Origin of the sequence: Bacillus sp. 03113 (genome assembly GCF_006546985.1) — a bacterium.
Classification (GTDB): domain Bacteria; phylum Bacillota; class Bacilli; order Bacillales; family Cytobacillaceae; genus VATK01.
The window spans coordinates 171,308-221,856 of the sequence record NZ_VATK01000007.1 but is presented as its reverse complement, the minus strand read 5'-3'; the positions used below and the strand labels follow the sequence as shown (position 1 = coordinate 221,856).

Genomic DNA, 50,549 nt, shown 5'->3' with positions numbered 1-50,549 from the left:
GTGGCAATTTTTTTGCTTATAAAGCTCTCTATTAAAGGATTTAATAACCTATTTCTATATAAAGTTTTGACAATACGTGTTATGTACTGGGGGACGGAAAATGAAAACTCTTTGTGTTTTTGCTGGATCTAGCGCAGGAAATCATCAGGATTACCAAATAAAAACGAAAGAGCTTGGAAAATTCATTGCTTCTAATGGTTATCAGCTCGTTTACGGCGGATCAAAAGTCGGGTTAATGGGCGAAGTAGCAAATGAAGTTTTGTTGAATGGAGGAAAAGTTATCGGCGTTATGCCAAATGGGCTTTTCAAAGGTGAAACCGCACATAATAGTTTGACTCAATTCATTAAAGTAAATTCGATGCATGAAAGAAAAGCGAAAATGAATGAGCTTGCAGATGGCTTTATTGCATTACCTGGAGGAATAGGTACATTTGAAGAGCTATTTGAAGTATTGTGCTGGTCACAAATCGGCATTCATAAAAAGCCAATCGGATTATTTAATATAAATCATTACTACGACCCTCTAGTTAATTTGATAACAAACAGTATTCAAGCTGGGTTTGCAAAAGAATCAACCTTAAAGCTTTTGAGTGTTTCAGATGACCCTGAAGAATTGCTCTCTTTTATGACAAGCTATACTCCCCCGACCATGGAACAAAAATGGAAAAAAATTAATTTTTAAAATAAACATCAAATTAAATTGTTAATATAACAAAAAAGGAGAGAATCATTTTAGTTTGGTTCTCTCCTCCTTTTTATATATTAAGGTTTGTAATAATTTAACTATTTTATTCATTTCATCCACCTTTAACCAATCGTTAACACCTTTTAAGCCAAATATAGTAAAATAGGCCATGTTAAGTTAAAACTTTTTAAAATTAGTAATTTTACTAGCAAAAGGAGAAACAGAAATGTTTAAAATGAACTGGATGAAAACCATTGCAATTGGTACAATACTTGCACTTTTCTTAACAACAAGCAGCAGTGTTTTCGCATCCAATGGCAATAATGACGACAGCATAAATGAAAAATTCGGGCTTCCAATTGTTGTTTACGGTGAAGCTTTATCGGCACAACAGAAAGAGGAAGTCAGAAGTTTATTAGAAGTCAAAGACACGAACAAAGTGACAGAAATAACGGTTACAGGAAAGGATCTTGTTACCTATATTAAGGATGATGCACGCTCTAATATGTATTCTTCTGCCAAAATCACAAGAAAAGAAAATGGCGAAGGACTTGTCATTCATTTAGCAACGCCTGAAAATATTACAGAAGTAACAAAAGAAATGTATGCAAATGCCTTGCTGACAGCAGGAATTCAAGATGCAGCGGTCGATGTCGCTTCACCAATTAAAGTTAGCGGCCACTCTGCACTTGTAGGAATTTATAAAGCATATGACGAGAATCAAACTGTAGAATTGAATAAAGATCGAACTGAGGTCGCAAATGAAGAGTTAAGCCTCGCTACAAATCTAGCAAAGAAAGATGGCTTGGATCAAGATAAAGTGAGCGAGCTTTTGACAGAAATAAAAAAAGAGATTGCTGATCAAAAACCCGCTACAAAAGAAGAGATCGAAAACATAGTTGACAATAAATTGAGGAGCCTTGAGCTTCAATTAAATTCACAAGACCGGCAGCTGCTCATTGATCTATTTGAAAAAATGCGGAATCTTAATATTACATTCGACAATGTACAATCACAGCTTGATGACCTTTCAAAAACAATCGAAAAACGAATCAATGAAACAGTAGGGGATAGCGGCTTTATTCAAAAGGTTTCAGACTTCTTTAAAAACTTGATCGATGGGATAAAAAATATATTCTCATAGCCGTTATTCTGCTTATTTTTTACAAACATAAAGAAAGTGAACCCTAAAAGAAATGGAGGGTTCACTTTTCTATATAAATAGAAATATTTGCTTTTGCAATGATATCACCGTTAACAGATGCTTGACCTTTTCCAAAAATGAAGCCTTTTCGGTTTCGAATAACCTCATAATACAGATCAACTCTATCCCCGGGGCGGGCATATTTGAAAAATTCCACCTCTTTTAATGAAGAAAGAAAACCCAATCCTCTTTCCTTATTCGTTGATGTAAAGGCACTCAATTGAGCAAGGGCTTCGATCACAAGCATTTGCGGCATATAGTTTTGATTGTCTGTGATAAACCATTCATTCTCTGTTATATTTTTATATCCCTTTGCCCATTTTCCGGGCTCCAATTCAACGACTCCATCAATCATAAGGAAGGGCTGTCTATGAGGCAGCACACTCAAAATATCTTGCATATAACATTCCCCCTATTTGAATATTACAAATCCCATTGTATGATCAGCCCTAAATGTGTCAGACCTCCACCAAACCCATATAGTAAGAGTGTATCCCCAGCTTGTACTTTTTCCTCTTTTATCCCTAAATGCAGTGCTAACGGAATGGATACAGAAGATGTATTGCCCATGTATTCAACACTTGTTAATGTTTTTTCTAACGGTAAATTGGCTTTTTCGCATATAGATTCAATCATTCTAAGATTTGCACTGTGCGGAACAAACCAATCAATATCTTCCTTCTCAAGATTTGCTTTTACTAGTAATTCGTCAATTCCGTCTGGCACTGTACGTGTTGCCCACTTATACACTTCTCTGCCATTTTGAACAATTTTACCATTTGTATGAATAGGAGTGCCATTTATTGAAGGAGCAAAGTTGCTTCGGTAAACATGAATTCCTCCTTCTCCTTTTGATCCCATATGAACAGCTTTAAAGCTAGGATTTTCTTCATCATACTCTACTAATACAGCCCCAGCTCCATCTCCAAATAAAATACACGTTGTTCGGTCATGATAGTCGGTTACTTTTGACATCGTTTCCGCTGCAACAACTAAGATCTTTTTGTGCAAGCTAGACGTGATTAAGCTATTGGCCATATGGAGGCCATATGTAAAGCCAGCACATGTTGCGTTTAAGTCAAACGCACCTGTTTGTTCGATATGAAAGTGCCTTTGAATTTCACAAGCTACACTCGGAAAAATATGATCAGGCGTTGTCGTTGCAACAATAATACAATCCACGTCATGCATATCCTTTTGATAGGTTTCAAGCATATTTTCAATCGCTCTAATCGCTAAAGTAGAAGAAAATTCTTCCTCATTGGCTATTCTTCTTTCCTTCATTCCCGTTCTTTGAACAATCCACTCGTCACTTGTATCTACCAGCTTTTCCAAATCATTGTTCGTTAGCTTTTTTTCAGGGATATACGTACCAATTGCAGTAATACGTGCTTTTGATTTCATAAAAAACCACCCTTTATTTTATACTTACTATTATAACTAAATATTAGTACCAGGTGATAATTTTGTCAAATTTATGCATTATCACATATTTGAATAGATCCTATCAATACTTTTGATTTCCATGAAGGCTCTAAAAGGATTACAATAAATAATGCTCCATTCTGTGAAAAATTGGGGATTATTTTTTTAAAGAAAGGAATGTTTGCGATGCTTGTCATAGATGGCGGAACTCGGATAAATGGCAATACAGAAGTTCTTACAAATATCCTATTAGAAGGAATTCCTTTTGAACGAATTTATTTGAAAGATTATGATATACTTCCCATTGTGGATCAAAGGCATGATCCTAATGGGTTTCAACCAATCAAAGATGATTTTCATCAAATTATTACGAAGGCATTAGATTTAGATGTTGTTATATTCGCAACTCCTATCTACTGGTACGGAATGAGCGGACTGATGAAAAACTTTATCGATCGCTGGTCTCAAGGGATGCGTGATGTTCGTTTAGATTTTAAAAAGAAAATGAAAAGTAAAAAAATGTTTGTCGTAGCTGTTGGGGGGGACAACCCGAGACAAAAAGGGCTTCCACTTATGATGCAATTTCAATATATATTTGATTTTGTCGGAGCTCATTTTGTCGGGTATCTTATCGGAGAGGGCAATGCTCCGAGTGAAATATTAAATGACAAGGAAGCTATTCATCAAGCCCAATTCTATCATCAAAAGCTTCAAAATGAGAAAATTCATGAATAGAAAATGAGGATAATAATGAAAAATGAAAACAACCAAACAACTGGAATGTTGTATGCCATATTCGCTTATTTTATGTGGGGTATATTCCCACTCTACTGGAAGCTGATTCATTCAGTTTCTTCCTTTGAAATTTTAGCTCATCGAATATTTTGGTCATTTATTTTTATGATTTTTCTGCTTGTTTTTTCAAAGAAATTGAAACTCTTTTTTACAAGCTTAAAAAAATTAATTCAAAGTCCTAGGAATTTACTTTTTCTTTTGATAGCATCGATCCTTGTAAGTATGAACTGGGTTCTTTATATTTGGTCTGTTAACCATGGACATATTATTGAAACGAGTCTTGGTTACTATATCAATCCATTGATTACAATTTTACTAGGAATCGTCTTTTTAAAAGAGAAGCTTAATCCTTGGCAAGTTGTTGCAATTGTACTCGCCTTCTCAGGTGTAGTCTTATTGACATTTGAGTTTGGGCAAATCCCATGGATCGCACTAACATTAGCTTTTACCTTTGCCTTTTATGGACTCATCAAAAAGTATATTAAATTAGATGCTATGGTCGGATTAACGATCGAAACCATGTTTGTTGCACCTATTGCATTAATATATTTAATTACACTGAAAGTGAATGATTCCATTTCCTTTGGAACAGGCTCTTTGATGACAACCTTATTATTACTTGGTACAGGTATTGCCACTGCGTTACCTTTACTCTGTTTTGCTGAAGCAGGAAAAAGAATCTCACTCACTATGATTGGGTTCTTTCAATACATTTCACCGACGATTACACTTGTAATAGGCATTTTTGTTTTTAAAGAAAATTTTTCTCAAGCTCAACTCACTTCTTTCTTATTCATTTGGGCGGCACTAATTATTTTTTCACTAGCTGAAACCAAGTTTATGACTAAATTCCTTCATAAAGGAAAACCTATTCATGTAGGAAAATAATAAAAATGAAAGGCATCTTCTGACTTATCTAGTAGAAGATGCTTTTCATTTTTATAAATGATATCTTTAATCTTCAATAAGGCTGATTTCAATCCTTTCTTTTCAGCCACAAAATGCAGCTTCATAATTTTATATCTTTTTTCCCAATCAATCTCTAAATGGCGAGGTCCCCCACATTTATGAATGATCAGAAGGAAGTAAGGGTATAAAGGATTCTAACTTAACGAAGCTACCTTCTTTGTAAAATATTCAATAATCTCTCTTCTCCTTATGATCCCAATGAAAATATTTTTGTCGTCTACTACTGGCACAAAATTTTGTTCCATAGCCTTTGCTAATATGTCTTCCATCTCAGCATTGATTGAAATAGCTTCAATTTTGCGATGAAGAGGAACTTCTCTAAGCCATATTTTACTCGTGTTTTCAAAGCTTAGAGTAGGAGTATTTTTTATTTTCCAAAGTAAATCACCTTCCGTCAGTGTTCCAATATATTTTCCTTCATGATCTATTATTGGGACAGCTGAATATTTGTGATACTCCATTTTTTCTAACGCTTGCCTCATGGTAGATTCATATTTAATGTAGGCTACTTCATTTTTGGGAATTAAGAAAAATGCTACATTCATATAAATATAACCTCCTTACCTTCCGTCTGAAACAATATGAATATCAATATTTGATGTTTTTCTCATGATTGTATTGACGATTGAGCCTTTACGAATTTCTTCCCATCTTGTTCTTGCTGACTGTCCTAATAATATTTGTGTAATATGATATTTTTTCGCGATTTCTATTATCACTTCTGCAGGCTTTCGCTTGCCCTGCTCCTCCAGCAAAAACTCAGCATTAAATTGATCAGCCAATATCTTCCATTGTTGTATTTTTTGCCTCTTTTCTTGATTAAAAGAATCCATGTCTTCAGAGGCAATATTTAAAATAAAGAGATCTGCTTTTAATCGATTAGCCATTCTCCACCCTCTTCGAATTAGCTTTTCTGCTGTTGGCCCAAAATGGACACAAACTAATATTTTTTCGTATACGCCAATAGGGCCGTCTTGTAGATCTCCACTTATTTGTTCTATTTTCTCATCAACATCGTTCGCAATCTCTCGAAGTGCCAGCTCCCTTAATGCAGACAAATTAGTCGTCGTAAAAAAATGGCTAAGACTCTGTTCTATTTTTTCAGGATGATAGATTTTCCCCTCCGTTAATCTTTTTCTTAACGCTTCAGGTGTAATATCGATTAGCTGTGTTTCATTTGCCTTTTTCATAAACGTATCTGGTATTCTCTCTCGTACAGTAACACCTGTAATTTGTTGAATAATATCATTTACACTTTCAAGATGTTGAATATTTACTGCTGACATGACATCTATTCCTGCTTCCAAAATGTCTTCAACATCCATATATCTTTTCAAATGAATCGATCCGGGAATGTTTGTGTGGGCTAACTCATCAACAATGACTATATCCGGTTTTCTAGCGATGATTGCTTGCACATTTAGTTCATAAAATGTTTTCCCTTTATAGTCTATAGACATAAGCGGGACAAATTCTAAATTCTTAATTTGTTCTTCCGTTTCTTTTCTGCCATGTGTTTCAATCAAACCAATGACAACATCTTTGCCTTCTTTTCGTAAATCTCTCGCATCCTGAAGCATTTTGTATGACTTTCCAACACCAGGTGATGCACCTATATATAGCTTTAGCTTCCCTCTATTTGATTGAACAATCTCATCTAGAAGCTCTTCAGGTGTTTTTTTTCTAAAGTATGGATGTTCTTGTTTCACTGATTTCACCCCAAATCATAACCGTCTATCGTTTTGTAAAAATGAATATCCCCGGCCGGATTAGCCAGGGCTTCTGCATCTATTTCATTATCTTCATCAAATCAAGATTTAATTTTAGGACGTTCACACGTTCCTCTCCGAATAAACCAAGCTCTTTCCCTTCTGTATGTTCTTTAATTAATTCTTCTAGCCTTTTTTGTTCGATCCCTGTTATATTCGAAATTCTACTCACTTGAGCGGATGCAGATTCTGGACTAATGTGCGGATCTAATCCAGAGCCTGAATTCGTTACAAGATCGATTGGCACTTCACTGATTGGCGTATCAGGATTCGCTGTTTTCCAAGCTTCGATTGAGTCCTTTGTACGATTGATCATGTCCTGGTTCGAAGGAGCATAGTTATTAGATCCAGAGCCAGCCCCATTATTTTCTATACTAGAAACTCTTCCTTGAAAAAATTTCTGATCAGTGAAATTTTGTCCAATTAATTCAGAGCCAATTGCTTCATGCTTATCATTGTAGATCAAGCTTCCATCCGCTTTTTCAGGCATGATGACTTGAGCAATACCCGTTGCCGCAAGCGGGTATGCTAAGCCGCATAAAACCATGATAAGAAAACTGGTTCGAATAATAGGTGCGAACAAACTTTGTTCTTCTTTCATTTGAAAACTACCTACTTTCTTCTATATATAATGGGTTTTTCCTTAAACAAACAAAGCGATTATTAAATCTAATAATTTAATCCCAATAAAAGGTACAAGCACGCCTCCTAAACCATAAATTGTTAAGTTCCGGCGGAGCAATGAATTGGAACTCATTGGTTTATAAGAAACACCTTTCATCGCCAACGGTATCAATAATGGGATAATGATCGCATTAAAGATTAAAGCAGATAGGATAGCTGACTTTGGTGAATCAAGTCCCATAATGTTTAGTACATGCATTTCCGGAATGGCAAGCATAAACATAGCCGGGATGATCGCAAAGTATTTGGCAATATCATTTGCAATACTAAATGTTGTTAATGCCCCCCTTGTCATCAGGAGCTGTTTTCCTATGGAAACTACTTCAATGATTTTTGTCGGATCAGAATCTAAGTCAACCATATTCGCAGCTTCTTTTGCAGCAGTTGTCCCGCTATTCATGGCCAAACCAACATCTGCCTGTGCTAGAGCAGGAGCATCATTTGTTCCGTCTCCGGTCATCGCGACCAGTTTACCTTGATTCTGTTCATATTTAATGACTTCAATTTTATCCTCCGGCTTACATTCTGCAATAAATTCGTCTACGCCTGCTTCCTTCGCAATCGTTGCAGCCGTTAAAGGATTATCCCCTGTACACATAACCGTTTTAATCCCCATTTTTCGAAGCTGATCAAATCGTTCTCTCATTCCTGGTTTGACCGTATCCTTCAAATATATCAAACCAAATATTTGATTATCTAAAGCGACTGCAAGCGGTGTGCCGCCTTCTTTTGATATTTGGTTTGTTTTTTCATCTAAATCATTGGGAATGCTGCCTCCTTGCACTTTTACCCAATTTTTAACAGCTTCTACTGCACCTTTTCTTATATGACGACCGTCTGATAGATCAATTCCACTCATTTTCGTCTCAGCTTTAAACTCAATAACAGCACCGCCTTCAGCTAGCTGCTCATCAGCTTGCTGACCTTTTTGCTTAATTAAGGCAATTGTCGAACGTCCTTCTGGTGTTTCATCCTTTAATGAACTTAGTGCAGTCCAATACAATAATTCATCTTGAGACACAGAACCTACTGGTATAAAATCACTTGCCATACGATTACCAAAAGTAATGGTACCTGTTTTATCTAATATAATCGTGTTAATATCACCAGCAGCTTCTACAGCTTTTCCTGACATTGCCAGCACATTAAATTGTGTGACACGGTCCATGCCTGCAATTCCAATAGAGGATAATAAACCGCCAATCGTTGTTGGAATTAAACATACCAGCAAGGCAATTAAAACCGGTATTTCTATTTGAAAGCCTAAATAATTTGTAAAGAAAGGCAATGTCACGACGACAATCATAAAAATTAACGTTAAACTTGTTAACACGGTGTTTAATGCGATTTCATTAGGTGTTTTTTGACGTTCTGCCCCTTCTACAAGAGAGATCATTCGATCTAGAAATGATTCTCCTGGATTACTTGTCATTCTGACCTTAATTTTGTCACTAACCACTCTTGTTCCTCCAGTGACAGAATTAAAATCGCCGCCAGCCTCTTTGATAACGGGTGCTGATTCACCCGTAATAGCAGATTCATCCACTGAAGCTAACCCTTCAATCACTTCGCCGTCACCAGGAATCATCTCACCTTGAGAAACTGTCACAATATCTCCTTTTCGAAGATCAGCAGATGGCACCTGCTCGATTTTCCCATTTGGTTTCACAAGGTTTGCGATCATTTCTTGTTTTGATTTCTTTAATGTATTTGCCTGAGCTTTCCCTCTTCCTTCCGCCAATGCTTCTGCAAAGTTCGCAAATAGCACAGTCAACAGCAATATGAGCGTGACTGTTATATTAAACCATGGTTCCACTTCACTTTTTCCGAATACATTTGGAAAAAAAGACAGAATCAATGTGATTAAAAATCCTATTTCAACCACAAACATAATTGGATTCTTTGCCATTTTTCTTGGATCTAACTTTAGAAAGGATTCCTTCAGCGCTTGTGCAACCATCGCTTTATTTATCATTTTTCTATTTCCGTCCTTTTTATTGTCATAAGATTGATCATCAATAGAATCATTGTCTGTATTTGTTCTATTTTTAACATGAAGATTTTCAGGTCTCTTTTTTAATGCTTGATTGCCCACTTCTATCACCTCAGGTCTATAATGTTAAATATTCAGCAATCGGTCCTAACACTAATGTAGGAAAGAACGTAAGAGCACCTACGATAAAAATCGTTCCGAGTAAGATGGTTCCGAATAAGGATGTATCTGTTCGGAATGTACCGTTTGTTTCCGGAATTAACTTCTTTGAAGCCAGCGATCCTGCTACTGCTAACATCGTAACTAACCCGAAATATCGTCCAAGGTACATAACAATACCGGTGGAAATATTCCAGAATGGAGTGGCGTCCCCTAATCCTTCGAATCCTGAGCCATTATTTGCAGCTGAAGATGTATACTCATAAACAACTTGGCTAATGCCATGGAAGCCAGGGTTTGAAATCCCTTCAAATCCAAGTGGTGTAAATAACGCAATGGCAGAAGCACCTAAGATCAGAAATGGATGCATTAACATTGTAACGGCTATTAATTTCATCTCTTTTCCTTCAATCTTTTTGCCTAAAAATTCTGGCGTACGGCCAACCATTAAACCCGATAAGAAAACGGCAATCATGGCATACATAATGACATTCATAAAGCCAGATCCTACTCCTCCAAATACGGTATTTAATAACATGTTTGATAGCGTAAGCATACCGCTCATTGGAGTTAACGTATCGTGCATGGTGTTAACAGCACCTGTTTCTGTTGCTGTTGTAGTAATGGCATATAGGATCGATTGACCTGTACCGAATCGAACTTCCTTCCCTTCCATGCTTCCTTGGTCATGTTGAATACCTAATTGATTTAATGCTGGATTTCCTTGAAATTCATATAAAAGAGCTGACCCAAGAAAAACAATAAAAATCATCGCCATTGATACAAACAAGATCTTTCCTTGTTTTGCATTTCCAACCATTCGACCGTACGTAAACGGAAGGGCGGTTGGCAAAAGAAGCATTAACCAGATTTGCAGCAGATTACTAATGGCATTTGGGTTCTCAAATGGATGAGCAGAGTTTACTCCAAAAAATCCTCCACCGTTATTTCCTAATTCCTTGATTGATAAAAATGCACCAATCGGCCCGCGGGCGATTTCTTGTTTTGCCCCTTCTATTGTTTGGACCGTTGCTGTAGGTTCTAGAGTTTGTGGTACACCTAGAGCCACAAAAACAAATCCCATGATAAAAGCCAATGGCAGTAAGATACGCGTAATGGCACGAATGAAATCAACAAAAAAGTTACCTATTTTGTTTCCAGAAAGACCTCTTACAAAAGCAATGACTACCGCTAAGGCTGTAGCTGGAGTTGCAAACATCATAAACAAGATGGCGATCATTTGTGATAAATAGGATAATCCACTTTCACCGCTATAGTGCTGCAAGTTTGTACCTGTCATAAAACTGATTGCCGTATTAAATGCCAGTGCTGGATCCATACCTTTAATTCCACTTGGATTTAACGGCAGGATTCCTTGTAATCTAAAAACGAAGTAAACGAGGACAATCATAAATGCATTGGTTAATACAAGAGATATCGCATATTGTTTCCACGTTTGATTTACTTGCTTAATTCCGCCAATTTTAAAAAGGACTTTCTCAAAAGGACCAAATATTTTATTTAATTTCGTTGAATTGTAATTAAAAGCATTCGCTAAATATATGCCTGTTGGTTTGGCCAATAAAACTGCAACCAAAAGTGTAAGAATTATGGAAAGGATCATCATAAACACTGAGCTTACCTCCAAATTAAAATTTCTCTGGATTAATTAAAACGTATAATAAATAAACCGAAACGATTACAGCCAATCCAAACAAAACGACCATCACTATTCTTCCCTTCCTTGATCAACTAATTTCGAGGACCACTTCGTAAGGCCCAGCATCAGAGTTGGTAAAATAATAAGCAGCACCACCATGATTACATCTAACATGTGACCGACCTCCTAAATTTGAATGAAGTACCAATACAAAGTTTGATAAACTAAAACATTGAAGTTCTAATAGCACCTCCATATATCTCAGACCTATCAGGGGTATTACGCCTAAATTACCTATATTGGTCTTGAAGAACAAAAAAGACCAATGCTGCTGTTTCTCCAGGTTGAATACAAAGTACATGACTGACTGATCTATAAAAATATAGACTGTCCATTTACATGTCTTTTTTCAATTCAACTTTATTGGAGAAAAAGCTGCATTGGTCTACATAACACCCAGCAAGCTCATAGCCGTCTTTGTGCTCTGTCCCCTAGTAACTTTTTCATAATAGGCATAATAAAAAAGACCTACTTAAATCAGTCAGTCTGCTTTTTCGCTGCATTTTTTGCAACAAAAAAAGCCCCCTGAAAAAGGTGGTCTTTTAGACCTCCTTCGCTTTAGCCGACGAAGTTAGCTGACGGGTAGGATGGCGAAAGAGAAATCTCATCCCTTCTACATATGGTAGAATTAACCCCAAAATAATGGGTCCTCCGTTCTCATATCGAGATTAGGCCGAAATATTTGATTTGTTGTTTACGAGGACTATTCTACTTCCAACCTTTGCATTTGTAAAATCTCAAATTAGCGTATTTATTGCGAAAAACATCTAAATTTTTAATAGAAATGGATGTTTTTATTTAATTGCTAACTCTAGCTTATTATTTCGACGTTTTTAAAAAAACAATTGACTTTATTGATTATGCAACTGTAACATAACACCGTAATATATAGGGCTTGGGGGAAGAAAAATGGTATCCGCAAAGAAAAAGTTAGAAGCTGAAATAAGTGAAGCATTTATTAAACTTCAAAGAGACCTTGTTGGCAGAGGTCCACAAGAAACAAAAACTTACATTTTACAAGATATGGTTATTGTTCGTTTTAAAGGAGTACTAACAGTGGAGGAAAAACATTTAGTAAACCAGGACCATGGAAGAAAACTAGTGAAACAGATGAGACAAGTGCTCCGAGAAATGTACAGTAAAAATTTTGAAGAGATTGTTGAAAAATATACCCAATGCAAGGTTCTTTCCAGCCATAGTGATATCAGCACAAAAACAGGGGAAAGAATAGAAGTGTTTATAGTAGATAAGGAATTAGAAAAGCTCCTTGAACAAACATAATAAATTTATCTCAGTACCTTATTTTTATACTAAGCAGCCGTCACAGAACAAGCTCCAATCACAACTCCTAAAACCCAAAAATTCCCACTTCGCCAAGTAAGTTCAAGCTTAAATTCATCATTGCTCACAATTAGGACATTGGAATAAAAAGGATGTTCTAATAGCTTATTTTATTTTATTAAAATAGTTTTCGATATCTATTCTTACTAATTTAAGAATAGATGTTTTTGGACTAGGTAGAATAAAAGTTGTCTATGTTTTTTCCTTTTTGCCTTAAGCAAGAATAGCATAATCAAGCTTTTATTTATGGAGGATGATGAAATGAACAATTGGAAAAGGCTGCTAGTTGGAACTCCCATTCATACGAAACAACTATCAGAAGAGAAACTAACAAAAAAGAAAGCTTTAGCTGTATTTTCATCTGATGCCCTCTCTTCTGTCGCATACGCAACAGAAGAAATTTTGCTTGTTTTAGCCTTAATTGGCACACAAGCATTTATGTATTCTATTCCTATTGCGCTTTTCATCATATTGTTATTATTGATTGTCACACTTTCGTATCGTCAGATTATTCACAGCTTTCCATCTGGCGGGGGAGCCTATATCGTTGCTCGTGAGCATATAGGAAGAAATACTAGTCTGACAGCTGGTGCTGCTTTAATGATTGATTATATATTAACTGTTGCAGTAAGCATTAGTTCTGGAGTAGCTGCTTTGCTGTCTGCATTCCCTGCTTTACTCCCTTATCGTGTTTTGATTGCCGTATTACTTGTTATTGTATTGATGGTAACTAATCTGAGAGGGATCCGAGAATCTGCAAGTATTTTTGCATTCCCTACATATATTTTTGTTGCTTCGATTATCATTATGATTGGAGTTGGAATTTGGAAGCTGATCGGGGAAGGTTGGCAGCATTTTTCCATCCCACACCATACAGAACACTTTTCTTTACTTTCTTCATTAGGAACCACTTTTTTGCTATTACGAGCTTTTGCTTCCGGTTGTTCTGCATTAACAGGTGTAGAGGCTATTAGTAACGGAGTACCTTCTTTCCGGGAACCTAGTTCTAAAAATGCAGTAATCACCATGTTTTGGATGTCATTTCTGCTAGGGATTATGTTCTTTGGGATTACCATTTTGGCCAATGGATTTGGCGTCGTACCTAAAGAAAATGTAACCGTTGTCTCCCAACTCGCAAACCATGTATTTGGAAGCGGATTCTTTTACTATTTCATTCAAATCTTTACCATGCTCATTTTATTTTTAGCTGCTAATACCGCATTTGCTGGCTTTCCACAACTTGTTTCCATTATTGCACAAGATGGTTACCTCCCAAGAAATCTAACAAAACGAGGAGATCGATTAGTTTTCTCTAACGGTATTATCTATCTGAGTGTATTAGCTATCCTTTTAATCATCATTTTCCAAGGAGATACACACGCATTGGTCCCACTTTATGCAGTAGGTGTATTCTTATCTTTTACCATTGGACAATATGGATTAATCAAGTTTTTTTTAGAACGAAAGTCTCAACAAAAAATTTGGTCTAAAATCTTGATTGTAGGGATTGGGATGATCATAACTGGAATAGTTACCATCATAACTGGTGTAGCAAAATTTCAAAGTGGGGCTTGGATGGTAGTGGTCGCGATTCCATGTATCGTGTTTTTATTTCATAAAATTCACCGTCATTATTCTGATTTAGCAAATCAACTGAGCCTTCAAGGACAAGATCCTAAACAATTGATAAAGGTTTCGCCTTCAAAAGTGATTATTCCTATCTCGAGTGTAAGTCGAGTAGCTATTAACTCGATTGGCTATGCAAAAAGTATATCTAATGATGTAGTGGCATTTACTGTTTATTTTGATGAAAAACAAAAAGAACGGGCAGTGGAAAAGTGGAAGGCGAATGGGCTTGATATTCCCCTTGTCACAATTCATTCTCCTTACAGAAGCCTATTAGCACCGTTGCTAGACTATATTGATACATTAGAAGACAACGAAAGGGGAAAGTATATCACTGTTTTGATCCCACAATTTTTCGTAAAAAAGTGGTGGCATATATTTCTTCATAATCAAACAGCACTTTTCTTACGTGCGATGCTCTTATGGAGAAAGGATATTGTTATTGCTACGATTCCTTATCATCTTAAAAAATAGCGAATCAAAATAGGGAGAGGGTAACCTTTCCCTTTTTAATCCTAAGATTTAGTAACCCAAAAAAGTACCTTTCTCCTTATACCGCTTGTCTTGGAAACGTTATTTCAAACCGTGTTCCCTTATTTACTTCACTTTCAACCTTAATCGCTCCTGGATGCTGATTAACGATCCGCTTTGCAATAGATAACTCAAACCAAAATTGTTTGTTTGATATAATTTTTATAAAAATTTAACAGCTCAATTTTATCCTCAACTTCTAATAGTTTAAAGCGACTTTTCACCTCATACAAGAATTTCTGCATTCTTTAATATCGACCGCTTTTCATTTCTATTATCTATAAAAAATCCCTGGTTGTAACGCTGGGACCTTAATATGTCCTTAAATTTTTTTAGAGAGTATTGTCATTGGAGGCGATGAAAAGGCATAATGGAGAATATCGTTAATTTTATAAAAAGGAAGATTATGATTGAAAAAACAAGGGATTCTCTCATTCGGTGATGCGTTTGTAGACTACATAGCCACCGATTTATCTAATAAAAGCTTTGAAACCTATTTAGGAGGAACGACTATTAATGTTGCAACTGGTGTAGCTAGATTAGGTATACCAACTTCTTATATTTGTAAATTAGGAATGGATAAAGTAAGTCATTTTGTAGAAGAAGAGCTAACAAAGGAAAAGGTCGATATTCATTACAGTGTTAAAACCCCTACTAAGAAGATTTGTGGTGTATACGTTCATTTAAATGAAGAAGGTGACCGTTATTTTCATTCCTATATGAATGAAACACCAGATGAAGTACTGAAGGTCGAAGATTTAAATCCTGCTCCCTTTGAGCAAGCAAAAATCTTTTATTTTGGTTCAGGCACTCTTTTTCATGAACAAGCGAGAAAAGCGACTGAAAAAGCACTTGAGTTAGCGAAAAAATATCAAACATTGATTTCCTTTGACTCAAATATTCGGATGAAGCGTTGGAAAAGCGAAGAAGAATGTAGACAAACGATCCTTCCTTTTCTTGATAAAATCGACATCTTAAAAATCTCAGAGGACGAGCTATTCTTTTTAACAGAAACAAAATCGCTTGTTGCTGCATTTAAAGAGCTTGAGATCTATCAAATTCCATATGTGTTTATCACATTAGGAGAAAAAGGAACTTACACAGTTAGTTCGAATGGGAAAGCAATAGAACCTGCTCAAAAAATCGAAGCTCTCGATACAACAGGTGCTGGGGATGCCTTTATGTCAGGGATTTTAGCTTGCTTCCATGAAAAAGGAGCACCAACATCATTAGCAGATCTTAAAAAATACGCTAAAATTGGCAACGCCATGGGTACTTGGGTATCTACTCAAATGGGGGCATTGCCTCCGCTACCCTCCAACAAGGACTTTTACGAGAAAATAGTAAAGAACTATTTTTCTTAAGCTCTTTTTATCGAATTTCACAGATTTATTATCGATTTTTTAAATATTTTATCGATTTCCAAGATTTTTTATCGAATATAACTTATTTATTTTTTATTCTTCTCATTAGGTGGGTGTGCAATGGAATTTCGAAATTTTACTTTCAAAGATTATGAGGCAGTGATTGAATTATGGACATGTGCAGGCATTCAAATATGCCGTTCTGATTCGATTGAAGGGCTGAAAAAAATAGTAGAAAGAGAACCAGATTTATTTTTTGTTGCAGAGGAAAATCATAAAATCATTGGCGCTGTCATGGGCACCTACGATGGTCGACGAGGATGGGTCAATCATTTAGCCGTTCATCCTGAATATCAAGGCAAACAATTAGGGACACAAATAATGAAAGAGCTCGAAAAACGATTTAAACAAATTGGCTGTGAGAAAATCAATTTATTAATCGAAATGGATAATACAAAAGTACAAAAATTTTATGAGCAGCTAGGCTTTAATCAAGATGAATTAGTGTTTATGGAAAAATGGATTGATAAAAAATAATCTTTTGCGTGAAAAGGCGATCAAAACATGTTTTGATCGCCCTTATTTTTTAAGCACTAATGGATTCATTTTTCAATTTTGGCTTTTTCGTTGATACATAGCTATGTAATACCATACCTATAATAACAAGCAGCATTCCAACTAATGAGATATATGATGGAATTAAACTAGATAATAGAATGATCTCACCTAATGTCGCAAATACAACCTCTAATGATTGAGTCGCCTCTACCGCCCCTAATTTTTGCATATTCCCTTTGACCATATCTGTTGCTGAAAAAAATAGTACTGTTGCAATCACACCGGGAATAAGGGCTACTAAACCTGATTGTATGATCTGTCCCTCCCCAGGAGCTCCGACTGTCAAGGCTCCAATAATAGAAAGAATAACCCAAAAAGGCAAGCTTGCAATCGTCATTCCTAATACTCGTTGATAAACATCAAGTCGATCGGAGCATACGATCATCATTTTCCGGTTTCCGAGCGGATAGGCAACCGATGCCACTATGATAGGAACAACACATAATATGGCACTTTTAACTGAGAGCTCTGTCGCATGCTCAAACTGCATAAGAGCTACACCCAATAAAATTATCAAAGACATCAAAAGACCTTGAAAAGGAATTTTTCCTTTTATTTGAACAGTTCCCATTGCTGTTTGTACCGTTTCATAAAAAAACGGAACCAGCAAAGAACCAGATATAATCGTTATTTGCCATGTTCCAGCAATAAGCCAGCCCGGACCATACGCCGCCGCAAAGCATAAAGGAGCGTAAAATAAGCCAAATCCGACAAAGCTCCATATTAACCATTGAAGCGGTTGTTTTTTCATTTCATGAAAAAGTTGCCGTACATTTTTTCTAATGGCTACAATACAAAATAGCATCGGTATCATAAAAAAATACCTTAATGAAGCACTCCATATCCAACTCCCGCCAGATAATTCCATTGACCGATTTAAAATGAAAGCAAACGCAAAAAAGAAAGCCGAACAAACCCCTAATATAATCGGACGCAACCCATTCACCTCACTTTTACTGTCGAGTTAAAATTTCTCCAAGACTTAACCAATTTTCTTCCACTAGCTTGCCAATTAAATCCTTTTCTCCTTTCCGGCAGGCTTCGATAATTCCATTGTGTTGTTCAACTGATTTAAAACCTTGAGTTGAACCAAATTGGTAAATTTCCAGGCGATAAATTTTTGGCAAAATGCGATCTAAAGCAGAAACTATTTCAGGGTTCCCTGCAGTCTGTAAAAAAACATTATGGAAACCTGCATCCGCTTCAATTGCATCTGAAATTTTTAGATTCGTCATTGAATTTTTTAACTGTGCATTAAAGAATTCCAATTTTTCAAAATCTGATTCAATTAATCGTGGAATAGCGAGTCGTGCTGCTAAAGATTGTAAGGCTGCTACAACGGTAAATGCATGCCTTGCCTCCTCTAAATTAATCTCTGTTACACGCGTCACTGAACCAGGAACAGATTCTACAAGCCCCTCATCCTCAAGGCGCTTGATCGCTTCTCTTACAGGCGTACGGCTAATTTGAAATTTCTCCGCCAATTCCTTGTCATTCAAACGCTGTCCAGGCTTCATTTCTAGCATAATAATCGCTTTTTTTAGCGACACATACACTTCATCCCTAAAGGAAGATCGTTTAATGGGTTTAATATTCATATTTTCCATAAAACCAATATATCGCATATTAGTTATTGTATCAATGCTCCTCCTCTAAATTTTGCATTCCCTCAACAAAATTTTATTATACAAAGATCATTTATGTAAGCTATATCCTTTTGTTAACTAAAAAACTGTTTCTATAGACCCACTCATATATGGAATGTTATGATCATTTCTGTTAAATAATAAATCGCAGGAAGCACATATATTTTGCAGTGAAACGTGTAGATTCATTAATAAATTCTGATTTTAAAAAGTTGGTGGTACTTATGGAAAGTTATAATGATATTAAACAAGGAGAAAAAGGCGCCTGGATTAGCATTTTTACATATATCTTACTGTCTTTGCTAAAAATTATTGTAGGAAGGTATACAAACTCTGAAGCTCTTTTCTCTGATGGACTAAACAATACGTCAGATATAGTCGCTTCCCTCGCCGTTCTCATCGGGCTAAAGATTTCTCGTAGACCTCCGGATAAAAATCATCCTTATGGTCATTTCCGAGCTGAAACCATTTCTGCTCTTATTGCTTCTTTTATTATGGCTTTTATCGGGGTTGAAGTCATTCGCAATGCAATTGTTTCATTTGTTAAAGGCAGCAATGGAACTCCTGATATTACAGCGGCATGGGTAGCCTTAATTTCTGCTTGTGTCATGTTTGTTGTTTTTTTCTACAACTCAAGATTAGCCAAAAGGATTAATAATCAAGCATTAATGGCCGCTGCAAAAGATAATTTATCGGATGCTTATGTAAGTATCGGTGCCTTTATTGGAATTATCGGATCTCAATTTGGCTATCCATGGCTCGATGCCATTACAGCTATTATCGTTGGTTTAATTATTTGTAAAACAGCTCTGGAAATTTTTAGAGACACTGCTAATGTCTTAACGGATGGATTTAATGAGGAAGAGTACCTGTTGGAATACAAAGAAGCTATTATTAATACATCGGGTGTGAAGGAAGTAAAGGATATTAGAGCAAGAAGACATGGAAATCATGTTTTATTGGACGTAGTTATTGAAGTAAATCCTCAATTAAGCGTAAAAGAAAGCCATGATATTACAGAAAAAATCGAAATAAAAATGAAAAAGAAATTTAAGATTTATCATACATTGATTCATATTGAGCCAGTTAATCAAATAGTGAAATAAAAAGAAGACAGGTGCTCCCTGCCTTCTTTTTTATCTTATCAGAATTTATAAGTTCTAAAGTTAGACTGGTGTCTAGCTCCAGCGCCTATCGGCTATCAAACTTCAGGTCTTCTCCCTACGATAAGTCAACATCGATTCGCTGTCGCTCATCGTGTATCCTTTATCTCAGTCGAAGCCCCTCCAGTTTGTACGCCGATGATCAAGGCGCTTTCACTTTTCTTATATCAATGCCCAGCCATAACAGGTACTTCTGTTTTTTCCGCACCATCTTTTGCTTTCTTCGGTCTTTTAAGCAGAAGACTTAAGATCATCCCTATGATCGCGATCGACATTAATACAAAAAATGTGTCGCCAAAGGAAGTCGATAAAGCCTCAAGAGGCTGATGCCCCTCCTTCATATGTTCCTTTAATCTTTCCGATAAAATCGTCGACAATCCTGCGACTGCAAATGACATCATAACTTGCTGAGCAGCATTTGTAAGCGAGGTGACACGGCTAACAATATTTGCTGGAGCAGCTTGAATGATATGAGTATTTAATGGCATCATAGACAAGCCCATCCCAGCACCAAGAAGGGCTAAAGGAAGAATAAGCGCCCTTGCTCCGTCCTCTGCAGAAATACCCGATAATAAGAACGCCGCCGATGTAACAGATATTAGACCAGCAATAACAACCGGTCTTGCACCAAAACGATCAAATAAACGACCTCCGATAGGCATAAATACGGCTGCTGCAATCGCTTGAGGAAGGACAGCTAACCCTGAATCAAATGCACTAAAGCCTTTTCCTTGCTGAAGAAACAACGGAACAAGAAACATCGTGCCAAACAAGGCGATTTGTGTAATCCATTGAACGATAATCCCTCGAGTAAAATCAGCTGAACGAAAGACACGAAGTTCTAAAAGTGGCTGCTTACGTCGAAGCTCTACAATGACAAAAAGGATTAATGCTACTCCTCCAACAATTAAACCGGTAATCGTCTTCGTAGATGTCCAGCTTGTTCCACCTTCACTAACCCCATAGGCAATTGAAGCGAAAGCAATAGGTGCAAGAAGCATGCCTAGAAAATCAAGTGAAGGTACGGATTGACGTGCAAGGTTCGGCAATGTACGGATCCCTACCAAAACCGCGATGACACCAATTGGTAAATTAATAATAAAAATCCAATGCCAACTAGCATAATCGACAAACCAGCCAGCTAATAATGGGCCAAGTGCTGGTGCAAGGAGCATAGGAATCCCAATCATCCCCATCACTGCCCCTACTTTATCTGGGGGGCTAAGGCGATAAGTAAAAGCCATCGCAATAGGAGCTACCATTCCACCACCAAGTCCTTGAATAATCCTAAAAATGATAAGCTGCTCCACTCCTGAAGCGAACGCACATAAACCGGACCCAATCGTAAACATAATAACGGAAAAGAGAAAAACTCTTTTTGCCCCAAAACGATCCGAAAGCCAGCCTGCAAGCGGAATAACGGCCGCTTGCGCAAGCGCATATCCAGTAATTGTCCATTGAACAACAGAGAGTTTACTTTTAAAATCTGTGACCAAGCCTGGAAGTGCAACATTCATTGCCGTTCCATCTAAAATAACCATAAACATTCCAACAATTATAGCCAAAAGCGGTGCGATAATTTCTTTTACAGATGATACCTGATCCGTATGGACATCTGTCGTCGCTTCTGAAGACATTCGTAACCCTCCGTTTGTTATCAATTTCATACCAGTCCCTTACCATTGACCTAGTTTCGATCAATGCTTACAATAAGAAAGAGCATAGTATGATTAAACATTTTCCTGCGGACAATTGTCCGTTTACTTTGAAATAATAGCGGACAATTGTCCGTTTGTCAAATAAATAGAACGAATGATCGGAAAGGAGAATTTTTTTGTATGTCTAGTTCTACAAAACGGAGAGATGCAAAAGAAATTAGTGCAGCGATATTACAAACGACTGAGTTTTTATTTACTAAATATGGGGTTGAGAATGTCAGTATGCATCAAATTGCAAAAGCTGCAAAAGTAGGGCAAGGAACGATGTATCGACGCTATGCAAATAAGGGCGATCTTTGCATGGATTTAATGAAAGAACATTTCCAATCCTTACAAGAAGAAACAATTCAATATTTAAAGGATGCTAAAGCCATATCCGTAAAAGAAAGGATACAAGTTATTTTTAAACGGTTGCTATATTATGTAGAACAACATTCGCGCCTATTTGAAGCCATTCAATCCTATACAACCTGTGAAAAAACAAAAAAACCATTTTATGATGCTCCACCCTATGTTTTTATGCATAATACAATTCGTTTATTACTTGAGGAAGCAATCGAAACGAAAGTAGTTCGTCCAATAAATGCAGATTTTACGGCCCATACTCTTCTTTCTTCCATCAATCCAAAAATGTATATTTTCCTCCGTCAAAAAAATGGGTATACAGCAGAAGAAATCATAGAGAACTTTAACAAGTCTTTGCTGGAGCCTTTGTTTTATTAAATATTAAATGCCACAAATTCCGGTTTGTGGCATTTAATATTTTTTAAGAGGTAACTTTAAAACTGTCACTTAAGACGCGGGACAATTTGTTAGCATCAGGTATCAACAAATTTATCCCACTCAAAACGGAGAGGCTACAAAAAATTCCGATTACTTTCCTTCACCTCTAAAAGTCAATTCTTTATATTATTTACTATATCTCTTACAAGGGAAAGTCGATTATCAGGTACAGTTAATGGAATTACACATCCTGGCGCTAAGACAAACTTGTTGTCGTTTAATTGAGATACCGCTTCTTTCAAATGAATTTCCACACCATTATCAGATCCATTCTCTAACACTTCTTGTTGATCAATTCCTCCGACTAGTATTTTATCAGTAAGTTTTCTAGCATCTTTTAATGAAAGAGGTACCTTTCTATCATGCCAATTTATCGCCTCTACGGTATAATTCAGTAGCTCTTTAAACATTGGTTCACCTCCGTGAATGTGTAAAATATTAAACCATGTTCGATTTTGAACTGTATCTAAAACCTGAAGATCATAAAACCGGCCAAAAACGTTATAATCAATTACTGACAAGATGTTTGTGGTAGCCAGTTGAGTGGCAAAATATATCCCGTCAATACCCGATTCAACTAAAGCATTAACAAAGTCGCGAGTGGTTTCCGTAATTACCTCAAGTGCGTGATGAAGTGCTTCTGGGTATACTTGAATAAATTCAAACAAACGGTTTCCACTCATTTTGTATAGGGTAGTTAATGGACTAAAAACTGTGCCAATTACAGGAACTTCCCCATTAATCTTTCTCACTATCTCTTTCGTAACAGTTACTTCTCTAGCTAAGGCTCCTTCTAATACAGAAAGCTTTTTAATATTTTTCAAATCAGATTTTTTATTTATTGCATAATTAACAACTTTACCTACTTGAAAGTCATCGCTTGGCCATATAATTTGTGATCCCCAATCTTCAATTGAATACAGACCGTTGTAGCTTATTTTCACATAGTCAGATTTAAATTTTTTTTGGAAATTGAGTGTTGCATCTACAAATTTAGATGGATTTCTATCAACAAGCGGGAAGTGTTTATGTAAACTGATAGAAGGAAAATCTGTTTTTTCTCCTTCTAATATTTTTTCAATATTCCCCTTAGTTTGATTCCTTTTTGTAAAAGTATAAATCTTTTGAATCTTTTCCGAATGCATTTTAAATGAATCTGTCTGTATTGAAGGCGTTAATTGAACAATTCCACTTGTTTTACCATCCTTACTTTGTGATACATGAGTAGCAGCTTTGTTTATTTTCCAATTTGAATTCATATAAAATTCCCCCATTTAGAAAATAGATATATTACATAACCATTTTGCTATGATTTATATAATTGTTTATAGCTCATCAATGCTCAGAACTTCACAAAAAATTGTTACTGAAATTAAAGAGGATATTTTAGCACATAACCTATTTATCCTCCTTTTTATCTATAGGCTTTGTTAATAAATACTTTTGATAAAAGGGATTGTTAAATCATTAGTATGAAGCTTTGTTTTACATACCTTGAAGCTACGCTTCAAGGTAGCATCGTTTTTACTTTACGTTCCTATTCAGACACATCAATATCCATTTTCAATTCATGGCTCCTTAATTTATTCTCAAGAATTGCAAAAATTCTTTCAAACACAAAACAAAGTACCCAATATATTATCGATGCATCCAAATACATTTCCAAATAATTATAGCCATCATTTGCAATAATTTTTGCCATAGCCATAATTTCCACAACTTTGATTGCAAATGCTAATGAGGTTGCCTTTATAAGGCCAATAAATGTGTTGCCTAAATTGGGAAGTGCCACAACAAGCGCCTGTGGCAGAAGAATTCTCCATAGTCCCTGAACTGTTGTCATACCTACTGAGTATGCAGCCTCCATCTGTCCGGCATTTGTTGAATTTAATGCAGCACGAAAGATTTCCGATTGATAAGCAGCAGTATTTAGAGTGTAAGCTATCAGAGCATAGATCAAAGGAGAAATTTGATCTGCATCCAAGCTCCATCCGAGATACTTGTTCGTCCATTCCAATAAGATAGGAATACCATAGAAAAATACATATAGCTGGACAATTAATGGAGTTCCTCTGAAAAATGAAACGTACAGAACTGCCATCTTATTTAGTAACGGCACTTTAAATATTCTGCATAAAGAAATCAAAAGGCCGAAAACGAAGCCAAGAAGCATTGAAATAACAGCGATTGTTAGTGTCAAAGGAACACCTTTGAGCACTTCTGGTAATTGCTCCAGAGCAAAGTCTACGTTGATAATGGACACTTTCGATCACTACCTTCAAAAATTGATTACTTGGATATACTGATGCGTCCTTTTTTAAATGTTTTTTCCATATATTTAATAATCGTCTCAATTACAATGCAGGTTCCCCAGTATACCAGTGAAATAATAAAGTAGACTTCAAACATGCCAATCCCGTAATTGTTTCCTAAAATAATCCTTACTTGTCCCATAATGTCGATGATGCCAATAGTAAATGCTAGAGATGTATCCTTGAGCAAAGCGATGATGCTATTTCCCAAATTCGGTAAAGCAATGACAAATGCCTGTGGTAATATGATTCTTCTCAAAGCTTGAAAATAACTCATACCCACACTATAAGCTGCTTCTAATTGATCTTTTCCAACTGCTAAATAAGCAGATCTGATGACCTCGGATAAAGGGGCAGCAGTATGTAATGAAAACGCAATAATAAGAAACACGAGTCTATTCCATCCATTAATATCAATATTTACAAGTAAGAGAAGTTGCGGCAGCCCGAAATAGACAAGAAAGAGCTGAACCAATATCGGGGTACACCGCATAAAAGACAAGTAAAAAGATGCAATTACATAAGGTAGCCTTCTTTTCTTAATTCTTACCATTGCGACAAGTACACCTAAAATGATAGAAAATAGAAAGGAAAGTCCCATCATTAGTAATGTGAGCGGTAGTTTCTCCAATACTCTTAAAAATAAGTTCAACCATTCAAGAAAACTTGAGCTAATAATCTTATTCACCTCCTGAAGTTAAGAACACTTTCAGTTTTAATAAATAACTCTGATGTAATTTATATACAGTGTCTACTGCTTTAAATCACATCAGAGCATCTTCTATTCGGGGTTAGTTTTCAAATTGGAAGCCTTCTTTATTGATATAATCAAGATCTTTAAAGAAATCTACTTTAAACCATTTTTCAGCTAATTTTGAAAGAGTACCATCATTAGTCAGTTCTTCAGTTGCCTTATCAATTTCCTTTGCTAAGTCACTTTGATCTTTATTAAATACAACCCATATTGGTTCCTTCGAAACGACTCCACCCACTTTTAAGTCCAGATTTAGCGTTTTCTGTGCTTCTTTAAAAGTAGTAACATTAATGAAAATGGCATCTGCTTCTCCATTAGAAACTTTTTTCAAGTTATCTGCAGTAGAAGGGTTATCAATGCTTTCGAGTTTTAAAGGGTTATTTGGATGCTTTTCATTGTAACCATTAAGAATGCTGCGCAATCCGCCACTTGGAGAAACGGGTGGAAACGTCTTACCCACCATATCATCTAATGTTTTGATATCGTTTCGACCCTTCTTGGTAACTAATGAAGTTAAAGAATAACCAAATTCGTGTTGTGGAAAGAGAAATTTCTGTTCTCTTTCGGGATTTTTAAAGAACCAGTTGATTGCAAAATTATATTTTCCTGAACTAACGCCAACGAGGTTCGATTCTTCTTCCCCAAAAATATATTCGAATTTATATCCTGGCAGCTTCTTATCAAGTGCTTTAAGATAATCGATGTCATAGCCAATAGGATTGTTCTTATCATCGGTATAAAGAAACGGAGGATTAATTTCATCACTTAATGCAACTTTTACTACTGTTTGCTTCTGATTTGCATTTTTGTTTTCTGCATTTGTACTTTGAGAGCAGCCTGTTATAAGAAAAATAAGTCCTAATGTTAAAATTGCAGTTATCCATAATCTCTTCATTGAAATATGACCTCTCTTCTTTAAATTGTATACTCTGGTTCTCGAACCAGCCTTTTTAGAAATTGTTTCGTACGCTCGTGTCTTGGATGTACTAATACTTCCTGTGGAGGTCCTTGTTCAACAATTACTCCTTCGTCCATAAAAACAACATGGTTCGCAACATCTCGAGCAAAATCTATTTCATGGGTAACAATAACCATGGTAATGCCCTCACTTGCAATTTTTTTAATAATCGATAGTACTTCACCTACCATCTCAGGATCAAGGGCCGAGGTTGGCTCATCAAAAAGGATAACGGACGGATTCAATGCGAGTGCACGAGCAATGCCAACTCGCTGCTGCTGCCCTCCAGAAAGCTGCGAAGGGTACTCGTTGATTTTTTCTGAAAGACCTACCTTTTTTAGCAATGTAAAACTTAAATCCCGACTAACATTCTTAGATATTTTTTTTGCTACAATAAGTCCTTCCATAACGTTCTCTATAACAGTCTTATTTTTAAACAGGTTGTAATGCTGAAAAACCATAGCTGTTTTCCTTCTTAACTTAAGAGTATCGTGCTTTGACGGATGAGTCCCTTCTACAGAAAATCCGTCAACTGATATAAGACCATTATCAGGGCGCTCCAAATAGTTTATGCATCTAAGCAGTGTTGTTTTTCCAGATCCACTTGGGCCAATAATTGCTAGAACATCACCCTTATGTACCTCAAGATCTATTCCTTTTAATACTGGATTCTTTTTAAAATTTTTTCTTATGTTTTTCAGTACAATCATTTTGCCCCCCCTATCATGTTGACATTGTATCCATTTCATATAAAACTTCATATCCTTCTTTCCCAGGGAAAAAAAATAGGCCCGAAAGATTCGATTTTATGAATCTCACGGTGCCATTGGTTGTCCAGTAGGCAAGTATTAAATAATAACCAAAATCTAACACAACTATTTCTACCTGTAAAGTAGGAATTATAGTTTTTTTCTCATCTCTTAGTTATAAATATATATAACTTTTTCAGCATAAAAACCGCGTTAAAGCTTGGATTAAGTTAGAATTATCTCCCTTCGTAAAGTCATTGACTTTTGCCTGTAAGTATGTTTATATTTTCCTAAACCAAGTAATCCGATATATTTATAGCTGACTGGTCTACCGGAAGCCTTCAATTTCTTCTTTATTAAGAGATTGAAGGCTTTTATTTACTTTGTTGAGTATAAACCTATAAACTTTTTAGGAGGGAACTAGAGTGGGGCTAGAACATCATCATAATGGTCATCCTCATACACATGGAGGAGTAAATGGAAGTTTAATAAAGAACAAAGAGGGTACAAAGGTATTACTCATTTCTTTAATCGGATTACTCCTTACTGCTATTTTTCAGACAGTCATAGTAACGATGACAGGAAGTGCTGCTTTATTAGCAGACACCATTCATAATTTTGGCGATGCACTAACATCCATTCCACTATGGATTGCTTTTGTATTAAGCCGACAACTTCCTACAAAAAGATTTACTTATGGATTAAAAAGAAGTGAGGATTTTGCAGGATTATTTATCGTATTTGTTATATTTGTAAGTGCAGTTATTGCTGGTTATGAGACGTTGAATAAACTCTCTGATGAAACACAGGTGGATCATTTGGGCTTAACAGCGATAGCTGCTATTGTTGGCTATGTCGGGAACGAAATTGTTGCAATATATCGAATTCGTATGGGTAAACGCATGGGAAGTGCTGCACTAATCGCTGATGGTCATCACGCTAGATTTGATAGCTGGACTTCACTTGCAGTTTTGATTGGTGTGCTAGGGACATGGTTTGGTTATCCAATACTTGATCCAATTATTGGTTTAATCATAACAGTGATGATATTATTTACTGCAAAAGATTCTGCTAAAGTGATATTCACAAGATTGTTAGACGGTATCGAACCAGAGTATATTGATAACATTACAAAATCCGCTTCCAAAATAAAAAGCATTCGAAATGTGAATGACGTGAAAGCACGTTGGTTAGGTCATGAAATTGTTATAGACATAAGTATAACTATAGACTCAAACCTGTCTATTAAAGAAGGGCACAATGTCGTCAAAAACCTTATACACCAATTGCAACATGATATAGAACATATATCCTCTATTCAAGTACATGTAGATCCTTTAGAAGAACCAGGTGCCTTATTTCATAAACATGAATACTATCATACAGATCATGCTCGACAACATACTGCACATTCATAATATTAATTTGGCTTCATAATAAATTTAATCCTCGAGATTGTTGCTGTACCAAATAAAAAATTAGAACACTATTTTTTTATATAAAAAAATAGTGTTCTAATGCTATTCTTTCGGAGACATAAAAAACCCTTCTGAAAGGTTGTTAAAAACAGCCTCATCAGAAGAGTGTTGTTTTATAATATTAAATTTGATTATAGATACTTATAGTTTTCTTTTACTTCAATGTGCTATTAAGCCGATAATACATCGATCTGCGCCCTTGGTGAGTTCCATATTTTAATCCAGCTTCTCACTGCTGTTACTAATATGATAACCCCTAAAACAAGCATAATGATAGATATGACAGCATTCATCACACTGTAACCAGCTGCCGCAGGATTTAAATAAACATTTTTGATCATCCAATAGCCTGCATAATTAACAGTAATAAATAAATACGCAAGTGGGATCAGGCAGGTAAGCATGTATCTTCTTTTATCAGCTATCTTTAAAACGACCGTTGCCCCAATAATGAGACCAATAGAGGCCATCATTTGATTGGATACACCAAACAGCGCCCAAATGGATCCAATATCACCGGAGAAAAGGAGGTATCCCCACAAGAAACAAGCTAATGCGCTCGCAAATATATTTCCTGGAAGCCAATCGACTCGCTTCAACGGTTTATACACTTCACCGAAGAAGTCCTGAATAAGGTATCGAGCCACGCGTGTCCCAGCATCGATCGCTGTTAAAATAAAGACCGCTTCAAACATAATCACAAATTGGAAAAAATACGAAGACAACTGCGCAAACCATGGCACCTTAGTAAAAATGTATGTCATCCCAACGGCAAGCGTTACCGCTCCACCTGTTCTGCCTTCTAGACTTAGTCCAATTTCCTTACTGAGTTCAGGAAGATGAACTACATTCATTCCGAGCGTCTTAAAAACTTCTGGAGTCGAGTTGATCGCAAAATAATCGGCAGGCTGTAAGGCAGTAGCTGCAACTAGTGCCATGACACCAACGACACACTCTACAAGCATCGCACCAAATCCAACTACTTTTATATCACTCCATCTATCTAGCATTTTTGGAGTTGTACCAGAACCAACAAAGGCATGGAAGCCTGAAATGGCTCCACAAGCAATCGTAATCGAAATAAATGGCCACACAGGTCCAGCTAAAATAGGACCTCCTCCATTCACAAATTTCGTAACGGCTGGGAACGGTATTGAAGGGTTAATAATAAATACACCTGCAATTAAAGCAACAAATACCCCAATTTTCATAAAACTACTTAAATAATCGCGCGGGGCAAGCAGCAGCCACACAGGGAGAGCCGCAGCAAAAAAAGCATAGATTGGTAGAATAATGGCCAATGTTTTGGCATCAAAGGTTAACCAATTCCCTATGATCGTTTCTTGAATCGTTGGTCCAACAAACACTCCTAATAATAGTAAAATAAATCCAATCGTTGTTGCTAATTTTAAATTTCCTGTTTTTCGATAAAAAAGTCCGATCCCCATGGCAATTGGAATCGTAATCCCTACAGCAAAGGTTCCCCACGGGTTGTTTTCCAATGCATGTAGAACAACCATAGAAAGTCCTGCCATCGTAATCGTAATAATAAATAGCATTGCTAGTCCCGTACAAAACCCAGCTACCGGTCCTAACTCTTCTTTCGCAACCAAAGACAATGATTTCCCTTTTTTACGCATGGAAGCAAATAAAACTACGGCATCATGAACCGCACCACCTATCACAGCCCCGATTAAAAGCCATAATAGCCCAGGTAAATAGCCAAATTGAGCGGCTAATACAGGACCAACAAGAGGACCTGCCGCTGCAATGGCTGCAAAATGATGACCAAAGGTTACCCATTTATTCGTAGGAACATAATCCTTTCCATCATTTAATTCATGGGCAGGAGTCGGCTTAGAGTCGTTTAACTTTAACACCTTGGCTGCCATAAACGTACCGTATAATCGATATGCGATCATCAGGATACACATAGAACCAATGACTATTGTTACTGCATTCATTAATGATAAACCTCCTTCAATCTGTCTGAATCCATCATACAAAATGAAAGAAGCAATCTATGATTTTCACAGTAGAATGCAAGAGTTTGGAGATGAATAACCATAATAATGGTTTGAAATGCACAAACTTTTATATAACAGTTTATATATTTAACATCTGTTTCAATAATTTTACGTAAGTCCGGCTAACAGGAACCTTAGATCCATCCTTCATTAACAGATTGTAAGTCGAATGAAACCATGGCTGTATCTCCTTTATGGCATCGAAATTAACTAGAAAAGAGCGATGTACTCGGACGATCGATGTATTTTTTAGCTTTCGTTCAATAACAACAAGCGGATCAGACACTTTGTACTCCCGCTCTATTGATTTAATGAATGTTTTCCCATCCATCGATCCGATAAAAATAATATTTTCGACCTGCAGGAGAATGATCCGATCTTCTGTATGAATCGCTAATTTTCCTGTTCGATCTAAACCTGATACTTTATCCTGAACAGCAGCTTGATGGTCTTCGCTTTGCTCAAGTCTCTTTTCAAGTTTTTCAATGGTTTGCTGAACTCTTTGCTCATCAAAAGGCTTCAATATATAATCTACCGCATTGACATCAAAAGCCTTCAGCGCATATTCGTCAAAAGCGGTCGCAAAAACAATCTCTGGTACTTCTTCAAAATCTAGCATTTTTTTAGCTAATTCCAATCCATTTTCCTCTGCTAGCTGAATATCAAGAAAGACAACGCTTGGTTTCAATTCCTTGATAAAAAGAAGAGCTTCTTCTATCCCCTCTGCTTCCCCTATCACATCCACAAGCTTCGTTCTACGGAGCAAATACATTAGCTCGTCTCGTGCTAATGGCTCATCATCTACTACAAACGCTTTGATCATGTTGTTCACCCCAGCTTATATGATTAAGAGGCAATTGAATGATTACCTTCGTTCCACTCCCTAACTGACTTTCGATCTGAAAGGAGGCTTCCTCCCCGTAAATCTCACTCATTCTCTTTTTTATGTTATATAGAGCGGTTCCTGTCCCTTCTATTGAAGTTACAGCCTGTTTCCCTAGTGAATCGACTAATTCAGAAGAGATGCCTTTCCCATTATCCTCTGCCATCAGCACTACTCGATCATTCTCTTTAAAGGCGCGCACGGTCACAATCCCATTCTTCTTATCAAAAGGCTTTGAAAAGGAATGGCGTATAGCATTTTCCACTAAAGGCTGCAGCGTAAATGGAGGAATCAATACCTGCTCAAGTAAAGGTTCGATCGAAAGGCATACTTTATACTTATTTGGAAAGCGTGCTTGCTCTAATGATAGATATGCCTCTACATGCTCAAGCTCTTTTTGAAGGGGAATAAGTATATGCCGCGCACCTTGCAAATTGCTCCTGAAAAAAACGCTTAATTTTAACAGCAGCCTTCTAGCTTTCTCCGAATCTGTCCGACATAAAGCAGAAATCGTATTGATCGCATTAAATAAAAAATGAGGATGAATTTGTGCCTGCAAGGCCTTGATCTCAGCATCTTTCAATAGCTTACTTTGCAGTTCAGCTTCTCCTAGCTCCAGCTGAGTTGAAAAAAGCTTCCCTAACCCTTCGCCTAGCTGTTCCTCTACTTGATCAAGTTTTTTTGGATCTGTAAAATAAAGCTTTAATGTACCTACCGTATGAAAATGTATTTTTAAAGGCATAACAAGTGCGGCCTTTAACGGACAGTTTTGATGCGAGCATTGTATCTCATCTTGTGACTTGGCCTTTATAATATGACCACACTCTAATACGGTATGTGTTAGTTTTGTAGCCAAGCTCTGTAATGGAATATGATGGTCTGCACCAACTCCCGCATGCGCTAGGATTTGCTGTTCATTTGTGATCGAAACGGCATCTGCATTCGTCCATTTCAAAATAATTTCAGCTGCCTCTTTTGAGGAATGAGCATTAAGACCCTTTCGAAAAAAAGGAAGTGTTTGATCGGCAATAAAAAGAGCTTTATGCGTTTCAAGTGCCCTCGCTCGCTCCTCCTCTTGAAAAATAGTTTGTATAATGAGCATAAACAGGAAAATACCTATACCGTTCATTAAAATCATTGGCAAACTAATTACTTTAACAAGAGTTAATGCTTGTAAGAATGGCTTCGCTACAAACAAAATAATCCCCATTTGAAGCGCTTCCATTAAAATTCCGAATATAGCTGAAAAAAGTAAAGCACTACTCCCTAGGTAACGATATCTTTTTCCGACTAATCCTGATAACACACCTGCTATAGCAGCCGAGATTCCACAAGCTATCGAGCTAAACCCTCCTAAAGTGAAACGATGAACCCCTGCAATTATCCCTACTCCTGTACCAACAACAGGTCCACCTAAAAGACCTCCAATCACTACACCTAATATACGTGTATTCGCGATTGCGCTTTCATCATTAAGATCAAAATGCCACGTTTGTGAATGAACAGCATCCCCTTGAATTTGAATGCCTATATAATTACTAATGATTCCAAACATTCCAAAGATCACAATCATCCATGCTTTATCAATGTATCCGTGCTTGTAATGAATCATGTCCCGAAACGACTTCATCCTCGATAGTAAAAAGGCAAAAACAACGAGAATCCCTACTCTTTCAAGCATCATTGGCAATAAACTGATCAACTTTCATCACCATCCTTCAGGTTGATTTCATCGAGCAGGTTTTACATCTTTATTTATATTAAACATACCGTGATTTTTCTCTTAGTTCCACTTTGAAATATGACTTTTTTGTGTATTATTAGAAAAGCGGAAGCGACTTGGTCATCGACATACAAACTGGAGGGGCTTCGACTGAGATAAGGCGAACCTTCCATCAGGGTGTTTTTCCCTGATGGTTAGCCTGAGCCGATCAGGTTTTTACGGGCAGTTTTTTATCCACTGTACATTTTTTAGGTCATATCTTACTGCCCGTTAAAACGTGATAAAGGATACACGAAGAGCATAGCGATTCGATGTTGACTTATCGTAGGGAGATGACCTGAAGTTTGCTAGTCGATAGGCGCTGGAGCTAGACAATTAAGAAAAGCGGAAGCACCCTTGCTCATCGACGTAAAGTGCTAGACTGAATCGAGTGAGATATAGGAAACACGAAGAGCGATAGCGATTCGATGTTGACTTATCGTAGACGAGGTGAGGGAAGCACTTCTAGTCGATAGGGTGCTGGAGCTAGACAGTAATCTAACTTCAGATGTAAATTCTGATATTATTAAGAAAAGCGAAAAGCGCCTGATCATCCCTGAAGCTAGGTACCTCACTACAAAAAAAATTCATGCTTACACTAATTCTTAAAATTAGACTTCCTGCTTCATCCCCTCTAAACTAGAAACGTATTAACTCAGTTTAAAGGAGTGTTCAAAATGGATCGAATTCGCCTTACCAACGATTTATCTTTTTCCCGAATCATTCACGGCTCATGGCGTTTAGCCGATTGGGACTATTCAGACCAGGAAACCTTATCACTTATTGAGCATTGTTTAGAAAAAGGGATTACAACCTTTGATCACGCAGATCTTTACGGATCATATACTTGCGAAAAATTATTTGGAGACGCCCTTTCTTTAAAACCAGAACTACGAGATAAAATGGAAATTGTCACAAAATGCGGTATAGTGATACCTTCACCGAACCGCCCTGCACATCAATCTCATCATTATAATACAAGTAAAAAGCATATCCTTTTATCTGTTGAACAATCGTTAAAAAATTTTCAAACAGACTACATAGATACATTACTCATTCATCGCCCTGATCCATTTATGAATCCTGAGGAAGTTGCTGAGGCATTTGTTGAGCTTAAGGAATCTGGAAAAGTACGTTCGTTTGGGGTATCCAATTTTAAACAGCATCAATGGAATATGCTGCAGTCTTATCTAGACTTTCCGCTGATCACGAATCAAATAGAAGTATCTGCTTATCAGTTAGAAAATATTGAAGATGGGACCTTGAATTTATGCTTGGAAAAAAGAGTTGCTCCGATGATTTGGTCTCCTCTTGCTGGAGGGAAAATTTTTACGAGCCAAGATGAAAAAGCAGCTAGGCTTCGTGATACTTTAACAAAAGTGCAGGAGGAAATAGATGCTAATAGTATGGATGAAGTCCTTTATGCATGGTTATTAAATCACCCTGCAAAGATGATGCCAATTGTCGGTTCAGGTAAAACTCATCGAATTGACAGTGCCGTTCGATCGCTAAAATTTAAGCTGACACTTGACCAATGGTTTGATATTTTGCACAGCTCAATGGGACATGAAGTGCCGTAAAACAAAATGATTGATTATAGCTTCCTGGTCTTCTCCAAAATTGTTAGAAAAACCAGGAAGCTATTACTTCATCCATGTTTTACTTCCTATTTTCAGAAAAAAATAAAAATTACTCAGCTGGTATAGACAACTAGTTGCATATATCGTACACTATTCTTATAGAATCTATTCAGACAGGAGTCCTCCAAATGTCTAGTAACCAATCACTTATTATTAAAAATATTAATGTGTACGCAGAGGATCAAGTTTTCCCAAATGGATACATAAAAATAGTAAATGGAAAAATTGTTGAAATTGGAACTGATGTTTCCAATCAACTAAAGAATGAAGAAACAGAGATTATTAAATTTACTCCTGCATATAACTTAATCCCTGGTGCAATCGATATGCATATTCATGGAGTAAATGGTGCAGATACAATGGATGCAACAGAAAAAGCTCTTAATATTATTACAGCTACCCTCCCTCAAGAAGGGACCACTAGTTTTCTTGCCACAACCATGACCCAATCAAAGAAAGCAATTGAAGATGCGTTAGAAAATGCAGCTCATTATATTGTTAAAAAACAAACAGTTGGCCAAGCTGAAATACTTGGTATTCACCTTGAAGGCCCTTTTATTTCACCTAAAAGAGCAGGGGCACAACCAACAAACCACATTATTGAACCAAATATTGATCTTTTTAAACAATGGCAATCGTTAGCCAAAGGGACCATTAAACAAGTGACACTAGCTCCTGAAGAGGGAGAAGGAATTGACTTCATAAACTATTTACATGACACAAATGTCGTCGCTTCTATTGGACATACAGATGCAACCTATCAAGAAGTCGATCAAGCCATTAAAGCAGGGGCAACTCAAGTAACGCATCTTTATAATGGGATGCGCGGACTTCATCATCGCGAACCAGGTATTTTAGGTGCTGCATTACTTCGAGATGAGCTTTTTGCTGAAATGATCGTTGATGGTATTCATGCCGTGCCTGAAATGATACAGCTTGCATATAAAATGAAAACGAGTAAACGTGTCATCCTCATAACCGATTCTATGAGAGCAAAATGCTTAAAAAATGGAGTCTATGATTTAGGTGGACAAGAAGTCATTGTAAATGGAGAAAAAGCAACTCTTGCAAATGGTTCTTTGGCAGGCAGTATATTAAAAATGAAGGATGCCATGAAAAATATGCTTTCTTTCTCTAAATGCACCCTTCAGGATGTCATTCAAATGGCCGCCGTTAATCCTGCTAAACAGCTTAGTGTCTTTGACCGAAAAGGAAGTCTTGCAGTTGGAAAGGATGCTGACTTTGTAATCTTAGATGAAAATTACGATGTCGTAATGACCTTCTGCCGTGGAAAGCTTGCATATAAAAAAAGCGAGCAACGACAAGTATAGTTTAACAGTGAAAGAACAGCAAATGATCATGATAAAGGAGTGAACTATTTTGAATATCATTCAGGTAAAGGACTATCAAGAAATGAGTGAAAAAGCAGCTGATTTACTGATCAGTAAAATTAAAAGCAAACAGTCCTTTAATCTAGGACTAGCCACTGGAGGTACACCAAAAGGGCTTTATGAAATACTGATTGAAGACCATAAAAAGAATGGAACCTCCTACAAACACATTACAACTTTTAACCTGGACGAGTATGTGGGCCTTAATAAGCTTGATCCTAATAGCTATCACTACTATATGAATGATACCTTATTCCACCACCTTGACATAGATGTTGATCATACTCATCTTCCGATTGGCTCAGCTAAAAATCTTGAACTAGAGTGCCAGCGTTACGAGCAACTGATTGATGAAAAAGGCGGAGTGGATTTACAAATATTAGGAATCGGACGAAATGGACATATTGGATTTAACGAGCCTGGTACTTCCTTTCAATCTCTTACACATGTGGTTACATTAGACGAATCTACCCGAAAAGCGAATGCACGTTACTTTTCTTCAATTGAAGAAGTTCCAACGCATGCAATTACTATGGGCATCGCTTCTATTATGAAAAGCAAAGAAATATTCCTTTTAGTGTCTGGTGAGGAGAAAGCTGATGCAGTGCATAAATTATTTAACAGTGAAGAAAGTGAAGATTTTCCAGCATCTATTTTAAAACAGCATCCCTGTGTTACAATCATTGTAGATCAAAAGGCATTATCAGGAGCACACATAAAAAACATCTCTACAATAAGATAGATACTAAGCTCCTTTGTTTCCTCAGGATCTCTTAAGATGGGCAGAAACGCCTCTTAATGTGATATGGCCTTTAAGGAGAGAGAAATTATGATTGATAAAAGCTCGCCTCTTCCGATTTATTATCAGCTTGAAGAGTTGATTAAAAAGAAAATTGAAATCGGTGAGTTGCAGCCAAATGATATCCTTCCTTCCGAACGTGAGTATTCAGAATACTATCAAATTAGTCGAATGACCGTACGTCAAGCGTTTACGAACCTTGTGAATGATGGATATCTTTATAGAAGAAAAGGAAAAGGCACCTTTGTTGCTGAAAAGAAATTTGAACAAGAACTGATTGGTTTAACTAGCTTTACCGAAGAAATGAAAAAAAGAGGTCTGACACCGAGCAGTAAAATGCTTCATTTTGAATTAATTCCGGCAACAAAAAAAATGGCTAGTATGCTAAAAATCAAAGAAAATGAGCCTGTGTATGAGATCATACGAATTCGTCTTGCAGATAAAGAACCGATGGCTTTTGAAACCTTATATATGTCTGCTAATTTAGTAAAAGGTTTGACTGCCGAAATTGCCAGTCACTCTCTGTATGAGTATATCGAGGAGAAGTCCGGATTAAAAATGGCACATGCGAGCCAAACAATCGAATCGTCTATAGCGACAGATGCAGAAGCTCAGCATTTGAACATCCCTAAAGGATCACCTATCCTTTTATTTCATCGACATTCTTATTTAGAGAATAACACTCCTATAGAGGTGGCAAAATCTTCCTACAGGGCAGATCGTTACAAGTTTTCTATTCATATTAAAAGACAAAAAGACTAATGGACGAAGGATTCTTCCACTAGTCTTTTTGTCTCTGTTTGTATTCCTTTATGAAAGTTCTAAGAATGTTCCTGTTATCTTACTTAAATATCATCTGGTAAATAATATTGATACATGTTAATTGTATTCTTTTGTTCCTCTAAAACAGCCATTGTCTTTTCATTTGGCTTTACATAAATAGTTGGATAGTCTTTTTCAACCATTTCCTCTTTGATATGAAAAGCCAGTTTTTCTTCATTTATTGAAAACTCTGAGTTAACTCCAGGTTTATTTCCGCGTGCATCCAACCGAATCCAACGATTTAATGATTTTAAAAATACAGCATTTAGCGCATGAATACAATAACCTTTTTCAGGTGTCTCGAACAGCATTAATCGCTGATAACAAAAGCCTGTTGGAATTCCTTCAGCTCTTAGTAAGGCAGCAAGCAAATTTGATTTTGCATAGCATATCCCATGTTGATATTGAAGCACCTCTGATGCTTTCTTTGTTATTCTCTGCGCTTGTATATCCCATGAATGTGATATTTGATCCCTTACAAATTCAAAAGCAATTTTAGTCTTTTCGATATCTGATTGTTGATCATGAAATAATTCTTGCTTTTTCTTCTTTATGACTGAACTTGAATAGTCAACAGTATCAAGTTCCTTTAAATATTCTTCTAAATTAGATGATTCACAAGTTAACATCATTCGTATTGCTCCTCTACAAAACTATCATTATGAATAAATATATATCTAAACTAATATCTATTCAAATTTAACCTTAGAGATGACCTCCGAATGGTAGTGTACATAATAAAACCAATAATGGTCTCTTCTATAGTATACTATTCCCTTTGAGGAAGATCCAAAAACCTAAAATATGGAAGCACCAAACCTATAAAAGAAGCTACACAAATAATTGAGCCAATAAGAAAATACATTGATCTAATTCCCCATAATTCACTAAGGACTCCACCAGCCAATACACCCAGTGGCATCATTCCTCTAATAATGAATAAACGAATAGAAAATACGTTTCCCATCCTATCATTTGGGACAGTCTCTTGAAAAATAGTTGTATTATAAGCATTAAAAAAGGCCAAAGAGATTCCTGCTATCATTTCAGTTGTATATGCTAGTATGATATTTTGATTAAAAGCTAATGATATATATGTAGCACCTCCAATAATTAAAGCTCCTAGCATAATAAATCTTCTACCATCAACATGTTTTTTCCCAACAAAAAAAGAACCAATCACATATCCAAGTGGAAAACTCGCCATAAAATAACCATACTCAGCATAGCTGGCTTTCAGTTCATCCGTGATATACGGAAGATTGATGACCATTGAAACCCCTACACCAAATTGAACAAAAGCAAGAAAAATCGCAAGCCATATAAGTACAGGCTGTTGAAAGTAAAAAGAAATGCCTGCTCGAAATTGTGCTGCCCATGTTTGACGTACCGTTTTTGACGTCCTAGTTTCTTTTACGAGCATTAACAAGCTGCTACTTGCGAAAAGAAAAATACATACTAGGAAAAGGGTTAACTTGGTGCCTGTATATTCAATTACAACTCCACCTAATACAGGGGCAAGGAAAGTCATAAGCCTAACCATACCATCCAAATAAGCATTCGCTGCTTTTAGCTGTGATTTCGAAACAATGGTTGGAGTGATCGCCTGTGCAGCTGGAACATAGATCGGTGTAATAAGACCCACTACAATTTGAACAACATAGATATGCCAAGGCTCAATTTCCCCTAACGTCATGATGACTAAAGGAATTAAAAATACTAGACCGCGCGTCCATTGAGAGAAAATCATCATCCACTTTCGACTCCATTTATCAATAAATGGACCAATAAAAAGCTGAAGGATAAGAGATGGGATAAAATAAAGCAGCCACATGCTTCCTAACGCTGTTTTTGAGCCTGTTAATTCATAAATAATAATCGAATTGCAAAAGGTTCCGAAAGCGCCTCCCAACTCTGAAACCATACTTCCCGTCCACATATAAAAAAATGCTCGGTTTTTTCTTAATCCCTTCATTTAGACACCTGCTTTCCTAATCATCTAGAAAAACATTTAACTCTTTTGAAAGAGCGTCAAGTGCTTTACTTTTTAAACTATATTTTGAGTCAATAATCTCTACTAGCTTTGCAGCTCTTAATAGTTTCAAATGATGATGGATCGTCGATTTTCCAATATTTAATTGCTCGGTTAGCTCCTGCAGAGTTCGGTCTCTTTCGTACAAGAGCTTTACAATTCTTAATCTCGCTTCATCTCCAAGCGCCTTATATTTTTGAACTAAAAAATAGTTTGGAAGATATTTATCGTGAGGCGCAATGCTTTCATTCGCTATTGGATAGAAAAATACTTTCGTATCTTCAATATCTGCTTCTATATTCCAAGGACGGTAAGTGTATTGTGGAATAAGGAGAACATGATGCACACTCGGTTCAGGAAGATAGGTAACGCCTCCCGTTGACCACTCTACCAACTCTTCTGGGGTCATCTTTTTACTCATTTTTATTTTGGATTGCGCATCTCTTTCTAATATCGGTAAAAGTTTTTCAAACTCAGGTTCTATCACTGCTTTGTACCAGCCTGACATTACCTTTGTTAGATGAGCTTTTAGAAGTTGTTCATCTACCTTACATATAAACTCTATATAATCCGGGAAGAATGGATTGCTTTTTGTTAACATTTTTAATTCTTGAATAGCTGCTTCTACTCCGTTTGATGCCAGCCTTCTTTTCTCCTGCAGATCTTCACCTATAAATGGAATACAAATAAATTTAAGATCCTCTTCTGAAAGCTCTTTGATATATGCTAGAAAAGAAGCTACATCCTTAAATTCCTTTTGATGAAGAAGCTGCAGCAATGCCTTCCAAGTATTTTTTTCTTCCACAAAACAGAGTTCATCCAACATGTCTTTTGATAAAAGCTGCTTAATCTTTTCCCAATCCTGAGTTGTTTTTTCTAGTGTATGTAAAATAGGCGTATTCGTAATAGCAGCAATGCCTAATACACATTCCCACAGTACTGAATACTTTATTTTGACCTTATATGTTTCTCTCTTTCTACTTGAAACGTTCAACACATCCATTCCAATCACTTCCTTTTTCATTAAATTCTATACTTTTAGAATAATATTTTCAATATTTATCGAATGTTATAACAAAAAAGTGTGTAAGCTACTTTTCTTTTTTGAAAAAATACAGGCTTGGGTATTTTATCTAAATCATTTTGTTAAGTTCTAAAACAAGGAACTCCTACTTTTTCAAACTAAAAAGGAATGAAGCAATGCTAGATTATTTCGCATTGCTTCATTCCTTCTCCATACAGTTGAAATATTTTCGGTTATTTCTTACTTTCTTTCGCATGGTACAATACAGCAGCCTCTAAAACATCAATTCCCAACAAAATATCGTCTAGGTCTGTATGCTCATTTGGATGATGACTCAGACCATCCTCTGAAGGAATAAAAATAAGACCAACCGGACCAAGCTTCGTCATATTCATGGCATCATGCCCTGCCCCGCTTTGCATCAATCGATACGGCAGGTTTTGAGTTTCACAAATTTCTTTGAGGTCTGCTTGAATTTCAGTTGATAGCAGGACGGGATCCTCATTGCTAATCTCCTTGCTTTTCACCTCTAATTGCCTTGTTTGTTCTATAGATGATATCGTTTCCTGTAAATGATCTAATACTCTTTTCCGTGATTCAATTGAGGTAGATCGAATATCAACTTTCAGCTCTACTTCTCCAGGTACCACATTCATAGCGCCCGAAAACACATCTAATACGCCTACTGTTGCAACCGTTCCATAAGGCTGTTCCTTTATAGCAGCCTTCTCAATCTCAAGTGCAAGTTCAGCTGCACCGAGAAGGGCATCCTTTCTCATGTTCATTGGAGTCGTTCCAGAATGAGAGGCCTTTCCAATAATCGTGACAATCAACCGTGTTGGCGCTGCAATACCAGTGACGATTCCAATTTTTTTATTTTCATTAATAAGAATGGGGCCTTGTTCTATATGAAGCTCAAAAAACGCTTTAAAGGTTTCGTTTGCTCTACTAGCTTGATTTAAACTATCAAAATCCAGTGCAATAAGAGCAAAAGCTTTCTCCATGGTAATTCCATCACGGTCCTTTAGATGGCGATACTTCTCTTTATCAATGGTGCCTGCCATTGCTTTACTGCCTACTGTAGATACTCCAAAACGGCTAGACTCTTCACAAGCAAACGAAATAATTTCAATCGGGTGATCCGTCACAATGCCCCTCTCATTTAAGCGTTTGACCACTTCTAGTCCTGCTGTTACTCCTACAGCTCCATCATACTTTCCTCCTTGATATACTGTATCTAAATGCGAGCCGATAACAACAGGTGGGAGACCTTTTATTCTTCCTTCTCTTCGTGCAATTAAATTTCCACAGTTATCCAATTGAACATCCATATGTTCATCTTTACATAATCTCATAAATGCATGGATACAAGCTTGTTCCTCATTTGTATACGCGACCCTTGTAATTCCTTTTTCACCTGAATTATATTGATTCATATTATCCAAAAGCATTTGGTATCGCATTTTCTTTTCCATATATGTATCTCCTGTTTATGACAATCTATGTGAAACTTTTAATTATTTAGATAATTTAAAGTGTACCGAACAAAAATTATGTATATCAGAATTATAAAGCTTTCTGAAGCAAAAGAAAAACAAAAATAACATACTAATTTAAATCATAGTTACCCATATTCAAGACATACTATTGTCACTATTCATTTCATTCTTTTTTTGATAGACTATCACTAACTCAACCATCATCTCCTTTTTCTCCTAAAAAGACCCTTACTAGTAGAATCGTTCTTTATTCAAATACATTGAAAGGAAAAACATAAAATGAGTGAACTCCTCTTACAGCAAATTCTTGAAAAATTAAACACCATGGAAGCTCAGACTAACAAGCGATTTGATGAAATTGATGCACGGTTTGAAAAAATCGATTTGCGTTTTGAAAACATTGACAAACGTTTTGAAAGCATGGATAAGCGCTTTGAAAAAATCGAATTTCGATTGGATGGTATTGAGAATAAACAGCTTCTTATTAAAACTCAATTAAGCGAAACCAATCAGGTGGTTCGAGCACTTTTTAATCGCCAAGAAGAAACAGATGCCAAGCTAGACGCTCTAAGCATGGATGTTCAGAAGCTGCATGGGAAAGCAGAAATGCATCAACAAACGTTAAGTAATATCATAGAAAACCAAAAATCCATTTATGAAATATTGGGAGATCATGAAGTGGCCATTCGTAATTTTAGGCGAGGACCAGTGTAATACCACATTTAATAAAGCCTATTTTTATAGCCTTCCTGAAGTCTTTTAGCTATTTCAGCTTCTGTAGTTCCTGGCATCTTCGTATGCTCTAATATTATCTTTGCCGCAGATGGAAGCAGTTCTTTGTCTTCCCACGCTTCAGGTTCCCACAATTTTGACCGTTTTATGGCCTTTGCACAATGAATGAAACATTCTTCTACCCTGACAACAATTCCAATTAAAGGTTTTTTCCCCTTCACCGCCCTCTGTTCTAGTAGTTCTTCATCCTGCACTAAATAAGCTTTGCCATTAATTCTAAGTGTTTCGCCTAACCCCGGAATTAAGAATAGAAGTCCAACATTTGGATTTTCGAGTATATTTCTCATTGAATCGATTCTTTTATTACCTGGTCTTTCTGGGATCAACAAATGATTTTCATCTAATAAAAGGACAAATCCTGGCATATCCCCGCGAGGAGAGGCATCACATAAACCTAAATGATTAGAAGTAGATAGAATCAAAAAAGGAGATTTTTCTATAAATTCTCTGCAGTTTTGATCTAAATATGTGATAACCTTTCTTTTAACCAACTCACTAGGAAAACCAATAATAGAACGTAATTCTTCCTCTGTTTTTATCACTTTATTAAACTTATTCTCCAAAACTCTATCCCCTATTCTGTATGATAAATAAGGTTTATTTTAACATTATTCATTGGAAAATTGGTATAAATTAACCAAATCTAAGGAAAGTAGAGAAAAAAAGAGGGCCACTCAGAGGTTGCATTAGCAACTAGAGTGCTCTCTTAAAGACGTAAATAATCTATGCACTTTCTCCAAAATCTAATGTTTTACCTGTCTCAATATAGGTCTTTATATTATTTAATATCATCCACCAGGCTTTATCACTATTTTTATAAGAAGGATTATTAATATCCCATTGATCATGAATGAGTGTTAGCTTTGTACATCTACCAACAGGTTCAAGCAAATAAGAGATTCTCGACTCATAATTTTCTCTACCCTTTAAATAAGATTCTCCAACATAATGAGTAAAGGTTAGCTCTTTTTGGGTTTCAAATGCAAGCACCTTCCCATAAACATGAACGGTTTCATCCCCTTCGATTCCAGGCCCTACATATGCAATAGGGTCTCCTTCTTTAAATGTTGATTTAATAATACTTCCATAAAAAATTTCTTTCGTCCCCTCTGGTGTAATAAGAACATCCCACACCTTTTCTGGTGTACCGGCAATATAGAACTCGTACTTTAAATCCATAAAGGCTCCTCCTCGTTTAGTAAATTGATTTGTATATCATGATGTACATTGATCATACACGATATTCACTGACATTAATGGTCAGTGAAGTCATCTTTTTGATAAAAATCAAGGAGCTCAGAGGTTATAACTACAAGTCTATTTTTTAAAATAAGAGGTTCTACAACTTGAATCGATCTTCCATAGGGAAGAAGAAAATAAGGAACATAAGTCTGAATCACTTTTTCATCAAGCACAAATTGAGCTCGGTCGACTGAACGCTCTATTAGAGCATGCCCAAATAACCAATGCTCGCATAAATCATTTAACGCTTCTTGTTTCCCTACAATATGTACAGAAATTAGATACTCCTTTTGATCTAAATTTGGAAGTAATTTGTGAAGAAAAAAATGACGCACAGAAAAATCTTGCGGCCTTTCAAATATTTTTTCGGTTTTTGAAATAGACTCAACCCGATCGACGCGAAAGCTTCGAACATCTTTCCGTAGCTGACAATAAGCAACGACATACCACTTCCCTTTCCAATAAACAAGTCCATACGGATCAATATGCCTGATTTGTGCTGAAGATTCATTTCCTTTTTTATAATGGATTAAAAGTGTTTTGCATTCGGCTACCGACACTTCAATCTCTTGAAGAGTTGTTGCCAATACAGGAGGAGATAGAGGACTAATCACGTCAAATCCGTGTAGATGACGGCTAATTTTATCTTGTTGCTCTTGATTCCTCACCCTTTTTAGTTTAGCAATAGCTCGGTTTAGTTCATGACTAAATGGATAACCAGCTTCTTGTGCAAAGAGCGCCGCATGCATAAGTGCTTTCTGTTCATTCAAATCAAAAATTAAAGGCATCTCATTAAATTCTTCAAGTAAACTGTATCCTCCATTATGTCCTGAATCCGCAACAATAGGCACTCCACTTGAACATAAAGAGTCGATATATCGGTATACGGTTCGAATATTTATCTCCAATGCCTCCGCTAATTCCTTTGCAGTCATTCGCTTCCTAGATTTCAACAACAACAAAATAGACAGCATATTATCAGCTTTAGACATAATCATAAAGTTCCTTTCTTATTCGCACTTTTATATTTAAAAGATACAATGAAATTAATTTTAAGTAAAAAAGGCAGCCCTACTTTTTTAAAGTAAGACTGCCACTTAATTGTCCGAACATATTAGCGATTAGTTGGAAATACTCTTCTAACTGTTTCATTAAATTCTTCAAAGAATCCTTCTACAGGTTCTCCTTCACTTACTCTTCGTGTATAATCAGTCATTCTATCTACAAAATCAGGATTCGTTGATACAAATACATTCCTAATATCTGGATCTTCCGCTCTCACTTGATCAGCAATTTTCTTCTCCAGATCATCGGTTAATTCATCTTTGGTGTCATTCTCCAAAATAACAGCTACATAAGCATTTCGGTTCGTAACGATCACGTTTGCAGTGTCAACTTCTTTCATGTTAGCAATTCGATCAGATGAATCATCTGCCACTTCCATTCTTGTTTCTTCACGATTAACATCGGTTAAATCATTCCGATTATTTGTTACATTTGGAATTCCTACATTTTCATTATTGTATCGAACTCTTTGAACATTATTGACATCACGATTATTCAATGCTCTATCTCCATCATTAAAATTACATCCAAATAGCAAAAATGCGGATAATAGAGAAATTGAGAAAAGGATCATTTTTTGCAAAATTACCACCTCATTAATTAAGTCTAATCTTAAATTAACCAGAATAGATGTAAATATTCTGGTTGTATTTTCCACAGGTTAGAATAAACTAGTTCATTCAATCCGTACTTTCAAAATTTTTACACTCAACCTAAAGAAAGTAGATCCAAACAGAAATTTGGAAAAATATCTCTCTTTTTGAAACTTCATTTCATATTTTTCGTATAATCTTTAACATTATTTGATATTAGGAGGAAATCACTTGTATATTGGGGATATTATGTTTTATTTAGTTCCTATTTTTATTGGACTAATTTTCATTATCGTTATTGGAGGTATATTGATCAGCATTATAAAAGGAATAGGTACATGGAGGAAAAATGAACAATCTCCACGCCTTAATGTGCCTGTAGTTCTGACATCGAAACGTAATCATGTAAGCAGAGGCGGATCTTCATCACATACTTCATATTATGTAACCTTTGAATTTGAGAGCAAAGATCGTACTGAGTTTAAGGTCTCCGAAAAAGAATACGGTCAACTTTCTAAAGATGATACTGGAATATTAACTTTTCAAGGAACAAGATATCTTGGATTTGAGCGAAATTAATATTTTGTTTCAATTAAAAAAAGCTTGAGGAGTACACTTTTCCTCAAGCGGTTATACTAGGATTAAAGAAGCTACAATTAATTTTGTAATTCTATATCAGATAATTGGCTCTCCTAAAGAAAAACCTTCAAATAGTCGACCTCCAAACGGTTTCAATACTTTGTCAGCCAATTGGACAACCTTATCTTTTTGACCCGTTTTATAATACAAGTCAAATGCTTCTACAAATTCTTTAGTAAATAATTCATCATACTGCTGTAATGCACGAACAATCCATTTTGAAGCTCCGATCCAATGACCATTTGTTCGCAATACAAATTCATGAATGAGCTCTGCTAAAGTACTGGCAATAAATATTTCTTCAGCTTTGTTTGAAGAACCTATGAAATCCTCCAATGCATCAGTTATGAAATAACGTTTTGTACGAATGATTTCTTCAGACCATTTTTCCGGACCGTTATTTATTAGCTCTATAGCTTCTTTTTTTATCGCCTTAATAATTCCTTTATCGACAAGAACCACACCTTCTGAAACCATTCTTGGCAATGCAGGTCTTGCTCTTTCACAGTCACTCGCAAAAAACTCCTTGTATGATTTCAGATTATGTGCAAAAACCTCTATCGGCCAATCATTTTCAATTAATGATTTCCGAAAGGAAGAAGAAAGGCTATGATCAAAAACGACAATATCAAGATCAGAGGTACTTGTAGCTTCACCTCGTACCACACTTCCGGCTAATAGAGCACCTTGGCAGTTTGGAAAATACCTTTCAATAAACTTTTTTGAGGCTTCAATTGGTTCTAATCTTTTTATCTCTTCCATCATCCTCACCTTTGTTCATTATTTCTCCTTCGATAAATCATAATAGAAAATTTTCTGTTGAAACTACATTTGCATATGTTCCGCTAAGTGCACTAACAAACGCAAAATGAACCTGATCAGCTGACACAAGCCTATCCTGATAAAATAAATCCTTCGTTGTACAAGCATCTTCAATAAGCGTACATTCAAAACCCAGCTCCTTTGCGGCTCTTACTGTTCCATCAATGCACATATGCGTCATCATGCCGCAAATTACTAGTTTGGTCACTCCATTTTCTCTTAGTTTGCTTTCTAATTCGGTCATGAAAAAGCTGTTAGGTGTATGTTTTATAATAATACTTTCTTGTTCTAATGGTAAAACCGATTGATGTATCTTGACTCCCTCTGTGTTAGGAAGAAAGAAGCTTGCTCCTACTCGATTCGAAACATGCTGAATATGGAAGATATGATGGTTTTTTTTTCTAAACCATTCAAGGATTTCTCCTGCTCTCTCTGCTGCTTTCTCGGGATTTTTTAATTCCATTTTTCCATTTGGAAAATAGTCATTTTGAATATCAATTAAGATCAAAGCTGTACTCATTTTCATTCCTCCTAAACATAAAATAAAATATAATGAAATCATAATGAAAATTTTGAGTTTAATCGATACTTTGATGAAACACTTTTATTAAAAATAATTTCATGATGAAAGGAATTTATATGCAGCTTGATAATATTGATTTTCAAATTCTTCGATTGCTAACTGAAAATTCACGTATTCAATGGAAAGACTTAGGGGCACAAATTCATATGACTGGACAAGCTGTCGGCAATCGTATAAAAAAACTTGAGGAGAGCGGTGTGATTAAAGCCTATTCCCTAATAATCGATGAAATGAAATTAGGGCTTTCTTATACAGCGTTTGTCATTATTTTTATGAAAACAGCAAACCATGATTCTTTTATTCGTTTTATAAATGATCGTAAAGAGGTAATTGAAGCTCACCGTATATCTGGGGAAGGTTGTTACCATTTAAAAATAAAAGTTGAATCGCAAGAAAAATTGAATCTTTTTCTTAATGAACTACTTAAACATGGGAACTATAGATTGAATTTATCTATACAAGAAATTAAAAACGGACGGTTTCTTTTTAATCAGTAGGTTATAAGAAAAAGCAAACAAATATTAGTAGGTGTCCGTTTTATTCATTAATATTTTTCATATAAAAAATGATAAACATTCATTTTTTTAATTCAACCTTTCCAATTATAATGATGAATATAGCGATATCTACATATTAATGCTTCTACCTAAATGAGAGGAAATTGACTTATGAAAACACAAATTAGAGCAGATTTTGTCATGGTGATCATAACTATTTTTTGGGGCTCATCTTATTTATTTATGAAAATGGGCCTTGATTCTATCAATGTATTTAATTTAATTGCTTTGAGATTTGGCATCGCCTTTTTTCTTTCCGCTGCTTTATTTTATAAAAGACTGCTAAAAGCAAATGTTCAAACGATCAAATATGCTTTTATTTTAGGTTCTATTTTATTTCTAGTCTTTGCAACCGTCACTTCTGGCGTCAAAACAACATCAGCATCGAGTGCGGGCTTTTTAGTCAGCCTGACCGTTATTTTTGCACCATTATTATCGTCTTTATGGTTAAAGAAAAAACCAAAAAATCAAGTGATCATAGGAATTCTATTAGCCCTTTTTGGTATAGGATTATTAACATTAAATAACACACTTCAATTGGGATACGGGGCAATCTTATGTATTTTATGTGCCTTATGCAATGCCACTCATATTGTCGTAACAGGAGCTTTAACGAAAAATGTTGACTCTATTACCCTAGGAGTTTTACAGCTTGGTTTTACAGCAGTATTTGGTCTTTTATTTTCTGTTTCGTTTGAAACACCAAAGCTTCCGGACACATTTGATGCTTGGTTTGCTGTTTTAGCATTAGGTTTACTATGCAGCGCCATCGGAACGATTGGTCAAACCACTGCCCAAAAATACACGACACCTATTCATACAAGTCTAATTTTTTCACTGGAGCCCGTTTTCGCAGCACTATTTGCATTTCTTTTTGCTGGTGAAATGCTTTCAACAAGAGGGTATATTGGAGCTGCTATAGTACTCATTGGGGTATTATTAGCTGAAGTGGATTTAAAAAAGCTTCTATTTAAAAAAAGGATGCAAAATAAATATAGTTAAAGCTGTCCAATTCTTGCCTATCATTAAGTGATAGGCTTCCCTCAACAGCATAGTCTAATATTTTTTTAAATAAGATGGAGTAAATCCTCCATCTTATACCTAATACTTTTGCAGTATTCTCTCAACAAAACCATCTAGCTTGTGTCTGACAAACTGGTTTTCAATCAAATCCCCATTAATTGGTTTCATATTATAATCTCTTGATGATAGCAATGTAGTCTCAGGAAAGAAATCTCTGCCGGCAAAAGAATATAGGGCCTCGTGAGACGACATGTCCGCACCCGCAATAATATTTCCAATAAAAATAAAATTAAGCTTCTTTAGAAATTCATTTACATAGATTTTTTCATTTTTTATCATTGCTTGAGATCTTTCTGAAAAAATAAAGTAGGTTGAAGGTAAATGCCCACAATAAGTAGGCAGCCCAAATAGAATCAAATCTGATTCTAAACATTTATTAAATAAGCTAGGGATATCATCATTTATTGGACAAATTGCATTTTTACAACACTCATATTGACATTTTCCACATGGATTAATATTCAAATAATGGATATTAATCATTTCAACTTCATTTTTAGTAGAATCAAGCTTATCCATGCAATAATAGAGCATTTTTGACGTATTGCCATCTTTTCTTGCACTAAAAATCAATCCGAGTATCTTCATTCTATCTCTCCATTAGATTTGTAATGTATTTTAGAAAATCATACAATACTTTTTTACCCAATAATTTGAAATTTTTATTGAACGAGCATTTCCAGCTAGAACGTAAGCAGCGCATTAAATGAAAATAAAGAGTAATTTTTTTATAAGCTTTTTTTCATCACGATTCTATTTTTATTGACTACATAACCATTTTTAGTATAAAAAGCTTCAGCAAGCCCACTAATAGAGGTTAAAAGATATAGACTCCTCACGTCCCACTGTT

51 protein-coding genes and 1 riboswitch (1 of these 52 cut by a window edge) are annotated in these 50,549 nt (G+C 36.1%); of the genes, 19 read left to right on the top strand and 32 right to left on the bottom strand.

From position 1 onward, the window contains the following. Positions 1–100 precede the first annotated feature (100 nt). Together FDO66_RS08760 and FDO66_RS08755 are read left to right on the top strand one after the other, a co-directional pair. Positions 101–682, top strand: a complete 582-nt coding sequence (locus tag FDO66_RS08760) for an LOG family protein (RefSeq protein WP_141432254.1) — start codon at positions 101–103, stop codon at positions 680–682. A gap of 238 nt (positions 683–920) precedes the next feature. Beyond that, a complete protein-coding gene (locus FDO66_RS08755; protein ID WP_141432281.1) occupies positions 921–1,829 on the top strand; it encodes a DUF1002 domain-containing protein in 909 nt (302 codons plus the stop codon). A 61-nt stretch (positions 1,830–1,890) separates the two neighbouring features. On the opposite strand, the gene FDO66_RS08750 is transcribed toward FDO66_RS08755, so the two are convergent. Together FDO66_RS08750 and FDO66_RS08745 are read right to left on the bottom strand one after the other, a co-directional pair. Beyond that, positions 1,891–2,289: a 3-hydroxyacyl-ACP dehydratase FabZ family protein gene (locus FDO66_RS08750; RefSeq protein WP_141432253.1), complete on the bottom strand. Its 399-nt coding sequence runs from the start codon at positions 2,287–2,289 to the stop codon at positions 1,891–1,893. 23 nt (positions 2,290–2,312) lie between these two features. Beyond that, positions 2,313–3,293 (bottom strand): ketoacyl-ACP synthase III, encoded by a 981-nt coding sequence (locus tag FDO66_RS08745; RefSeq protein ID WP_141432252.1) that lies wholly within the window; start codon positions 3,291–3,293, stop codon positions 2,313–2,315. A 207-nt stretch (positions 3,294–3,500) separates the two neighbouring features. On the opposite strand from FDO66_RS08745, the gene FDO66_RS08740 reads away from it, so the two are divergent. Both FDO66_RS08740 and rarD read left to right on the top strand, forming a co-directional pair. Then, positions 3,501–4,049, top strand: a complete 549-nt coding sequence (locus FDO66_RS08740; RefSeq protein WP_141432251.1) for a flavodoxin family protein — start codon at positions 3,501–3,503, stop codon at positions 4,047–4,049. 15 nt (positions 4,050–4,064) lie between these two features. Beyond that, positions 4,065–4,997, top strand: coding sequence for an EamA family transporter RarD (gene rarD, locus FDO66_RS08735; RefSeq protein WP_141432250.1), 933 nt, complete (start codon positions 4,065–4,067; stop codon positions 4,995–4,997). 215 nt (positions 4,998–5,212) lie between these two features. On the opposite strand, the gene FDO66_RS08730 is transcribed toward rarD, so the two are convergent. From FDO66_RS08730 to FDO66_RS21455, 6 genes are all read right to left on the bottom strand, one after another. After that, positions 5,213–5,623, bottom strand: coding sequence for a CBS domain-containing protein (locus FDO66_RS08730; protein ID WP_141432249.1), 411 nt, complete (start codon positions 5,621–5,623; stop codon positions 5,213–5,215). A gap of 15 nt (positions 5,624–5,638) precedes the next feature. After that, complete coding sequence (gene kdpDN, locus FDO66_RS08725) at positions 5,639–6,787, bottom strand: KdpD-like non-kinase potassium sensor (RefSeq protein WP_141432248.1); 1,149 nt, start codon at positions 6,785–6,787, stop codon at positions 5,639–5,641. A gap of 79 nt (positions 6,788–6,866) precedes the next feature. After that, positions 6,867–7,448 carry a potassium-transporting ATPase subunit KdpC gene (gene kdpC / locus FDO66_RS08720; RefSeq protein WP_141432247.1) on the bottom strand — a complete coding sequence of 194 codons (582 nt, stop codon included), beginning with the start codon at positions 7,446–7,448 and terminating at the stop codon, positions 6,867–6,869. A gap of 42 nt (positions 7,449–7,490) precedes the next feature. Next, on the bottom strand, positions 7,491–9,506 hold the full coding sequence (gene kdpB, locus FDO66_RS08715) for a potassium-transporting ATPase subunit KdpB (protein ID WP_141432280.1): 2,016 nt from the start codon (positions 9,504–9,506) through the stop codon (positions 7,491–7,493). A gap of 136 nt (positions 9,507–9,642) precedes the next feature. Further along, positions 9,643–11,310 (bottom strand): potassium-transporting ATPase subunit KdpA, encoded by a 1,668-nt coding sequence (kdpA, locus tag FDO66_RS08710; RefSeq protein ID WP_141432279.1) that lies wholly within the window; start codon positions 11,308–11,310, stop codon positions 9,643–9,645. Positions 11,311–11,332: 22 nt separating this feature from the next. Then, positions 11,333–11,410 (bottom strand): potassium-transporting ATPase subunit F, encoded by a 78-nt coding sequence (locus tag FDO66_RS21455; RefSeq protein WP_141432278.1) that lies wholly within the window; start codon positions 11,408–11,410, stop codon positions 11,333–11,335. Between the two features lie 538 nt (positions 11,411–11,948). Continuing rightward, positions 11,949–12,088, bottom strand: a riboswitch (cyclic di-AMP (ydaO/yuaA leader). Between the two features lie 224 nt (positions 12,089–12,312). Between FDO66_RS21455 and FDO66_RS08700 the strand changes: the two genes are divergently transcribed. After that, positions 12,313–12,684 carry a Na-translocating system protein MpsC family protein gene (locus FDO66_RS08700; protein WP_141432246.1) on the top strand — a complete coding sequence of 124 codons (372 nt, stop codon included), beginning with the start codon at positions 12,313–12,315 and terminating at the stop codon, positions 12,682–12,684. 321 nt (positions 12,685–13,005) lie between these two features. Beyond that, the gene (locus FDO66_RS08695; protein WP_141432245.1) at positions 13,006–14,844 is read left to right on the top strand and encodes an APC family permease; all 1,839 of its coding nucleotides are present in this window, start codon (positions 13,006–13,008) and stop codon (positions 14,842–14,844) included. A gap of 76 nt (positions 14,845–14,920) precedes the next feature. Here FDO66_RS08695 and FDO66_RS21450 read toward each other — a convergent pair whose 3' ends face one another. After that, positions 14,921–15,025, bottom strand: coding sequence for a hypothetical protein (locus FDO66_RS21450; RefSeq protein WP_395939759.1), 105 nt, complete (start codon positions 15,023–15,025; stop codon positions 14,921–14,923). A 286-nt stretch (positions 15,026–15,311) separates the two neighbouring features. Between FDO66_RS21450 and FDO66_RS08685 the strand changes: the two genes are divergently transcribed. Together FDO66_RS08685 and FDO66_RS08680 are read left to right on the top strand one after the other, a co-directional pair. After that, the gene (locus FDO66_RS08685) at positions 15,312–16,265 is read left to right on the top strand and encodes a carbohydrate kinase family protein (RefSeq protein ID WP_141432244.1); all 954 of its coding nucleotides are present in this window, start codon (positions 15,312–15,314) and stop codon (positions 16,263–16,265) included. Positions 16,266–16,385: 120 nt separating this feature from the next. Beyond that, on the top strand, positions 16,386–16,802 hold the full coding sequence (locus tag FDO66_RS08680; RefSeq protein ID WP_141432243.1) for a GNAT family acetyltransferase: 417 nt from the start codon (positions 16,386–16,388) through the stop codon (positions 16,800–16,802). A gap of 49 nt (positions 16,803–16,851) precedes the next feature. Here FDO66_RS08680 and FDO66_RS08675 read toward each other — a convergent pair whose 3' ends face one another. Continuing rightward, positions 16,852–17,820 (bottom strand): DMT family transporter, encoded by a 969-nt coding sequence (locus FDO66_RS08675; RefSeq protein WP_141432242.1) that lies wholly within the window; start codon positions 17,818–17,820, stop codon positions 16,852–16,854. Positions 17,821–17,836: 16 nt separating this feature from the next. Further along, on the bottom strand, positions 17,837–18,490 hold the full coding sequence (locus FDO66_RS08670; RefSeq protein ID WP_141432241.1) for a GntR family transcriptional regulator: 654 nt from the start codon (positions 18,488–18,490) through the stop codon (positions 17,837–17,839). A gap of 263 nt (positions 18,491–18,753) precedes the next feature. Between FDO66_RS08670 and FDO66_RS08665 the strand changes: the two genes are divergently transcribed. Next, positions 18,754–19,635, top strand: a complete 882-nt coding sequence (locus FDO66_RS08665) for a cation diffusion facilitator family transporter (RefSeq protein ID WP_141432240.1) — start codon at positions 18,754–18,756, stop codon at positions 19,633–19,635. A 224-nt stretch (positions 19,636–19,859) separates the two neighbouring features. Here FDO66_RS08665 and FDO66_RS08660 read toward each other — a convergent pair whose 3' ends face one another. Then, positions 19,860–21,329 (bottom strand): DHA2 family efflux MFS transporter permease subunit, encoded by a 1,470-nt coding sequence (locus FDO66_RS08660; protein ID WP_141432239.1) that lies wholly within the window; start codon positions 21,327–21,329, stop codon positions 19,860–19,862. A gap of 201 nt (positions 21,330–21,530) precedes the next feature. On the opposite strand from FDO66_RS08660, the gene FDO66_RS08655 reads away from it, so the two are divergent. Then, complete coding sequence (locus tag FDO66_RS08655; RefSeq protein WP_141432238.1) at positions 21,531–22,133, top strand: TetR/AcrR family transcriptional regulator; 603 nt, start codon at positions 21,531–21,533, stop codon at positions 22,131–22,133. A gap of 173 nt (positions 22,134–22,306) precedes the next feature. On the opposite strand, the gene FDO66_RS08650 is transcribed toward FDO66_RS08655, so the two are convergent. The 5 genes from FDO66_RS08650 to FDO66_RS08630 form a co-directional block, all read right to left on the bottom strand. Continuing rightward, entirely contained in the window at positions 22,307–23,452 is a 1,146-nt protein-coding gene (locus FDO66_RS08650) for a uroporphyrinogen decarboxylase family protein (protein ID WP_181444498.1), read from the bottom strand. A gap of 278 nt (positions 23,453–23,730) precedes the next feature. Further along, positions 23,731–24,456, bottom strand: a complete 726-nt coding sequence (locus FDO66_RS08645) for an amino acid ABC transporter permease (protein WP_141432236.1) — start codon at positions 24,454–24,456, stop codon at positions 23,731–23,733. Positions 24,457–24,482: 26 nt separating this feature from the next. Continuing rightward, complete coding sequence (locus FDO66_RS08640) at positions 24,483–25,184, bottom strand: amino acid ABC transporter permease (protein ID WP_141432276.1); 702 nt, start codon at positions 25,182–25,184, stop codon at positions 24,483–24,485. 112 nt (positions 25,185–25,296) lie between these two features. Next, positions 25,297–26,154, bottom strand: a complete 858-nt coding sequence (locus tag FDO66_RS08635; RefSeq protein WP_141432235.1) for a transporter substrate-binding domain-containing protein — start codon at positions 26,152–26,154, stop codon at positions 25,297–25,299. 20 nt (positions 26,155–26,174) lie between these two features. Next, a complete protein-coding gene (locus FDO66_RS08630; RefSeq protein ID WP_141432234.1) occupies positions 26,175–26,927 on the bottom strand; it encodes an amino acid ABC transporter ATP-binding protein in 753 nt (250 codons plus the stop codon). Between the two features lie 464 nt (positions 26,928–27,391). Here FDO66_RS08630 and FDO66_RS08625 point away from each other — a divergent pair, with 464 nt between their 5' ends. Beyond that, positions 27,392–28,384 carry a cation diffusion facilitator family transporter gene (locus FDO66_RS08625; protein WP_141432233.1) on the top strand — a complete coding sequence of 331 codons (993 nt, stop codon included), beginning with the start codon at positions 27,392–27,394 and terminating at the stop codon, positions 28,382–28,384. Positions 28,385–28,614: 230 nt separating this feature from the next. On the opposite strand, the gene cstA is transcribed toward FDO66_RS08625, so the two are convergent. The 3 genes from cstA to FDO66_RS08610 all read right to left on the bottom strand — a co-directional run bounded on the left by cstA (position 28,615) and on the right by FDO66_RS08610 (position 33,056). Beyond that, positions 28,615–30,408, bottom strand: a complete 1,794-nt coding sequence (cstA, locus tag FDO66_RS08620) for a carbon starvation protein CstA (protein WP_141432232.1) — start codon at positions 30,406–30,408, stop codon at positions 28,615–28,617. 142 nt (positions 30,409–30,550) lie between these two features. Continuing rightward, entirely contained in the window at positions 30,551–31,294 is a 744-nt protein-coding gene (locus FDO66_RS08615) for a LytR/AlgR family response regulator transcription factor (RefSeq protein ID WP_141432231.1), read from the bottom strand. After that, positions 31,269–33,056, bottom strand: a complete 1,788-nt coding sequence (locus tag FDO66_RS08610; RefSeq protein WP_141432230.1) for a sensor histidine kinase — start codon at positions 33,054–33,056, stop codon at positions 31,269–31,271. Before FDO66_RS08610 ends, FDO66_RS08615 begins: the two co-directional genes overlap by 26 nt. Before the next feature lie 737 nt (positions 33,057–33,793). Between FDO66_RS08610 and FDO66_RS08605 the strand changes: the two genes are divergently transcribed. From FDO66_RS08605 to FDO66_RS08590, 4 genes are all read left to right on the top strand, one after another. Next, positions 33,794–34,696, top strand: coding sequence for an aldo/keto reductase (locus tag FDO66_RS08605; RefSeq protein ID WP_141432229.1), 903 nt, complete (start codon positions 33,794–33,796; stop codon positions 34,694–34,696). 188 nt (positions 34,697–34,884) lie between these two features. Then, entirely contained in the window at positions 34,885–36,087 is a 1,203-nt protein-coding gene (gene nagA, locus FDO66_RS08600) for an N-acetylglucosamine-6-phosphate deacetylase (RefSeq protein WP_141432228.1), read from the top strand. A 49-nt stretch (positions 36,088–36,136) separates the two neighbouring features. Further along, complete coding sequence (gene nagB / locus FDO66_RS08595; RefSeq protein ID WP_141432227.1) at positions 36,137–36,889, top strand: glucosamine-6-phosphate deaminase; 753 nt, start codon at positions 36,137–36,139, stop codon at positions 36,887–36,889. Positions 36,890–36,976: 87 nt separating this feature from the next. Beyond that, the gene (locus FDO66_RS08590) at positions 36,977–37,708 is read left to right on the top strand and encodes a GntR family transcriptional regulator (protein ID WP_141432226.1); all 732 of its coding nucleotides are present in this window, start codon (positions 36,977–36,979) and stop codon (positions 37,706–37,708) included. An 83-nt stretch (positions 37,709–37,791) separates the two neighbouring features. On the opposite strand, the gene FDO66_RS08585 is transcribed toward FDO66_RS08590, so the two are convergent. The 4 genes from FDO66_RS08585 to FDO66_RS08570 all read right to left on the bottom strand — a co-directional run bounded on the left by FDO66_RS08585 (position 37,792) and on the right by FDO66_RS08570 (position 42,299). Beyond that, on the bottom strand, positions 37,792–38,400 hold the full coding sequence (locus FDO66_RS08585) for a transglutaminase-like domain-containing protein (protein WP_141432225.1): 609 nt from the start codon (positions 38,398–38,400) through the stop codon (positions 37,792–37,794). A 137-nt stretch (positions 38,401–38,537) separates the two neighbouring features. Further along, on the bottom strand, positions 38,538–39,743 hold the full coding sequence (locus FDO66_RS08580; RefSeq protein ID WP_141432224.1) for an MFS transporter: 1,206 nt from the start codon (positions 39,741–39,743) through the stop codon (positions 38,538–38,540). 16 nt (positions 39,744–39,759) lie between these two features. Beyond that, positions 39,760–40,803: an ArsR/SmtB family transcription factor gene (locus FDO66_RS08575; protein WP_141432223.1), complete on the bottom strand. Its 1,044-nt coding sequence runs from the start codon at positions 40,801–40,803 to the stop codon at positions 39,760–39,762. A gap of 254 nt (positions 40,804–41,057) precedes the next feature. After that, a complete protein-coding gene (locus tag FDO66_RS08570) occupies positions 41,058–42,299 on the bottom strand; it encodes a Zn-dependent hydrolase (RefSeq protein ID WP_141432222.1) in 1,242 nt (413 codons plus the stop codon). Positions 42,300–42,602: 303 nt separating this feature from the next. Here FDO66_RS08570 and FDO66_RS08565 point away from each other — a divergent pair, with 303 nt between their 5' ends. Then, positions 42,603–43,037 carry a hypothetical protein gene (locus tag FDO66_RS08565; protein ID WP_141432221.1) on the top strand — a complete coding sequence of 145 codons (435 nt, stop codon included), beginning with the start codon at positions 42,603–42,605 and terminating at the stop codon, positions 43,035–43,037. Between the two features lie 8 nt (positions 43,038–43,045). On the opposite strand, the gene FDO66_RS08560 is transcribed toward FDO66_RS08565, so the two are convergent. The 4 genes from FDO66_RS08560 to FDO66_RS08545 form a co-directional block, all read right to left on the bottom strand. Beyond that, positions 43,046–43,678 carry a pyridoxamine 5'-phosphate oxidase family protein gene (locus FDO66_RS08560; RefSeq protein ID WP_141432220.1) on the bottom strand — a complete coding sequence of 211 codons (633 nt, stop codon included), beginning with the start codon at positions 43,676–43,678 and terminating at the stop codon, positions 43,046–43,048. A gap of 160 nt (positions 43,679–43,838) precedes the next feature. Continuing rightward, positions 43,839–44,294 (bottom strand): SRPBCC domain-containing protein, encoded by a 456-nt coding sequence (locus FDO66_RS08555; protein WP_141432219.1) that lies wholly within the window; start codon positions 44,292–44,294, stop codon positions 43,839–43,841. Positions 44,295–44,368: 74 nt separating this feature from the next. After that, positions 44,369–45,349 carry a helix-turn-helix transcriptional regulator gene (locus tag FDO66_RS08550; protein ID WP_141432218.1) on the bottom strand — a complete coding sequence of 327 codons (981 nt, stop codon included), beginning with the start codon at positions 45,347–45,349 and terminating at the stop codon, positions 44,369–44,371. A 122-nt stretch (positions 45,350–45,471) separates the two neighbouring features. Then, a complete protein-coding gene (locus FDO66_RS08545) occupies positions 45,472–45,996 on the bottom strand; it encodes a YhcN/YlaJ family sporulation lipoprotein (RefSeq protein WP_141432275.1) in 525 nt (174 codons plus the stop codon). Positions 45,997–46,246: 250 nt separating this feature from the next. On the opposite strand from FDO66_RS08545, the gene FDO66_RS08540 reads away from it, so the two are divergent. Continuing rightward, a complete protein-coding gene (locus FDO66_RS08540; protein ID WP_258535663.1) occupies positions 46,247–46,594 on the top strand; it encodes a DUF2500 domain-containing protein in 348 nt (115 codons plus the stop codon). A gap of 96 nt (positions 46,595–46,690) precedes the next feature. On the opposite strand, the gene FDO66_RS08535 is transcribed toward FDO66_RS08540, so the two are convergent. Both FDO66_RS08535 and FDO66_RS08530 read right to left on the bottom strand, forming a co-directional pair. Continuing rightward, positions 46,691–47,416 carry a nucleotidyltransferase domain-containing protein gene (locus FDO66_RS08535; RefSeq protein ID WP_141432217.1) on the bottom strand — a complete coding sequence of 242 codons (726 nt, stop codon included), beginning with the start codon at positions 47,414–47,416 and terminating at the stop codon, positions 46,691–46,693. A gap of 37 nt (positions 47,417–47,453) precedes the next feature. Beyond that, entirely contained in the window at positions 47,454–47,996 is a 543-nt protein-coding gene (locus FDO66_RS08530; RefSeq protein ID WP_141432216.1) for a cysteine hydrolase family protein, read from the bottom strand. 104 nt (positions 47,997–48,100) lie between these two features. Here FDO66_RS08530 and FDO66_RS08525 point away from each other — a divergent pair, with 104 nt between their 5' ends. Both FDO66_RS08525 and FDO66_RS08520 read left to right on the top strand, forming a co-directional pair. Next, complete coding sequence (locus tag FDO66_RS08525; protein WP_309475267.1) at positions 48,101–48,556, top strand: Lrp/AsnC family transcriptional regulator; 456 nt, start codon at positions 48,101–48,103, stop codon at positions 48,554–48,556. Positions 48,557–48,727: 171 nt separating this feature from the next. Beyond that, positions 48,728–49,618, top strand: coding sequence for a DMT family transporter (locus FDO66_RS08520; RefSeq protein WP_141432214.1), 891 nt, complete (start codon positions 48,728–48,730; stop codon positions 49,616–49,618). A gap of 99 nt (positions 49,619–49,717) precedes the next feature. Here FDO66_RS08520 and FDO66_RS08515 read toward each other — a convergent pair whose 3' ends face one another. Then, a complete protein-coding gene (locus tag FDO66_RS08515) occupies positions 49,718–50,287 on the bottom strand; it encodes a flavodoxin family protein (RefSeq protein ID WP_141432213.1) in 570 nt (189 codons plus the stop codon). A 140-nt stretch (positions 50,288–50,427) separates the two neighbouring features. Further along, on the bottom strand, positions 50,428–50,549 hold the 3' portion of the coding sequence (locus FDO66_RS08510; RefSeq protein WP_141432212.1) for a GNAT family N-acetyltransferase. The gene runs 322 nt beyond the window's last position; 122 of the gene's 444 nt are visible here — the last part of the coding sequence; its start codon lies off the right edge, out of view; it ends in the stop codon at positions 50,428–50,430.

Coding starts and splice junctions, on each gene's coding strand:
- FDO66_RS08760 (WP_141432254.1), top strand. CDS start 101: ATGAAAACTCTTTGTGTTTTTGCTGGATCTAGCGCAGGAAATCATCAG.
- FDO66_RS08755 (WP_141432281.1), top strand. CDS start 921: ATGAACTGGATGAAAACCATTGCAATTGGTACAATACTTGCACTTTTC.
- FDO66_RS08750 (WP_141432253.1), bottom strand. CDS start 2,289: ATGCAAGATATTTTGAGTGTGCTGCCTCATAGACAGCCCTTCCTTATG.
- FDO66_RS08745 (WP_141432252.1), bottom strand. CDS start 3,293: ATGAAATCAAAAGCACGTATTACTGCAATTGGTACGTATATCCCTGAA.
- FDO66_RS08740 (WP_141432251.1), top strand. CDS start 3,501: ATGCTTGTCATAGATGGCGGAACTCGGATAAATGGCAATACAGAAGTT.
- rarD (WP_141432250.1), top strand. CDS start 4,065: ATGAAAAATGAAAACAACCAAACAACTGGAATGTTGTATGCCATATTC.
- FDO66_RS08730 (WP_141432249.1), bottom strand. CDS start 5,623: ATGAATGTAGCATTTTTCTTAATTCCCAAAAATGAAGTAGCCTACATT.
- kdpC (WP_141432247.1), bottom strand. CDS start 7,448: ATGAAAGAAGAACAAAGTTTGTTCGCACCTATTATTCGAACCAGTTTT.
- kdpB (WP_141432280.1), bottom strand. CDS start 9,506: ATGATAAATAAAGCGATGGTTGCACAAGCGCTGAAGGAATCCTTTCTA.
- kdpA (WP_141432279.1), bottom strand. CDS start 11,310: ATGATGATCCTTTCCATAATTCTTACACTTTTGGTTGCAGTTTTATTG.
- FDO66_RS21455 (WP_141432278.1), bottom strand. CDS start 11,410: ATGGTCGTTTTGTTTGGATTGGCTGTAATCGTTTCGGTTTATTTATTA.
- FDO66_RS08700 (WP_141432246.1), top strand. CDS start 12,313: ATGGTATCCGCAAAGAAAAAGTTAGAAGCTGAAATAAGTGAAGCATTT.
- FDO66_RS08695 (WP_141432245.1), top strand. CDS start 13,006: ATGAACAATTGGAAAAGGCTGCTAGTTGGAACTCCCATTCATACGAAA.
- FDO66_RS08680 (WP_141432243.1), top strand. CDS start 16,386: ATGGAATTTCGAAATTTTACTTTCAAAGATTATGAGGCAGTGATTGAA.
- FDO66_RS08670 (WP_141432241.1), bottom strand. CDS start 18,490: ATGGAAAATATGAATATTAAACCCATTAAACGATCTTCCTTTAGGGAT.
- FDO66_RS08665 (WP_141432240.1), top strand. CDS start 18,754: ATGGAAAGTTATAATGATATTAAACAAGGAGAAAAAGGCGCCTGGATT.
- FDO66_RS08660 (WP_141432239.1), bottom strand. CDS start 21,329: ATGTCTTCAGAAGCGACGACAGATGTCCATACGGATCAGGTATCATCT.
- FDO66_RS08655 (WP_141432238.1), top strand. CDS start 21,531: ATGTCTAGTTCTACAAAACGGAGAGATGCAAAAGAAATTAGTGCAGCG.
- FDO66_RS08650 (WP_181444498.1), bottom strand. CDS start 23,452: ATGAATTCAAATTGGAAAATAAACAAAGCTGCTACTCATGTATCACAA.
- FDO66_RS08635 (WP_141432235.1), bottom strand. CDS start 26,154: ATGAAGAGATTATGGATAACTGCAATTTTAACATTAGGACTTATTTTT.
- FDO66_RS08630 (WP_141432234.1), bottom strand. CDS start 26,927: ATGATTGTACTGAAAAACATAAGAAAAAATTTTAAAAAGAATCCAGTA.
- cstA (WP_141432232.1), bottom strand. CDS start 30,408: ATGAATGCAGTAACAATAGTCATTGGTTCTATGTGTATCCTGATGATC.
- FDO66_RS08615 (WP_141432231.1), bottom strand. CDS start 31,294: ATGATCAAAGCGTTTGTAGTAGATGATGAGCCATTAGCACGAGACGAG.
- FDO66_RS08605 (WP_141432229.1), top strand. CDS start 33,794: ATGGATCGAATTCGCCTTACCAACGATTTATCTTTTTCCCGAATCATT.
- nagA (WP_141432228.1), top strand. CDS start 34,885: ATGTCTAGTAACCAATCACTTATTATTAAAAATATTAATGTGTACGCA.
- FDO66_RS08590 (WP_141432226.1), top strand. CDS start 36,977: ATGATTGATAAAAGCTCGCCTCTTCCGATTTATTATCAGCTTGAAGAG.
- FDO66_RS08585 (WP_141432225.1), bottom strand. CDS start 38,400: ATGATGTTAACTTGTGAATCATCTAATTTAGAAGAATATTTAAAGGAA.
- FDO66_RS08580 (WP_141432224.1), bottom strand. CDS start 39,743: ATGAAGGGATTAAGAAAAAACCGAGCATTTTTTTATATGTGGACGGGA.
- FDO66_RS08575 (WP_141432223.1), bottom strand. CDS start 40,803: ATGGATGTGTTGAACGTTTCAAGTAGAAAGAGAGAAACATATAAGGTC.
- FDO66_RS08570 (WP_141432222.1), bottom strand. CDS start 42,299: ATGGAAAAGAAAATGCGATACCAAATGCTTTTGGATAATATGAATCAA.
- FDO66_RS08565 (WP_141432221.1), top strand. CDS start 42,603: ATGAGTGAACTCCTCTTACAGCAAATTCTTGAAAAATTAAACACCATG.
- FDO66_RS08555 (WP_141432219.1), bottom strand. CDS start 44,294: ATGGATTTAAAGTACGAGTTCTATATTGCCGGTACACCAGAAAAGGTG.
- FDO66_RS08550 (WP_141432218.1), bottom strand. CDS start 45,349: ATGTCTAAAGCTGATAATATGCTGTCTATTTTGTTGTTGTTGAAATCT.
- FDO66_RS08545 (WP_141432275.1), bottom strand. CDS start 45,996: ATGATCCTTTTCTCAATTTCTCTATTATCCGCATTTTTGCTATTTGGA.
- FDO66_RS08535 (WP_141432217.1), bottom strand. CDS start 47,416: ATGGAAGAGATAAAAAGATTAGAACCAATTGAAGCCTCAAAAAAGTTT.
- FDO66_RS08530 (WP_141432216.1), bottom strand. CDS start 47,996: ATGAGTACAGCTTTGATCTTAATTGATATTCAAAATGACTATTTTCCA.
- FDO66_RS08525 (WP_309475267.1), top strand. CDS start 48,101: ATGAAAGGAATTTATATGCAGCTTGATAATATTGATTTTCAAATTCTT.
- FDO66_RS08520 (WP_141432214.1), top strand. CDS start 48,728: ATGAAAACACAAATTAGAGCAGATTTTGTCATGGTGATCATAACTATT.
- FDO66_RS08515 (WP_141432213.1), bottom strand. CDS start 50,287: ATGAAGATACTCGGATTGATTTTTAGTGCAAGAAAAGATGGCAATACG.